This window comes from Acidaminobacter sp., from assembly GCF_030247605.1.
GTDB lineage: Bacteria > Bacillota > Clostridia > Peptostreptococcales > Acidaminobacteraceae > Acidaminobacter.
In genome coordinates this window covers 1-41,950 of sequence record NZ_JAOTSB010000023.1, presented here as the reverse complement: position 1 = coordinate 41,950, position 41,950 = coordinate 1, and the positions used below count along the sequence as shown (strand labels likewise).

The following is a 41,950-nucleotide window of genomic DNA, read 5'->3' as shown; positions in this document are numbered from 1 at the left end:
AACACTTTTCATTGTAAGTATGAAAATACTTCCAATATGAGACTGGCAAGAAGCGAGCAGTGCTAGGCGCGCGTAATCGCGAAGAGCGCAGCGTACTTGGAAAGGTACGTGAGCGATGAGCGATAAGTGCAACAAAGCAATGCGAAGCTTATGGGCAGTCGAATCCGGTGGCAATAGAGAAAGGGCCACACCTGTTCCCATCTCGAACACAGAAGTTAAGCCTTTCATCGCTGATGGTACTTGGGGGGCAGCCCCCTGGGAGAGTAAGTCGTCGCCGGGTAACTGATTGATCTGTTGAAGACGCAAGTCTTCAACAGAATTAATCAAGATTTACAGCTAGAAACGCTAAAACGTTACTTCTGGTAACTCACGTTCCAAGGTAGCTCAATGGTGGAGCAACCGGCTGTTAACCGGTAGGTTGTGGGTTCGAGCCCCACCCTTGGAGCCATCTAAATTCGGCCCCTTGGTCAAGCGGTCAAGACACCGCCCTTTCACGGCGGTAACAGGGGTTCGATTCCCCTAGGGGTCACCAAGTTAGTTTTTTAGCGAATGCGGGGCATTAACCGCTGAGCTAAAAAACGGTTTTTCTCCGAAGGAGAAAAAAACTACCTTCTCATATCATGGGAGCTTAGCTCAGCTGGTAGAGCACCTGCTTGACGTGCAGGTGGTCACAGGTTCAAGTCCTGTAGCCCCCACCACATTAGCTTTTTCATAAAATTCGCGGCACCAAGCGAATTTTTGAAAAAGCGGTCTTTTCCCGAAGGGAAAAGAAATTACCTTATTAAGTTTTAGGATATCTAGTGCTGCACATGCGGGTGTGGCGGAATTGGCAGACGCGCTAGACTTAGGATCTAGTGTCCAGTACGTGGGGGTTCAAGTCCCTCCACCCGCACCAAGTAACATCCTATGCGGAAGTGGCTCAGAGGTAGAGCATCGCCTTGCCAAGGCGAGGGTCGCGAGTTCGAATCTCGTCTTCCGCTCCATTTGCGTTCGTAGCTCAGTTGGATAGAGCAACGGCCTTCTAAGCCGTGGGTCGGGGGTTCGAATCCCTCCGGACGCACCATTTTAAATAGATGCGTTTCATTGCGAAATGCGTAGATTGTGGGCCATTAGCTCAATTGGTTAGAGCATCCGGCTCATAACCGGCAGGTCCGGGGTTCGAGTCCCTGATGGCCCACCATATGCCCAGATAGCTCAGTCGGTAGAGCAGAGGACTGAAAATCCTCGTGTCGCTGGTTCGATTCCGGCTCTGGGCACCACAATTTATTAAAACTGGGTTTAGCCCAGTTTTTTTATTTTTTTGAAAGTTGCAAAAACTATTGTATACTAGAAGTAATGTAAACACAGTGAGGTGACCCTTTATGGATTCGATCATTAATATATTCGCGAGCATGCGAATTATGGACGTTATAGATATCGCCATAGTAGCATATGTTTTTTATAAAATATTTATGCTAATAAGGGAGACTAGAGCGGAACAGTTAATTAAAGGCTTGGTAGTGCTGCTGGTCATCATGAAGTTGTCTGAATGGGCAAAATTGTATGTCGTCCATTTTATTTTAATGAATACTATGACACTGGGACTAATCGCCTTGATTATTGTTTTTCAGCCTGAGTTAAGACGTGCATTAGAATATATTGGCAGAAATAAAATATTCTTTGCTAAAATGGCTGAAGAGCAGGAGGAAGCCCTCAACCGCACTATTCATGAACTTGTAAGCGCAGTTGTAAGCCTTTCCAGAGAGCAGATAGGCGCCTTAATTGTTATGGAAAGACAAACAGGATTAAATGAGATCGCATCGACAGGTGTAAAGATTGATGCGGAAATCACAAGTGGACTTTTGATTAATATATTTATTCCAAACACACCTCTGCATGACGGCTCCGTTATTATTAGAAAGGATAGGATCCTCGCAGCGGGTTGTTTCTTGCCGCTATCGGCTAACCAAACGATCAGCAAGGAGCTTGGAACACGCCATAGAGCTGCTTTGGGCATTGCTGAACAGTCGGATGCTTTGGTGATCATTGTATCCGAAGAAACAGGTACCATTTCTGTCGCTTTGAACGGGAAATTATCTCGATACTTAGACGCCAACACTTTAACCAGTGTTATTAAGAAAGCGTATTCTGAAGAAGAACAGCCAGCTATTATGAAGCGGCGCTGGAGGTTAAATCATGAACTTATTAAAAAGAATTGATGATTGGAAACAAAGTCCAAAATATTCTAAGTTTCAGAGGAATATTGCCCCAAAGCTGCTGGCAATTCTATTTGCTGTTCTATTTTGGCTCTATGTCATGGATCAGGTAAATCCTGAAATGGTTAAGACAATTCCTGATGTTAAAGTTGAATTGTTGAATATAGAGAACGCACAGAATGAAGGCTTAGTCATGATGGGCGAGAAAGAATTCTATGTAGATGTTAAGCTTAAAGGGCGGCGCAGCGAGGTTATCAAGGTGACATCAAACGATCTTCTGGTAACCGCAGACCTTGAAGGCTTTCAAAAGGGAACGAATAATGTCATGCTGAGTTCAAAAATATTTGTTGCCAACGTCAACATTGAGAGTCTTTCAATGAATTCAATTAAAATTTCATTAGATCGAATTGTTGAAGTTGCGAAAAATGTGAAAATTGATTATGTAGGAACAATTACTGAGAATTACACAACCGGTGATTTATCCATAGCGCCTGAGGAGATCCTGGTCAAAGGACCAGAGAGCCTTGTCAATAATATCTCTTCACTCCGTGGGGAATTGGATCTTACAGAGGTTTCTGATCAATTGGTTAAAGAAATCCCGGTTACAGCAATTGATCTGGATGGAAATGCAGTGAATGGTGTTGAACTTGGCAGAAGCTACGTCACCGTTCAACTTGGTATTTTTAGACTTTCCAATATTCCGGTTGAAGTCATGCTTCGCGGAACGGTGGCAAATGGCTACAAACTCGTCAAGACAGAAGTTCTTCCAGCGCTGGTGACTGTACGTGGTGATGATGCTCTGATTTCGACTGTTGAGAAAGTTAGTACGGAAGAAATCGACATATCAGGCATGACTGAAACTTTTGAAAGAGAAGTCGCACTGAAGCTGCCGGAGGGCGTATCGGCGCCGTTTGCTGAAGAAACAATCAGCGTTAAGCTGCATATTGAACCCATGATGGTAGGGTCGTTGGAATTCAATTCAGATGAAATCGTTATTGATAATATGGATCCTGAGATGAATTATGAGGTGCTCAGCCCAGTGAGTAATGTATTTGTAGCTTATGTTCGTGACGTTGAGAGCGTTATCGAAGGGTTGAATAAAGAGAATTTTAAAATTTCTGTAGATGCGGATGGTGTGAAGGAAGGTGACCATCGGCTGGCTTTGAAATATTTTTCAGAAGGATCTCACGATTCAGTGGAACTATCGCCTGAAACGCTGTTGGTTCGAGTCACCCGGAGGTGATGAACGAAATCATGGAACGTGAAATTGAAATGATACTCGACTCCACTCACGATGCCATGATTGCGGTAGATAGAGTGGGCAGAATTACATTATTCAATAAAGCGGCCGGCTTGCTGACTCAAAAGAACCCTTTAAGTGCCATTGGAAAGCCGGTTGATGAAATTATTGAGAATACACGTTTACCCTGGATTCTCAAAACGGGGCTCAGCGAGTTGAATCAGAAGCAGCCGCTAGGCGAAATCACAATCGTTACTAATCGAATGCCGGTGATGAATGAACATGGAGAGGTCGTTGGAGCAATTGCAGTTTTCAGGGATATTACTGAAGTTCAAGAATTGGCCGAAGAGATTACGAATCTGAAAGAAATCCGAGGGATGCTTGAAGCGATCTTCAATTCAACTCAAGATGCCATTTCGGTGGTGGATCAAAATGGCATTGGCGTCATGATTAATCCGGCTTACACGCATATTACAGGTTACACGAGTAAAGATGTCATTGGAAAAATGTGCACAGTCGACTTCAGTGAGGGCGAAAGTGTGCATTTAAAAGTATTGGCAACAGGCAAAGCGGTGAAAGGCGCCCGACTGAAAGTGGGAGTCAACCGAAAAGAGGTTTTGGTTGAAGCTGCGCCAATTATGGTAGGGGACGCACTTCGCGGCAGTGTTGCAGTGATTCATGACCTGTCAGAAATAAACAAGCTTATATTAGAACTCGACCAAGCAAAGCAACTCATACGGAATCTGGAAGCTAAATACACTTTTTCTGATATTAAGGGAAAGCATAGTACGATTCTGAACGCTATAGAAAAAGCGAAGCTCGCAGCTGTTACACCTGCGACTGTTGTTCTGCGGGGTGAGAGTGGTACAGGTAAAGAATTGTTTGCCCACGCTATTCATAATGCGAGTGACCGAAGGTATTCGCAATTTGTGAGGGTGAATTGTGCTGCAATAAGTGAAACAATCTTAGAGAGCGAATTATTTGGCTATGATGAGGGCGCATTCACAGGCGCAAGCAAAGGCGGAAAGAAAGGTCTGTTTGAACGTGCACATGGTGGGACTCTATTTCTAGATGAAATAGGTGAAATAAGCCTGAACATGCAGACAAAGCTGCTGCGGGTCCTTCAGGAAAAAGAAATTGTGCGTGTTGGTGGGACTAAGGCCATTCCAATTAATGTCAGAGTTATTTCAGCAACTAACCTTGATTTGGAGAAGGCAGTGGAGCAAGGGCGATTCAGGAAAGATTTATATTACAGGATTCATGTATTTCCAATTTCAATCCCTCCTTTGAAGGATCATAAAGAAGACGTGAGAGAGCTGGCTGAATTTTTCATAGTGAAGTATAATCAGGAGTTTGGCAGAAATGTCAGTGATCTGTCTGATGAGGCCATTAAAGTGATGCTGGATTATGATTGGCCGGGGAATGTGCGTGAACTTGAGAATTTCATAGGTCGTGCATTGATTAATATGAAAATTACAGAGACTGTAATTTTGAAGCGACATTTGCCAAATCTTGAGTTTTCCGGCCCGGATGTTCATCCGGCTGCAGTGGAAGAACTTCAGGACGCGCCTGATTTTCGAGCGGTCAGATTGTCAGATGTTGTGGAAAAGGCAGAGAAGCAAGCGATCGCGGAAGCACTCGTGGCAACCGGAGGCAATCGTGAGCACACAGCCAGACTATTGGAGATATCATTAAGAACTCTTTATTACAAGATCCAAAAATATCAGCTTCAAAGCAAAGTTGCAACGCGAGCAGATTGAAGTCAGTGCAATGAATTGCACAAAAAAGCAATTAGTGCAATTTATTGCGTGCTAATTTTTGCGTGAAATTGCAAAGTGGATTTAATGAGCAGGAATGCGACTGAAAGAATGACTGAAAACCAGTGATACCAATACTTTCAAAAGTATGGTTTCTCTGGTTTTTTTAAATTTTTGGCATGGGAATTGCGTATTGTATATGTGTATGCCAAAAGGGAGGTACTGCGTTTGACAAAAGAATTCGTATTGGTAATTAATCCGGGATCTACTTCGACAAAAGTTGCCGTTTTTAGAGAGAATGATTTGATCATTCAAGAGAATTTGACTCACTCAGCTGAGGCGTTGTCAAAATACGAACATATTGCAGATCAGTTTGATTTTAGGACGGAGTTAATACTTTCCTGGTATCAGAACTCGGGTTACAGTCTGAACACCCTTAAAGCAGTCATTGGCCGCGGCGGTTTGCTTAAGCCTATGCCAAGCGGTATCTATGAAGTCACGGATGCTATGATGGAAGATCTCAAAATTGGAATTCAAGGACAGCATGCGTCGAATCTTGGAGGTCTGATTGCAGACCTGATAGCGAAGAAGGCAGGCGTTAAGGCCTATATTGCGGATCCGGTCGCTGTAGATGAATTTGATGAAGTAGCCCGTATATCAGGAATTCCTGAAATTAAACGCAAGTCGTTGGTTCATGCTTTGAATATTAAGGCTACTGCGCATCGATATGAGAAAGAGCAGGAGAAGGACCTAAAAGACATGAACTTGATTGTGGCTCACATTGGCGGTGGCATTTCAGTTGCGCCTATGATAAAGGGTAAAATTGTAGATGTTAACAATGCTAATGAAATGGGGCCTTTTTCACCCGAGAGGGCAGGCACCCTGCCGGTTGGGGATGTAGTTAAAATGTGTTTCTCAGGCGCCTATACAGAAAAGGAATTGAAAACTAAGATCAACAATAAAGGCGGACTGGTAGGTTATCTGGGTACCAATGATGCCCGCGAGGTCATGAAGCGTATTGAGGCTGGTGATCTTCAGGCGAAACTGATTTTTGATGCCATGGGATATCAAATCGCGAAAGAAATTGGCGCCATGGCCGCAGTTCTTGAAGGACGTGTGGACGCAATCCTATTAACGGGCGGTGTGGCGTATTCTAAGTACCTGACAGACTTAATCGCTTCCCACGTGGGATTTATAGCGCCTGTCGTCATCAAGCCGGGCGAGGACGAAATGACAGCCTTAAATGAAAGTGCACTCAGAGTTTTGAATGAAGTTGAGACAGCGAAAATATATGAAAACGAGGTGAACTAGGTGATTAAAAACTTTGATGAAGTTATAGAGGCTGCGAAGCTGAGAGGACCAAAAACTTTGGCAGTTGCCTGTGCTCAGGATGAGGATGTATTGCTGGCGGTAGAAAATGCCAGAAAAGCAGGAATCGCTGAGGCAATCCTCGTAGGAAACAAATCAGAAATTGAAGCCATAGCCAGCCGACAAAACATAGATTTAAAACATTATCTGATTGAAGACATTCAGGATTTGGCGGAAGCTTCTTTGAGAGCGGTAGAGCTGGTATCAAGCGGTAAGGCTCACCTTGTCATGAAGGGTCTGGTGGACACCGCCATAATATTGAAAGCCGTTTTGAACAAAGAAGTCGGTCTTAGAACCGGTAACGCTTTGAGCCATGTAGCTGTATTTGATGTTCCAAATTTCCCAAGACTTTTGTTTGTGACCGACGCCGCAATGAATATTGCGCCGGATGTTGAGACAAAGCGCATGATTATAGAAAACTCATTAGATGTTGCGAGAGCGCTGGACATCGAGCTCCCAAATGTCGGTGTGATTTGCGCCAAAGAAAAGGTCAATGACAAAATGCCTGCGACGGTAGATGCGGCTGAACTGGTCAGAATGAATCAAGAGGGCATCATTAAAGGCTGTAAAGTAGGCGGTCCGTTCGCCCTTGACAATGCGGTTTCTGAGGAAGCTGCAAGGATCAAAGGCATCAAGGATCCAATGGGTGGCAAAGTCGACATTTTGATGTGTCCGACCATTGAAGCCGGTAATGTCTTGTATAAAGCACTCACTTTCCTGGCAGGGGCAAGAAGTGCCGGTATCATTGTAGGCGCAAAAGCTCCGGTTGTATTAACTTCCCGTGCGGATGATGATGATTCGAAATTAAACTCCATCGCACTGGGTGTGTTGATGGCAGCTTTGAAATAGAGGTGATTTGATGTCAACTTATAGAGTCTTAGCAATCAATCCGGGTTCAACTTCTACAAAGATCGCCATCTTTGAAAATGAAAAGTGTTTATTTGAAACGACACTTCGACATTCCAATGAAGAAATATCAAAATATGCGCACATTTTTGACCAATATGAATTCAGAAAAAATGTCATTCTCAACGTATTAAATGAAAAGGAAATCAATTTAACGAAGCTGAGTGCAGTCGTCGGCCGCGGCGGGCTGTTGAAGCCAATTGAAGGCGGCACTTACCTCGTGTCGGACAACATGCTGCAGGATCTAAAGCAGGGCGTCCTGGGTGAGCATGCCTCAAATCTTGGCGGAGTTTTGGCATATGAAATTGCATCTAAGCTCAACATACCGTCTTTTATTGTAGATCCAGTCGTGGTAGATGAGCTTGATGAGATTGCACGAATTTCCGGCATCCCAGAAATTAAGCGGATTTCAATCTTCCATGCGCTCAATCAAAAAGCCGTTGCACGCAGGGCGGCAAAGGAAATGGGCCGTGACTACCATTCCCTCAACCTGATTGTCGCGCACCTTGGCGGAGGGATTTCGGTAGGTGCCCACAAACAGGGCCGTGTCATAGATGTGAATAATGCCTTGGATGGAGAAGGACCGTTTTCGCCTGAAAGATCCGGCAGTCTTCCGGTTGGAGACTTGATTAAGCTCTGTTTTTCAGGAAAAATGACTCAGAGTGAAATTAAGAAAAGAATCACAGGTAATGGTGGTCTGGTTGCTTACCTGGGAACCAATAATGCAAAGGAAGTCTCTGAACGCATTGACGCAGGTGATCAGGAGGCAGAACTGATTTATCAGGCTATGGCCTATCAGGTGGCCAAGGAAATTGGAAGCTGCGCAGCGGTTCTGAAGGGTGAGGTAGATGCGATTCTCATCACTGGTGGAATAGCCTATGATAAAAGGTTTGTCAATTGGATCGAAAAGAGAGTTCAATTCATAGCACCGGTCAAGAAATATCCTGGAGAAGACGAAATGACGGCCCTTGTAGAAGGCGCCCTGAGGATTCTGAATGGAGAAGAAGAGCCAAAGCAATACCTTTAACGTGAAGGATGTGACAGAATTGCAGAATGCTCTACTGGCGGATCACAGAATCCGGGTCATTATTGGCCATTATGGAAGCGGCAAAACGGAGTTCTCGGTTAATTATGCTCTGGCAATGTCCCAAGCCGGATTGAAGACATCGCTGGCAGATCTCGACATAGTCAATCCTTACTTCAGGTCCAGAGAGAAAGCAGAAATGCTGGAGAAGCATGGGATCCATGTAATAAGCAGCTCGAGGGGACACAACGCGAATATTGATATCCCAATGATTTCAGCTGAGATTTTCGCACCCCTTGAAAATTTAAGCACGCATGTGGTGCTGGATGTCGGAGGGGATGCGATTGGAGCGAGAGCGGTCGCGCAATTCAGGCATCACTTAAAACCAGGACAATACGACATGTATTGTGTTATCAATAGAAATCGCGAACAGACGAAAGATCTTCAAGGTGTCATGGACCATATTCGTGGGATTGAAGCGACCATCGGCGCAAAAGTCACCGGACTCATCAACAATACGCACATGTTGAGGGAAACGACTGTTCAGGATGTGATGTATGGTCAGGAACTGGTCATGGAGGTTTCAGCGTTTACCGGACTGCCAATTCGATACGTCAGCGCAATAGCAACAGTGGCAGAGCAGCTGCCAAAGTCTTTGGCGGGCACCATCATACCGCTTGAGTTATATATGAGAGAAGCATGGATGTAGGCCAATTATGCAGGCCAAATGGAACAGGATAACGAGGAGGAATCAGCGTGGCAAAAGCTAAAGGACACGTAGAGTTCAACGAAAATATCTGCAAAGGCTGTGGATTGTGTGTTGAAGTCTGTCCTGTCAAAATCATTGCACTTGATCGAACCAGAATCAACGTCAAGGGCTATTATCCGGCATCTGTGGCTGAAATGGATAAGTGTATAGGGTGCGCGAATTGCGCAACGATCTGTCCGGATCTGGTCATAACTGTTGAGAGGGAAATGGTCTAATCTACCAAGGAGGGATCCATCATGGCAAAAGTTTTGATGAAGGGCAACGAAGCAATCGGAGCGGCGGCTATAAATGCGGGCTGCAGATATTTCTTCGGTTATCCGATCACACCGCAGAATGAAGTGCCTGAATATATGTCCAGAGAACTGCCAAAGGTTGGCGGAGTTTTTGTTCAAGCTGAAAGTGAAGTTGCGGCTATCAATATGGTATATGGGGCTTCCGGCGCGGGCGCAAGGGTTATGACGTCATCTTCATCTCCTGGCATCGCGCTGAAGCAAGAGGGGATTACATATATCGCCGGTGCGGAGCTGCCTTGCGTCATAGTCAACATCATGCGCGGCGGTCCTGGTCTCGGCGGCATCCAGCCGGCTCAGTCGGATTACAACCAGTCGACACGCGGCGGCGGCAACGGTGATTATAAGCTGTTGGTGTACGCTCCGGCAAACCTTCAGGAAATGGTAGATATGGTTCAGGAGGCCTTCGATGCTGCGGATTACTACAGGAATCCGGTATTGGTTGTGGGCGACGGTATGATTGGTCAAATGATGGAGCCTGTCGAATTTAAACCGTATGTGTCTAAATACGAACTCGCTGAAAAAACCTGGGCGACGGACGGTACAAAAGGGAAGCGTGGACCTAATATTATCAACTCCCTGTTCCTTGACCCAGCCAAGCTCGAAGACCACAATGTGAAACTTCAGGCAAAATATAAAGCTATCAAGGAAAACGAGGCGCGTGCTGAACTGTACAACATGGACAATGCACAAGTTGTCATTGTCGCCTATGGTACAACCTCCCGCATAGCCAAGAATGCTATTGAGTCTCTTAAAAAAGAAGGGATTGAAGTAGGCCTGATCCGGCCTCAAACCCTGTGGCCGTTTCCGGATCGCGCATTTGAGACATTGCCTGAAGCCTGTAAAGGTTTGCTGGTTGTAGAAATGTCAATGGGACAGATGATTGATGACGTGAAGCTGGCAACCAGCTGCAGACTTCCGGTAGAATTCTATGGCAGATCTGGCGGTATGATTCCTGAACCGGATGCAATAGCAGACAAGATCAAGGAAATGCTTGGAGGTGTCAAGTAATGGCGGTTGTATTTCAGAAGACGCGTGGTTTAACAGACGTTCAGACTCATTACTGTCCGGGATGTACCCATGGGATAATTCACAGACTTGTCGCTGAAGCCCTTGAAGAGCTTGGCGTTCTCGATGACTCGATTGGGGTTTGCCCGGTCGGCTGTTCTGCGCTTGCCTATGATTATTTCAACTGCGATATGCACCAGGCTTCCCACGGCAGGGCGCCTGCGGTCGCGACCGGGGTAAAACGCGTTCACCCTAAAAATGTCGTATGGACTTACCAAGGGGATGGGGATTTGGCTTCCATCGGCACAGCGGAGATCATTCACGCGGCGCACCGCGGGGAAAAGATCACCACGATCTTTGTCAACAACGCTATTTATGGCATGACAGGCGGACAAATGGCACCGACAACGCTGGTCGGGCAAAAATCCACCACGTCACCTTACGGCAGAGATGCTGAAACCTGCGGATTTCCGCTCAAGGTTGCTGAAATGATGGCGACAATTCCGGGGGCTGCGTTCGTCGAGCGCGTTTCTGTGGATACGCCTGCCAATGTCAGAAAGGCTAAAAAAGCGATCCTCGAGGCCTTCAAGTGTCAAATTGAAGGTAAGGGGTTCTCGATTGTTGAGGTCCTGTCAACTTGCCCTACGAACTGGGGAATGACACCAGTGGATTCCCTTGCATGGCTCCAGGCGAACATGATTCCGTACTATCCGCTTGGCAACTTCAGAAAACCAGAGGAGGCAAAGTAGGATGATTAATGAGAAAGTAATCTGCGCAGGTTTCGGAGGACAGGGCGTCATGTCCATGGGCCAGCTTATGACTTATGCGGGCATGCTGGAAAATAAGGAGGTCTCCTGGCTTCCTTCTTACGGTCCGGAAATGCGGGGTGGAACTGCGAACTGCAATGTGATTGTTTCCGAGCAAATGATTGGTTCACCGGTTATAACCAATGACGCCACCGCCGCAATAGTCATGAATTTACCTTCCCTCGACAAATTTGAGAGCCATGTTGAAGCAGGCGGCATGATCCTGGTAAATAGTTCTCTGATCACCAAGAAAGTCAAGCGTGAAGACGTTAGCGCCTACTATATACCAGCCAACGAAATTGCCAACGAGCTGGGAAATCCTCGAATTGCCAACATGGTGATGCTGGGCGCTTATCTTGAATTGGCGAAGCCCGTTGATACAGGCAGCATTCTTGAGGCCTTTAAAAAGGTTTTCGGGGAAAGCAAAGCCCATTTGGTACCGCTCAATAAAGAGGCACTCGAGCGCGGTGCGGCATTTGTCAAGGCACTAAGAGCATAATAGTTGTGATGTGCGCAGCCCGGGGATTCCCGGGCTGTTTATATTGGAGAAGGTACTTGATATTCGATGTATGGCTGCGCCATAGGACAGAGAAAGGACACTGGGGCTCCGCCCAATGCCCCCCTTCTTCCTTACCAGTAATTGTGGTATAATCGGATTTGATGAATATGAACGTTGGGGGAATTTTTTTGTTTGCTGAGTATTTTCAGGCAGCGGCGCTGATTTTCATAGCTGAAATGGGCGACAAAACTCAGATTTTGTCCATGGCGTTTGCGACAAAGTTTAAAATTCGCCAGATCCTGATGGGGGTGGCATTAGGAGCAGCGCTGAATCATGGCCTTGCAATAGCTTTTGGCACTTTGCTCAGCCGCTATTTGCCCATGGATTGGCTGCAGCTAATTGCGGGGTTACTCTTTGTTTTTTTTGCTTTTTGGTCCCTTCAAGCGGAAGAGTCCGAGGAAGAGGAGGTCAAGGCTGCTTATGGCCCGATCTTGACAGTTTCCCTGGCGTTTTTTTTAGGTGAGCTTGGAGATAAGACGCAATTGACGGCGCTGACACTATCGGCAGGGGCTCAGTGGCCTTTGGTGATCTTGGCAGGGACCGTGACAGGCATGGTATTGACAAGTCTGATTGGGATTCTCGTCGGGATTAAACTCGGGGACAAAATCAAAGAGCTTTATCTTAAAATGGGCGCTTTTGCAGTGTTCATGTTCTTTGGCCTGCAGAAGCTCTTCGTAAGTCCGCTGACATCAACATGGACGTGGAGTTTTTGGATGCCGTTGATTCTTGGCATAGCCATTTTATCTTACTTTAGAATAACTATGTTCCAACGCAAACTCGCCACAATAGAGAAAACACAGTTTCAAAGAAGGGCTGAGGCGCTCAAAATCTTTGCCGGAACGCTCAGAAGCGAAGTCGAGCTGCTATGCAAGGGTGAAGCCGCTTGCAGTACTTGCGTAGGTGACGCGTGTCTGGTGGGCTATATGAAGATGATTCTGGAACAGGCAGAACAGCACGTTGAAATCAATAAAACGAGTCTAAGAGATATAGAAAAACTCCTGGACCGCTCCTATGACCGACAAAAAGCGCGAGGCATCCTCAATATGCTCAACCGGTTTTATGCCGATCATCCGGATGATTTTGGGAGCAGCACCAAAGACATCTTCTCCAGTGTCCGTGGAAGCCTTGAGCGAATTGTCTTTGGGGTACCGCTAGGAGAGTTTGATCAGTATCAGGATTATAAGAAGGCTATTGAAGCCAGGGACAGCAGCTTTGGACTAAAAAAAATGTAAGGAGCGTTTTATGGGAAAACTATTTGGTACAGACGGTGTTAGAGGGATCGCAAATGTGGAGTTGACCAATGAGCTTGCCTATAAGCTTGGAAGAGTTGGAGCCTATGTCCTCACAAAGCAGAATCATCATGCGAAGTCGAGACTCATCATAGGCAAAGATCCCAGAGTGTCTGGAGATATGCTTGAATCCGCTCTGATAGCGGGAATTTTATCCGCGGGTTGCGATGTCATCAAGGTAGGCGTAGTTCCAACGCCAGCGATTGCGTACCTGGTCAGACATTTGAAGCTGGATTCAGGTGTTATGATCTCCGCATCGCATAATCCGGCGGAATACAACGGCATCAAGTTTTTTAACTCGGAAGGATTCAAGCTCTCCGACGACATTGAAGAGGAAATTGAGAATTATATTCTGAACGGCAAGGATATTGAAATTGAGCCGAGTGGACTGAAAATTGGAAGAAAGACGGAAGTGTACAAGGCTAATGATCTCTATTCCGAATTCGTCGCCTCGACGATTGACACCGATCTTGAAGGTCTTCACATTGCGATTGACTGTGCCAATGGGGCTTCGTCTGAAGTTGCAGTGACGACTTTGAGGGCTTTAGGCGCGAAGGTGGATGCATTTCATCATATACCGGACGGCATCAATATCAATAAGAACTGCGGATCAACGCATACGGAGGTCATTGGTGAAATCGTCATAAACGGCGGCTATGATGCTGGCCTCTCATTTGATGGGGACGCGGACCGCTGCCTTGCTGTTGACGAAAACGGTATTTTGGTGGACGGCGACAAAATCATGGCTATATGCGCAATTGAGTTGCAAAAGGCCAATATGCTGAAAGACCAGACGGTGGTCAGTACGGTCATGAGCAACATTGGTTTTGAAGAGGCACTTGAGAAACGCGGCATGAAAGCCCTGCGCGCCAAGGTGGGAGACCGCTATGTGCTGGAAGCCATGCGGGAAAACGGATACGTGCTCGGCGGCGAGCAGTCGGGACACATCATCTTCCTGAATCATAACACGACTGGTGACGGGCTGATGACGGCTGTCAAGCTATTGGCAGCGCTCAAGAAAAGCGGACAGAAAATGTCTGAGCTGGCGGGGGTTATGCAAGTCTACCCTCAGGTGCTAAAAAACGCTAAGATCAAAAACGAGTTTAAGCATACTTACATGGAAGATGCTGTAATTGCAGCGAGAATTAAAGAGGTAGAGGCTGCGTTTCACGGTCGGGGTCGTGTGCTGATCAGGCCTTCAGGAACTGAGCCGCTGGTGCGCGTCATGATTGAGGGCGACGATCAGGCGCTGCTCGAAAAGTATGCAGCTGAGCTGGTCAGTCTTATAGAATCCAGGCTGGGGAAAGCTTAGTATTTGAATGGTATTAGGTGCTTGGCTTTAGCTGAATCGCGACCATCGGCATAAAAAAGCTCATAGAAAGCAGCGCTACAAATCTAGCGCTGCTTTTCCTTTACGTGGAATTTGGAAATAGGCGGCTAATAACTCAGGAACCACTGCGACGATTTACTTATTTCCTAATTTGTTACACATCCGCTGTAGAACAATGATATAATGTAAAAGGTTATTGACACAAAAAGAAGCGGCCAAAAGGAGGGTTGGAAAGCCGTCAATTGGATGGAACTGCGACGTAAAAGCAAAGCGCCAGAACTGCCATAGCTTATTCGACTGGCAGTTGACGAGGACGGGGTTTATCGAAATTTCGGCGGATGCCCCGCGGTCAGCCGTGACCGAAAACATTCCCAAAGCTTAGGAGTGATCCTGAGGACAAATGGAATGGGACGGTATGTAATGAAGCCTATTGGGACTCTGTCGCAGTGTCCTGTTTCTTTTTGCGCGATGCCAAAAACATAAAAAAGGAGAATGAAATTATGTGTGGGATCGTAGGTTATATTGGAAGTCAGGAGGCAGTCCCTTTTTTGCTGGACGGCCTGGAGCGACTGGAATATCGAGGTTATGACTCCGCCGGGCTGTCAGTCATTGACAGTGAGGGACTCAAAGTCAGGAAGATCAAAGGCCGCCTCGAGGGGCTGAAAAACATGATGAATGAAGATCCCATTTCAGCGCATGTGGGCATTGGCCATACCCGTTGGGCTACCCATGGGGCGCCAACAGTTCCAAACGCCCATCCGCACTTGAACCAAAGCGGAACCATTTCTGTCATTCACAATGGGATTCTTGAAAACTATATGAAGATTAAAGAATGGCTCATACAGGAAAAAGGTTATGAATTTAAGTCCGAAACGGATACAGAAGTTATAGCGCACCTGATCGATTTTTACTATGACGGAGATATTCTGAAGGCTGTCAACAATGCGGTGGAAGTTATGGAAGGCGCCTATGCACTGGGTGTCATCTGCCAGTTTGAGCCGGACAAAATTGTCGCTGTGAGAAAAGACAGCCCTTTAATAGTTGGGCTTGGAACGGATGCGAATTTCATTGCTTCGGATATTCCGGCGCTTCTGAAGTACACCCGCAACATCTACCTGATCGAGAATGGTGAGACAGTATTATTAACAAAAGACAAGGTGACTATTTGGGACGAAAAAGGCGACGAGGTTAAGCGCGACATCTATCAGGTCACCTGGGACATTGACTCTGCTGAAAAAGAAGGCTTTGAGCACTTTACGCTTAAGGAGATCTTCGAGCAGCCAAAGGCTATTCGCGACACCCTGTTTCCAAGGCTGGACAAGGAAGACGGCATCGTGCTCGACGGGATTAAGTTGTCAAAAGAGCAAATTGAAGCTTTTGACCGCGTCTATATTGTTGCGTGCGGCACCGCTTATCACGCGGGTTTGGTTGGAAGATTCGCCATTGAGCGCTTTGCGGGCATTCCGGTGAGTGTGGAAGTCGCGTCCGAATTCAGATACAGAGAGCCTTTTATTGATGATAGAACACTGTTCATTGCAGTATCACAGTCAGGGGAGACCCTGGATACGCTGGCGGCGCTCAGGGAAGCCAAGAGAAAAGGCGCCAGGATTCTGAGCATTGTCAACGTGGTGGGCAGCTCTGTGACGCGTGAGAGCCATGATGTACTGTATACCTGGGCAGGACCTGAGATTGGGGTCGCGTCAACGAAAGCGTATACGACCCAATTGATCGCGTTCTACCTGATCGCATTGTATATGGCCAGATTAACCGGGAAAATGACTGAGGAGAAATATCACGAAATTCTGGATGAGATGAAGGTCATGGACAAGAAAGTCGAAGCCGTACTTAAAAACGCCGACGTCTGCAAGGCTATGGCAGACCTCCAAAAGGACAATACTTCTGTGTTCTTCATGGGACGCGGCGTGGATGTTGAAACTTCTTTCGAAGGCTCCCTCAAATATAAGGAAATTTCTTATATCAATTCCGTCGCTATAGCAGCAGGCGAGCTGAAGCATGGCACGATCGCACTCATTGAAGAGGGGACGCTGGTTATGGCGCTTGCGACACAAGAGCGCCTCTTTGAGAAAATGTGCTCCAATATGCTCGAAGTCAAAGCCCGTGGTGCTCATGTTGTGGCGATTGCTCAGGAAGGCCGCACTGAGATTGAGAAGTACGCCAGCGAAGTGTTCTATATTCCACACACCATGGATGAGCTTGCACCGCTTTTGTCCATTATTCCGCTTCAACTTTTGGCTTATTATGTTTCAGCAGCGAGAGGCAATGATGTTGACAAGCCGCGCAATCTCGCCAAGAGCGTAACCGTTGAGTAAAGAATAATAAGGAGGCTGAACGTCAGTGATTGTGACCACGACCCCAAGTGTAGAAGGTAAGAAAATTACAGCATACAAAGGTGTTGTCTTTGGAGAGGTCATCTCCGGAGTGGACTTTATCAAGGATTTTGCAGCAGGGCTGACCAATTTCTTTGGCGGACGGTCCGGATCCTATGAAGGCGAGCTTATCGACGCGAGAAATCAGGCCATGCAGGAATTGGAACGCAGGGCCGGCGCACTTGGCGCCAACGCAATTGTTGGTGTAGACATCGATTATGAGGTACTCGGACAGGCAGGGAATATGCTTATGGTGACGGCATCCGGTACGGCGGTTGTCGTAGAGTAGCGACCCTGACTATAGGAATAAGCCTGGATAATGTTACGAAAAAAGATCCGCGGATCAAGCCATACGGCTTGGTCGGCGGATCTTCTCAGTTTTTGGGTTGTCTGTAATACTCCTGTCAGCGAATGACGACGACAGGAATTTCTGAATGGTGAACGACCTTGTTCGTAACAGAACCGATCAGGAGACGTTTGGCAGCGCCCATACCATGGGTGCACATCATAACCATGTGGAAACCCTCAGTCTCAGCTAGACGAACAATCATTTGAGCTGGATCCCCTGTGACATGCATTTTTTTGATGTTGACAATCCCAGCTTCGCGAAGTGAAGCCTCAGCCAGATTCAGCATCTCTTGTGAGGTCTCCTCAAACTTTTCGCGGTTTAAGTCATAGACACCAATCAGGTCGCCGTGAACAAGGTTTCTGTCGAGTGGAATGACATTGAGAAGTGTGACTTCATAGTCGAGACAAGTCACAAAATCTTTGAGATACTCTTTGAGTCTGTCAGGAACACTAGATGAATCAATTGGAAGAAGCAGCTTTCTCATTGTCCAGACCTCCTTGAAATGTATTATGGAGAGCCTTGGTCTGCAATCCCGGAGGACACTGCAGACTTCAGGCTCTCAATAGCGTTGTCATTGACAGGCATATAGGAACAGGTGCGTGTGACCGTCGCGCTCATACAGGTTACTGAATGACGAGTACTGGCACATAACAGTTATGAACCACTTTATTCGTCACGCTGCCAATCATCAGGCGTTTTGTTGCGTCGAAACCATGGGTGTTCATAAGAACGATACGATATTCTTCGCCTTCTGCAAGGGCCACAATCTCAGCAGCGGGGTTGCCTTTAAGGACTTTGGTCTTGACGTTTTCAACGCCGGCGGCTTTTAACTGCTGAGCAATCTTTGAAACCATTTCTTCGGCGACGTGTACAAATGTTTCGCCATGGAGTCCGAATACTGTCGCGAGATGAGGGTGGGACAGCGCCTCCTCGTAAGCTATGACGTGCAGCACGGTAACCTCATAGCCTTGAGTGGTGGAAAACTCTTTGACGTAATCAAGGGTTCGTTCGCTGAGCTTCTCGCCGTCAACTGGAAGTAACAGTTTGTTCATGGTGACACCTCCTTTGTTTCCTCCGGTTATCACATATATACCCCCATTAGCGCCAATTAAAAGCTTGAGAGCCTCAATTGTATCGATACAAGTTGGGTCTGTTGTGATCACCGGTTCATAATAAAAAACCGGTACAGAGTTCTGCCGATGGTGATGTGCAGACTTCTGTACCGGTTCATTTCAAAGGATTAAGCAGCGTTCTCTGCCTTTTGATTTATTGTAGCGGCACGCTTCTTTCTGTTTGCTGCAGTCAGAAACAGGATAAGGAAAGCGGCGGCGACAGCTATACCGGCAGGGTAGGCAAAGGAAGCCGGGAGTTTAAAGCCTTCAGGTGCGATGAGAATGTAAGTTATGGAGACGGCACTCATAAAGGTCGCAGGAATCGTAGCGATCCAGTGTACTTGGTTTTTGAGGTAAAGGTACATCGCAGCCGCCCAAAGGACGATCATAGCCAGGGTTTGGTTGGACCATGCGAAGTAACGCCATACGATATTAAAGTCGATCTTAGTCAATGCAAAGCCAATGACAAAGAGTGGAATCGAAATCAACAGACGGTTCTTGATTGGACCTTGCTTGTATTTGAGCATATCAGCAATGGTAAGTCTCGCGCTTCTGAAGGCAGTGTCGCCCGAAGTTACCGGACAAGCGACTACGCCGAGAATTGCAAGGACACCGCCGACTTTGCCAAGTAGTGTATTTGAAATCGTGTTGACGACCCAAGCCTGGCCGCCGTTTGCGCTCATTTGAGCACCGAGCTCGCCAGTGCTGCCAAAGAAGGCCATAGCTGCAGCAGCCCAGATCAAAGCGACGATGCCTTCTGCGATCATGGCGCCGTAAAAGACTTTTCGTCCCTGTCGTTCATTGGTGATGCATCTTGCCATCATAGGTGACTGAGTGGAGTGAAAGCCGCTGATTGCGCCGCAGGCAATTGTAATGAACATGAGCGGCCAGATCGGGAGGTTGCTTGGATGTAAGTTAGCCAGCTGGATTTCAGGAATTTGGTAACCACCAAACAGAATTCCGCCTGTGACGCCAACCGCCATGATCAACAACGTCGCGCCAAAGAGAGGATAAATTTTACCGATCAATTGATCGATAGGCAGCATGGTTGCAATGACATAATAGGCGAAAATGGCGTAAATCCAGAAGACCTTATCGAAGGTCGGCGGGGTGATGCCGGAAAGCAAGGCAGCAGGGCCGGTAATGAAGACGACACCTACCAGAATAAGTACAATGATTGAGAAGCCGCGCATGAAATTCTTAAGGCCAGGGCCAAGATAATGGCCGACAACTTCTGGAATACTCGCCCCGTTGTGTCGGACAGAAAGCATTCCGGAGAAATAGTCATGGACGCCGCCTGCGAAGATTGAGCCAAGCACGATCCAGAGGAAGGCGACAGGACCCCACAAGGCACCTGCTATGGCACCGAAGATCGGGCCAAGACCAGCGATGTTCAAGAATTGAATCATGAAAATTTTCCAACCTGGAAGTGGAACGTAATCAACGCCGTCGTTCATGACAATGGCTGGCGTAGTCAGTGATTCATCCGCGCCGAACTTCGACTCGACGATCTTGCCGTAAATGAAGTAGCCTGCGACCAGAGCGACAATAGACAGAAGAAATGAAATCATTTGAGTCCTCCTTTTACTATGTATGAGTTCGCGTTTGCTTGCAGGTTCAGTCTACAATAAAAAAAACGCCTGAGGCGTTTTTAGGTATGAAATGACGTGAATTCTGCATGAAGCGTCAAAATGATCCCATAATCTGTTTGAATTCCGACAGGTAATGCCGGCTGACCGGAATTGGACTTTCGATATCTTTCAGTTTCAATTGATAGGTGTGGTTGAACCAGGGGATAATTTCCTCAATCTTGTCGAGGTTAACGACGAAGGATCTGTGACATCTGAAAAATTTTTTTGGATCCAGCTTCTTTTGAAAACTGCTGATACTGGAGACGACTACAAAGGCATCTTCCTTGGTAAAAATATGAACTTCCCGCTCACGAACCTCTATATAGCACAACTCGGTGACCGGTACCACTCTCATTTTTTCTGACTTCCAAAGGGTCAGCTTCTCGGGGTATGAAATCTCAACGGGATCAAGGGCGCTCAATTTATTGAGAAGCAGTTCCAGCCTGTCTTCAGAAAAAGGTTTCAGCAGATAGTCAAACGCTTCGAGTTCAAAGGCTTCCACGGCGTACTCCCTGTGAGCCGTCACAAAAATGACGCGTGAGTCCACCCCCCATTGCCTGAGCTGCCTGGCGAAGCTCATGCCATCCAGCTGCGGCATGCTGATATCCAGAAAGACGAGGTCGGGCTTTGCCTGACGAACGTATTCCAAAGCCTCAGGCGCGTCGTCAAAATCCTTGAGTATTGTAATGTCGCTGTTTTGTTCTATCAGGTAAGAAAGTTCCTTGCGGGCTGGCATTTCGTCATCTACAATAATGCAATTCAAGCGACCACACCTTTCGTCCGGCTTGGTATTTCAAAGGATATGCGAGTGCCTTGATCCAGGTGTTCAATGACTAATTCGCTCCCGTAAATCAGACGAAGTCGATTTTGCACATTGGAAAGTCCAATGTGATGACTTGGCAGTGTTCCTTGTTCAATTTGCGAAATTAGGTCGGGATCTATCCCTTTTCCATCATCTTCCACCGTGATTTTTGCCATACCTTCTCCTGTTTTTTGAATTCGGAGTTGGATTGTGCCTCGGCCAATGCCTTCCATGATCCCGTGTTTGACAGCGTTTTCAACGAGTGGCTGGATGATGAGGGAGGGGATGGAGAGTTCGAGATCAGCATCTATGATGTATTCAACTTTAAGCTTGTCTCCAAAACGGGCACGCTCGATATCCACATAGGCTTTTACTTGTTCGATCTCACGGTTGATGCTCACCAATCGATCCGCAGATTCTAAGTTGTACCTTAAATAGGTAGAAAGATCGACGATCAGCTGTCGCGCCTTTTCAGGCTCATCTCGTGTGAAGGCGGTGATGGTGTTGAGCGCGTTGAAGAGAAAATGCGGATTAATCTGAGACTGAAGGGCCCGAATTTCAGATTGCGTCGCCAGTTCTTCTAATTTGTGGATTTTGCTGATTTCCAGCTGTGTCGATATGATCTGAGACAAACCAATGGCGAGCTGCGCTGTACTTTCCGAGATCATACCCTCTTTGCCGTAATAAATTTTGAGTGTCCCCATGACCTGTTCGCCTTCGAAGATAGGGACAATAACTGCGGACTTCAGCGGACAGTTCTCGAAATCACATTGAATATCTGTTTTCTTGTTCAAAAACAAAATATCGCCGGAATCAATAACCTTGCGTGTCGCCTCCGTTCCAATGGGGCTGCCGCTTTCGTGATGATCCGCGCCGAGGCCTACGTGGGAAAGTATTGTGTTTCGATCTGTAATTGAAACCGCATCTGCCTGTATGGAAGCCTGGATGATCTGACAGATTTTCTCAATAGATTCAGGCGTGATATCCCTGAAATACGGCAGTGTCTGATTAGCCACATCCATGGCCGTCTTAGCCTGACGTGCCGCAATATTCTCCTTCTCGTCAAAGAGGTTCTGAATAATTAAAATCAAGATGCTGATTCCAATGCCGTTGGTCATACTCATAGGCAGATAAATGCTCTTAACCACAGCCAGGGCTGCCGGAAAAGGTTTTGACATCAGAAGAATCAGCAGCATTTCGAAGGTTTCCATGACAAAGCCGCCAGCGAGTCCCAGCATCCATTTGTTTTTTCGAGTGGACTTATGATAGATAAAGGAAGCGGCAATGCCTGCGGCAATGGTCGCGATCGCACACGGGACCGCCGTCAGGGTCCCCACCGGCATAGTCAATCTATGGACCCCTGCGATGATCCCTGCAGTAATTCCAACAAAGGGGCCAGCCAAAATGCCGCCGACCATGACGCCTATTAGCCGTGTATTTGCAATGGCGCCTTGAATTTCCGTACCAATATAAGTGCCTAAAATCCCGAAAGCGCCAAAAATCAATGCCAGGATCACTTTTTCCTTAGAGGAAAACTTTTCTTTGAGCATAATTTTCTTAAAGAGTGATAATCTTGAAAGCCAAAAGGCGAGAAGGACGACATAGCCCAGGTTGTTGGTCAAATTTCGCAGAAGAATCATGCGTCAACCTCCACTTGATCAAAATTGAGATGATCTATTATACCATGTTATTTGTCCTTTTTCCTTCTTCTGAACAGTGAGAAGCTCCCAAAACCACCTATAATGGCAATATAAAAAGCGAAATCATATGCAAGCCCGGTGTTGTTGACCTCGTAAATTCTGTAGCCGCCGCGGATGAGCCCGAGGAGCATGGACAGCGGGGCGAGCCAGCCATGCCAGATCCCTGACAGGAATCCGGCCGGATTCTCCGAGGAATAGCTGCCGTCCCCTGGCAGGCAGGCGGTCAGAGTCAGCATGATCGCCAGAATCAAAAGGGTCAGTGTGATTTTTTTCATGATAAAACCTCCAATTGGGTGATCTTAAATGAAAGATTTCGGGTGAAATTAAAGCCTGTTACTATGTTTGTCTTCTTACTCATTACAGAGTGGCTTCAAACACAGAATTCTAGTTGTTTTAGAATTACAGATATTGTATGATTCTAGTGCTGTGTAAATTCTAATACTAGAACAGCAAACAATAGACAACAATGAAAGCAGGTTGGAGAATTTGAACGTTTTATCACTCGTCAAAACACCCAGAGCTAAAGCCATTTTATACCTGGTGATCGCTTCTGTGCTATGGAGCACAGGCGGTATGCTGATCAAGCTGGTCGACTGGAATCCGGTCGCAATAGCAGGTACCAGGAGCGGTATTGCGGCGCTGGTAATGCTCGCATTCGTCAGAAAACCTAAATTTTCCAAGTCCAAAACTCAAATTGCAGGCGCGGCCTTCTATATGTCAACGGTTATACTTTTCGTCACAGCCAATAAATTGACCACTGCCGCGAACGCGATCCTGCTGCAGTATACCGCCCCAATCTGGGTGGCTGTACTCGGCACTTGGGTTCTGAAAGAAAAGACACTGCGTGTCGACTGGCTCGCGATCTTCGCGGTCATGGCCGGCATGGTGCTGTTTTTTATTGGGGATCTGGGAGGCGGTGCCCTTGCAGGAAATCTGCTCTCCGTACTGTCGGGGTTGTTTCTGGCGCTGACCGTTATTTTTCTGAGGCTTCAGAAAGACGGCTCACAAATAGAAATGACGCTGTTGGGGAATATAATGACCTTTCTAGTCAGCATTCCGTTTATTTTGCAGTCTGTTCCGGATTTTAAAAGTATGGTGGGTATTCTGATTCTGGGCGTTTTTCAGTTGGGCATTTCGTATACGCTGTTTTCCCTGGCAGTACGTCATGTGACCGCGCTGGAGGCAATTTTGATCCCGGTCATAGAACCTATCCTAAATCCCATCTGGGTTTTCCTCGCGACAGGGGAGAAGCCTGGCGCGCTGGCGCTGCTGGGCGGCTTGATTGTCGTCCTGGCTGTCACGCTGCGCAGCTTCTATATCAGCAGGCTGGGGAAAGTTAAAGAGATCCTGTGACCCGGTTGTATAATGGGAAATTTAAAGAGAAGGACATTGACGCTTATGTACGGCCGGCTTTTGCCGGCGACTGCTGCGCCAATCTCCTTCTGTTTTTTTGTCTGTCTCTAATTATTTTATTGCTTACACAGCAAAAGTTTATTCGTCAATAAATATCGCGTCGATTTTCCATACCCCATCTTGCTTCAAATAGAGCACGTTTAAGGTGTTGAGGCGCTCGTTCGGCTGCGCATAGCCGGCATCAAAGATCTCATAGATCGCGTTATAAGAGGCGCCATCCTGCCAGAAGGCGCGCTGCCTTAAATTCATGGGGCGCTCGGGAATGGCAAACTCGACAGTCCCTTTGCCGTAGAGGCTGACCACATTGCCTTCTTTTACTTCAACGGTGGAGGTAAAGGATTCCAGGGCTGCGGCGTGTTCACCGCGAATCAAGGCGTTCAGCGTGCCGTAAAGATTGCTGTCCAGGGTATTGCGCAGCTCAAGCAGGCTTTCTGTGTCCGATCCCTGAAGGGAGGTCAAAGCAGCCTTTAATGTTTCGTTTTCCTCTGACAACTCAATGACTTGGGCTTTCAATGTATCGATTTCGCCCTGCAAATCAGCGGGCGCCTCTGTTTTATTACACCCGGCGGCGACGAGGATGGCTGCAATCATAACAAAGATGAGCAGACTTTTTTTCAACATTTGGCAAACCTCCTGTCTAAACTTATGTGTTCTATGTTACTATTATCTCAAATGTTTCTTATCGAAAAGTTAAGGAAGTGTGAAATTTTGAGTGTCCTTTGAGAGGTGATCTGAGGATGTTTCTCGCATGCGCAGTAGTTAAAATGGTGATTGCGGAGTCCTATAGTCTGAAGGATCGAAGACGGGTGATGCAAGGCCTGACCGCGACCATCGGCAAAGCTAATCACTTGGCAGCGGCGGATCTCAGTCCGGATGGGACTTTGAATCTCGGTATTCTGGGGTTGACTGCGGTGTCGAATACGCTCCATCACGCGACTGAGTTAAGGGAGACAGCGCTGAGAGGACTGGACAGGGATGGCCGGTTTGAAGTGATCAGCATTGTCACAGAGGAAATTAAAGTGGAATCCGGTGAACCGGGGGTGTAGACTTCTGGCGGGCATCGTATCAAGTTAGGGAGGAATGCTGCATGTTTAAGGTGGATATTATTGGGCTGGGTGCAATTGGCGCAGCTTACGGCGCGGTGGCGTCAAAGCTCGGGAATACTGAGATTCGCGTGCTGGTGGACGATTCGAGGTATGCTGTTTATAAAGATAAAATCATTGAAGTGAATGGCGAGCCCTTTCATTTCAAGGCGGCGTCGCCCTCCAACAGGGAAGGGGCCTTTGAGGGGCCGGCGGATCTGATGATCATTGCCTGCAAATATCCGGCACTTGAAGACGCACTTGAGGTCGCGCGACAGTTCGCAGGGGAAGAGACTTTGGTCATGACTGTATTAAACGGCCTTTTGAGCGAAATCTCAGCCATTGAGAAACTGGGTGAATCGCGGGTGCTTCATTCCTTCTGCATGGGGATCGACACGGTCAAGCACGGTGACAGGGTCGACTACAGAAATATTGGCAGAATTGTGTTTGGGGCTGTGCCTCAGGGACCGGAAGACCCTCGGGTGCTCAAGGCTCAAGAGATTCTTGAGGAAGCGGGCATCCCTTACGAAGTCCCGCAAGACGTCCTCGCCATGATGTGGAAGAAATTCATGATCAACGTTTCCGGGAATCAGCTTTCGGCGGTTCTGGAACTCAATTACGGTTATTTTCAGGAGGATGAGGATCTGAAGGCGCTGCTTCGTGCGGTCATGGAAGAGGTCGTCGGCCTGGCGAGGCTCAAGGGGATCAATCTGTCTGAAAGTGCCATTGAGGAATACCTGAGCAGCGTCAAAAAACATGATCCAAAAGGCAAGACCTCCATGCATCAGGATATCGAGGCCGGCCGCCCGACTGAGGTTGAGCTGTTTGCCGGACACATGCTGAAAATGGGGGAAGAGCTGGGTATTGACCTGCCCTATAACCGCATGCTCTACCATTTGATTCGCATCAAGGAGCGCCAGGCAGGCGCAAGGCAGTAAATAAATCAGAAAATAAAAGAGGATATTGGGGTCATTCGCAAGCCGGGAAACCGACTTTTGAATCCCTGGTATTCTCTTTTTTTTCGCACGTAACGTGGGTTACTGATTTAAGTACTTTAGTGTGTTAGGATGTTCTTAGCAAATACGAGTAAAACAGTAGGATATAAATTGGAGGATGACTTAAATGAGTTTATTTTTAGGAAAAGTTCACTTTTGGCTCTACAATAAAATTCTTTGGTTCGAACATCTTGAGGACGCTATTGCTGCTTATGCCGATGGTCGCGGGCTTCCAGCCCAGGACTGGAAGCGGGAATTCGAAGCCCGGTACGGCGCGTCAACCGGCGGCCGACCTCTGGAAGAGATCATCGATCAAAGCAATATCCACGGATGGCTTCAGGAGCGGATTACCCGTGCGGAATCAAGGCAGGCAGCCTTTCTGACTCGCCTGACAGCAGAGTCGCCTGAAGTGACGGAGGATCTTAAAGCGCTGTTCCATGAGCACGGTTTGACAGCGGGACGCAGCTATGAAGGCAATACGTCCAGTCCTGAAAGCCTGTTCAACGGTCTTAACGATTATATTCTCGACGGTATGCCGTGCGACCGCGTGAATCAGATCGTTTCCAGCGAGCCGGACAAGTTTGTCTGGAAAATGATGCAATGCGTTCACAAACCGGTTTGGGATGCTGTTGGCGGCGATGTAGAGCTTTTTTATACGCTCCGTCACGCGTGGATCAAGGGCTTTGTCTCCGGTGCCTCGGATCAATATGAATTTGGTGCAAGTGCAGATCAATTGAGATGGATTGAAAGGAAGAGTGCCTAATATGATGCCTTCTGTACTGCTGATGAATGAAGAACACCGCTATATTAAAAGAATGCTGGGCGTCATGCGGGGTTACTGTCAGAAAGTTCTCCGAGGCGAAGAGGTGGCGCTTGAAGATTTTCACAGCATGATTGACTTCGTTCGCAATTACGCAGACAAGCACCACCATGGCAAAGAAGAGGACATCTTCTTTGGCTATATGATGGGTGAGCTTGGCCTGCTTGCTGAGAAACTTGTCAAGATGGGCATGCTGGTTGAGCATGACCTCGGGAGACTTCTGCTTGCGGACATGGAGGCGGCGCTGAAAAAAGTGGAGGCCGGGGACGAGGATGCCAAGCTGGATCTGATTTCCAACGCTATGGGCTACACTTACTTGCTGCATCGCCACATCGACAAAGAAGATGGCGTGGTGTTCACCTTTGCTGACCGCGAGCTGTCTTCTGAAGCGAAAGAAGCTATTGAGGCGCGGTATAACGCCTTTGAAGCGACTGAAGAGGCGGCTGCATCACGTGAAAAATACGTGCTGCTTCTGGAAACGTTGGAAGCAAAGCTCTAAGAAGTGTACTGCACAATTCTGATTTATAAAAAGCCTGCTCTCCCTTCTGAATGTTTCAGAAGGGGGAACAGGCTTTTTGAGTTCCGGCAGCGGTGACGCGAACCACGGATTAAGGCTTTAAAAGGGTGATGCTCGACCGGTCGTAGTCGATCAGGCCGTCGCTTTTCATTTGTCTCAGAGCTCTGGAGAGTGAGGTTCTGGATATATCCAAATATTCAGCAAGGGCCTTCTTGGAGAGCGCCGGTTGAAGGCGTATCTGACCGTGCTGAAGGTTCTGTCTGAGATAGATTAACACCTTGTCTTCGATGCTTCTGCCGGTTAAATAGTCTATGCCTTGCGATAGTGCGAAAGATTTGATGGAGATAGCCATCAGGAGTGACAGCAATACTTCGCGGTTTGCCATAGCTAACCGGATCAGGGCTTCAGGGTCTATGCGAAGCAGCTTTGAAGGTTTTAGCGCAGACACGCCAAAGGGGAAAACTTTCAAGCCTGAAAAAATCAGATTTGCACCAAAAACATCACCCGCTCCAAATTGACTGATTCTAGTCAAACGGCCTTCTTCGTCCATCTTTTCAACCGCAATCTGACCCTCTGCAACCACGTCGACAGCAGTGCAGGGATCGCCTGCGAGATAAATCAGCGCGCTTTCATCAAATTTTACATAACGGGCAGTGCCGGTGTTGATCCACTCGGATAAAACTGCTTCCGGCAGGACTTGGAGTAAGGTTGGTGGCGTATTTGGCATGGCGGATTTTGTCTTTGGCATAGGATAGGCACCTCGCAGAAATAAATAGTTCACACTGCTATTGTATTAATAAATTATATCACAATTAGAGATGAGTCACTTGTTTATCCCCTGCCCCTCCCGGGGGAATTATTTTCTTGTTTTCCTAAAATGATCTGTTCTTTTAAGACGAAATAGGGCATAATTAAATGAGAATACATCTCAAAAGAAATCGCTGAAATAGATCTGCTATCAGGAGGAACTGCTATGGGAAGGTTATTCAAACCCTTTGAACTTAAATCCTTACAGTTGAAAAACAGAATCGTCATGCCGCCTATGTGCATGTACAGTGCGCAAAATGGCATTGCAAACGCATTTCATGAAACACATTACACCACCAGAGCTATGGGCGGTGCAGGTTTGATTATTGTCGAGGCTACCGGTGTCCTTCCTCAAGGAAGAATATCGGATCACTGCCTGGGACTGTGGCATGATGAACAAGGCGATGCGCTGGCAAGAGTGGTGGAACGCGTTCATGCTGCCGGTGCAAAAATTGGTGTTCAGTTGATTCACGCCGGACGCAAGTCGACTGTGACAGGCGGCCCGCTTCACGCGCCGTCACCGGTGCGTTTCAGTGAGGAATTTCCTGTGCCGGAGGCCATGACTCAGGGAGAGATCGACGAGGTCGTCGAAGCTTACAGGCAGGCCGCTTTGCGTGCTCTTAAGGCAGGTTTTGACCTTGTTGAGATCCATGGGGCTCATGGTTACTTGATCAATCAATTCCTCTCGCCGCTGACAAACTTCAGGTTGGATCACTATGGTGGAAGCGAAGAGAATCGGTTCAGACTTTTGACTGAAGTGGTCAGGTCGGTGCGAAGTGTTTGGCCGGAGGCGCTGCCTTTAAGTGTCCGGATCTCCGCTGAAGAATATTCAGAGGGCGGTTTACACGCGGAGGATCTTGCTCGGGGGATCCTGGGTGCCAATCTAAAAGGTTTGGGCGTGGATCTGCTGCATGTCAGTTCCGGTGGTGTCGTCTCCGCAACCGTACGGGATTTTCCGGGTTACCAGCTTGAATTTGCCCGGATTATTGGTACCGTGACGGGACTTCCTGTCATCACTGGCGGACGCATGACGGAACCGATCCATGCGGAGGATGTCCTGGCTTTGCCGGGCATCGAGCTTGTCTTTTTGGGCAGAGAGCTGCTGAGGAACCCATATTGGCCGTTGGCGGCTGCTCGAAGTCTTAGCGAAGAGGTCGTCTGGCCAAAGCAGTATGAACGCGCGAAATATCGATAGGAGGTGCGGGCGTGATTAATCTGGCTCAGGATGTGTCCTATGGTGTGGCGTTTATAGCGGGTCTTCTTTCCTTCTTTTCACCGTGTATCATTCCAATGATTCCGGCTTATCTGATGTATATAACCGGCAGCCAGCTCGACGGCGGAAATCAGGTGACACGCCGTCACGCTTTTCTAAAAACACTGGTTTTCGTGGCGGGATTTACAGTGATTTTTTTGATCATGGGTACCGGTGCCAGCTTTCTGGGAACCTTTTTTGCCAGAAACCGCGTGTGGATTCAGAGAATCAGCGGTATGATCATTATACTTTTTGGACTGAATCTCGTTGGAATCCTAAAATTCTCCGGACTGGCCAAAGTCAGCAGGTTCAGGACGCGTGCAAAGGAGAATTCCTACTCGGGGGCATTCGTTCTTGGGTTGGCCTTTGCAGCCGGTTGGACGCCCTGCTTTGGGCCTGTCCTGGCTTCAATATTACTGTACGCCGGCGCAAGCGGTACGGTTGCGAAGGGATTTATGCTTCTCCTGGTTTATTCCCTTGGCATGGCGATTCCGTTTCTGGTTTCTGCCATATTTCTTACTGAAATCAGTGCATGGATATCGAAGTTTGAAAGAGGTGCTGAAAGAATTACGAAGATCGCGGGTTTCATATTAATACTCTTTGGAATTTTGGTCGCGACGGGCTACATTGTCAAAATTGGCGGCCTGTTGGTTTAGTCAAATAGAATTAAACGGCATGTAAACGAGGAGGAAGTATTGTGACTATTAAATTGAAAAATTTGAGGCGGCCGGGCTTACTAGTGGTTCTGAGCATGATATTAGTTCTGGTTCTCGCATTTGCCGGCTGTGCACCTCAGGAAGCACCGGCAGAGACTCCGGAGTCACTTCAAGGTGATGGTCAGGCAGGGCCGGCTGAACCTTCAGAATCGGCTGAAGTTCCGTATAATAAAGTGATCCCGTTCGAGCTTCCCGATTTGGATGGGAACATGGTGTCTATAGCCGACTTTGAAGGAAAATTTATTTTGATAAATTTCTGGGCGACCTGGTGTACTTATTGCGATCAGGAGATGCCTGACCTTCAGGCACTGCAGGACAAGTATGGTGACGATCTCGTTGTCTTGCTTGTAAATGTGCAGGAGAATGAAAAAGAAATAAAAGCATATCTGGACAAGAAGAATCTTTCTATGCTGACGGTACTGGACAAAAAAGGTGAAGTAGCAGGAATGTACAATGTGACGGGCATGCCGTCCTCTTACTTTGTGACGCCTGACCAGAGGGTTATTGGCTATGTAGCCGGCATGATGACCTATGACACCATGGAGCAATCCCTTAATTATGTCAAAGAGCAATATGAGGCTATAAAATAGGGTGTAAATCAAAAACGAAAGTGCAAGGTCGCATAAAAATGCAACTTTGCACTTTTTGTTTTTCATTTTGAGTGTCTAAAAAAAGCAAAAATGCAAGATGTTATTCACTTTGGTTCAAACGCTATAAGTTACAAAATGATTTCGAGTATTGTTAAAACTTATGGTGTGTCCAATAATCACTTAAGGAAAATTTAATATTTGGCCAAAATAAAGGTGTTTAAGACTCGTTTCAATGTGGGTATAAGAAATTCAAATGCAGTAGCCTTGGGGAATGCAGCGGTTTTTAGGAGTAAATAGAAACAAAGAAATTACAAACATGAATCAAAAAATGCGAATGACTGAATATTGACAACAGAAATGAATCCGTGATAAGATCCAGTTAACCTAACTCCGGCCCTAATGCGGCTCTCGCTAACTCTCGCTGACGACGCATCCTATGGCTGTTTTTTTCATCTTAGGGGTAATTAACACTAAAACTTAAATTTGATTTTCAAACCAATAAAGGATGGTGACAATCGTGAAGTTGATCGATTTCGGAAAGCTCGTTTCAAGAGCAGAGGGACAGAAAAAGGAAAAGGAATATCAAATACTGATGCTGGATGACTCGAAACTGGACGACGTCATGAAGCTTCAGGATCTAATCTACTCGAATCTTCGTGATAAGGACATTTTCGCTACAGATACCAAAGAAGACTACCTCAAGGATATGAAGCAAGGCGGATTCGTTCTCGGTGTCTACGTCGACAATGAATTGATCTCCTATCGGTATGTCAGCTTCCCGGGATTAACTGAGAAGAATCTTGGGCTTGATCTCGGGATGCCGCCTGAAGTGTTGCTGCATTCTGCCAATTTGGAAACCACTGTCGTTCATCCGGACTTCAGAGGTAATAAGCTTCAAAAAATGACACTTGATTTTGCGGTTGATCTCATAAAAGAAAAGGGCTACTATCACGTGTTTTCAACGGTTTCTCCAAAAAATGTTTTCAGCCTTGCCAACGTTATGTCGGCAGAGCTGAAAGTCAAAGGTTTAAAGAAGAAGTACGGCCAAATGCCTGATAACAGTGATGGCAAATGGAGATTCATACTTCACAGGGACCTGCAGGAAGAAGTATGTGCTGAATACAGCAAGCTTATCACCTTAAGTCTGACGGATTTCCATTCACAGGTAAAAGCTCTTAATGGCGGTTATATTGGTCATGAGGTGGATAAAACAGATCAAAAAATTGTCTATGCGGAAAACAACAGCTGCAGTTTAATTCTGCCTAACGAAGGCTTTTCATTAACTTAGTGACTGTCTTTGCTGAATATGAATAGGAAGCTGGCGCGCCGGAAGTCGGATTCAGACTTGCCGGGTGCCGGCTTTCTTTTTTCTAAACTGCGTCTCAAGGCCCGGATCATAGGATTGATCAGCGCTCCGATACCGGCTGTTAAAGTATAAAGAAATCCGGTTAGTTCTTCCTTTCTGAGAAGTGGTCGGAAGGATGGGTCAAAACCGCTTGGGAGCGTGGATTGAATGTATTTTTTTTATGATTTTTTTGTGAAATCCATTGGAAATTTCTTGCCCTGCAGAAGGCTTAAAAAGTCATTCGTCGCATCAAACGCTGTAATTGGTGTAAAAAAATGGGTATTTCATTTCTAAAAAGCCGTTGACATACGGTGCACGTTGTGTATATTTAGTATTAGTAAACTATAAGGTTAATAGTTCTAATCAAAACGAATTGACCTAGTAAACGTTGCTTTGAAGTTTACTCATACTAAACAAATCGATAAGAACTTCGCGTTCTAAAGGGCTTGGCAATTTTGAGGAAATCTCAAAATGCTTGAAAAAGCTCATTTTTTATGCCGTTATTTCTAGAAATATTTTTAAAAACACTCTTTTTTCAATAAATCACCTCCGTCGGCCGACAGTCCTTTTAAAACGTCAGGCTGTGGGTAATTACTTATAGAAGAAAAAATCAGGCAACATTCAACCAAATGGCATCCCACAAGGAGGTTCTCCATGGAACTTTGGTTTACTGAGGAACATACGCCTAACGTCAGGTTCAGCCTTAAAGTCCAGGCACATTTATTTTCAGGAGAGAGTGAACATCAGAAAGTGGATGTCATCGACACTGTCGAATTTGGAAAGACGCTGCTGCTGGACGGTTTGATCATGTGCAGCGAAAAAGAGGAGCATACTTACCATGAAATGATGGTTCATGTGCCTATGACTGTATTTCCGGACGCAAAACGGGTTTTGGTCATAGGCGGCGGTGACGGCGGTACCGTACGGGAGCTTACCCGCTATAAAACTATCGAAAAAATAGATATGGTTGAAATTGACCAGCTTGTCGTTGAGGTTTCAAGAAAGTATTTGCCGACCATGTCCTGCGCGCTGGACGACCCTCGCGTCACTTTATACTTTAGAGATGGCATTGAATTCGTGAAGGAAAAGGAAGCGGCCTATGACCTTATATTGGTCGACTCCACAGATCCCATTGGTCCGGGAGAGGGTCTTTTTACAAAGGCTTTTTATGCCGATTGTTATAAAGCGCTCACAGAGCACGGCATCCTGATCAATCAAAACGAAAGTCCTTTTTATGAAATCTACCGGCAAAACATGATGAAAGCTGCAGAAAAGACCCGGGAAATTTTTGAACTTTCCAGAGTCTATACGTTTTACATCGGCATCTATCCTTCGTCGCTCTGGTCTTTCGGATTTTCTTCAAAAGGTCTGGATCCGGTGCTGGATATGAAGCCGGACAGATTTGAAGCGCTAAATCTGGACATGCATTACTACAATACAGAACTGCATGCAGGCGCGTTTATGCTGCCGACTTACGTTAAAAAACTTTTAGAGGAGTAAGAGATGGATAAGTTTATTGCATTCGAATCAGCTTTTGAAGAAGCCGAGTTGGTATTGTTCGGAATACCCTATGACGGCACGACCTCTTTTCGTCCCGGAACGCGGTTTGGTCCGCCGGCGGTTCGTCAGGATTCCTTTGGCATAGAAACCTACAGTCCTTATTTTGATCAGGATCTTGAAGATTACAAGCTGTGCGATCTGGGTGATATTGAGCTGCCCTTCGGCAACGCCGCCCGTGTGATGGAGACCATTGAAAGTTTTGTGCGGCCAATCGCGCAGGAAGGGAAAAAGATCTTTTCCATCGGCGGAGAGCACTTGGTCACTTATCCTGTTTTTAAAGCCGTTTATGAGAAATATCCCGACCTGGCGATCATCCATTTGGATGCCCATACGGATTTAAGGGAAGACTACATGGGCGAGAAGCTGTCTCACGCTTCGGTTATCAAGCGGATCTGGGATCACGTGGGGGATAATTCGATCTATCAGTTCGGCATTCGTTCGGGATTGAAAGCGGAATTTGAATGGGCGAAATCCCATACTTATCTTGAAAAATTTACAGCGGACACACTTCCGGAGATGGTGAAGCGCATTGGCCGGCGTCCGGTTTATTTAACCATTGATTTAGACGTTTTGGATCCTTCGATATTTTCCGGTACAGGCACACCTGAGCCGGGCGGCCTGTCGTTCAACGCGCTGATCGAGGCGCTGAAGGCCATGAAGGGATTGAATATTGTCGCGGCTGACGCGGTTGAGCTGGCGCCTCACTATGATCACAGTGGTGTATCCACAGCTGTGGCGTGCAAGCTGGTCCGCGAAATGGCGCTATTAATGTTGTAAAGGAGTGGAGCAGATGAACCATCATGCAGTGCCGCTGTTTGAGGCTCTGAAAGATTATCATGAAAGGCAGGTCATTCCGTTTGACGTGCCGGGACACAAACACGGTCGCGGGCTCCAGGCGTTTGGTGAGTATTTTGGGGAAAAAGTCCTTCAGCTCGACGTCAATTCCATGAAGTGCCTCGACAACCTATCCCATCCTTCCGGGGTGATCCGGGATGCTGAAGAGCTTCTCGCGGACGCCTACGGCGTCGACTATGGTTTTTTTATGGTAAATGGCACCAGTTCCGCGGTTCAGGCTATGGTCATGAGCATGTGCAAGCCCGGGGAGAAGTTCCTGCTTCCGCGAAACGCGCATAAGTCTGCGATCAATGCGATCATACTGACTGGGGCTGTCCCAGCCTTCATACAGCCGGAGATCAACGTCGAGCTGGGGATTGCCATGGGTGTTACCCTGAAAGCGGTTCAGGAGGGCTTTGAACGCCATCCTGATGCCAAAGGCGTCTTCGTCATCAATCCCACTTACTTTGGAGCTGCCTCTGAGCTGAAAGCCATCATTGAATATGCCCACGGACTTGGCAAAATGGTAGTGGTGGACGAAGCCCACGGTGCGCATTTTCACTTCCATCAGGATTTGCCGGCGTCTGCGGCGAGTTTGGGCGCGGACCTTGCGGCTATCAGCGTTCACAAAACGGGCGGATCATTGACTCAGAGCTCTGCGCTGCTGATTAACGAAGGCCGGATCGATCGCCAAACGGTCCGCACCATGATCAACCTGACACAGACCACCAGCGCGTCCTATCTGCTGATGACAAGCCTGGACATGGCCCGCCGCAACCTGGTGCTGAATGGTCCGACTATTCTTGGCAGCGTGCTCGACATGGCGAAGGATGCCAAGCGCCGCATCAATGAGATCAATGGCTGCTATGCTTTTGGTTCAGAGCTGATTGGGACGCCGGGCGTGTTTAATTTTGACGATACTAAGCTCACGGTCAAGGTGACCGGGCTCGGCCTGACAGGCTTCGAAGTCTACGATCTCTTGAGAGATGAGTACAATATCCAGATGGAGCTCGGGGATGCCAATAATATTCTTGGCATAATGAGCCTTGGCGACACACAGGACCACGTCGATGCCGTCGTGGATGCCCTCAGGGATCTGAGCAGCCGTTTTTACACCGGCAATCCTCTCAGCTTTGTCAACATCCCCATGACGGTGCCGCAGACAGTACTGACGCCTCGCGACGCTTTCTACAGCCAGAAAGTTTCTGTCAAACTGCGCGACGCGGTTGGCAAAATCAGCGGGGAGTCTCTGATGGCTTACCCTCCGGGCATACCTATAGTGACGCCGGGAGAGCTGATTACCTCGGAAATGATCGATTACATTGAATTTTTAAAAGGTCAGAACACGTTGCTGACCGACCTTGCGGACGATACGATTGAACATATCCGCGTGATTTTGTAGCAAAACAGGAGACTAGGGGAAAACGCGCGGAACGGGAGCGAGGTATTGATGCCCGAACGGCACTGTCTTCCTCTTTTTTCTTTAATGAAAATTTAAGGATTTTTAAACAAAACCTTAACAGTGAATGGGTATCATGGAAGTGTCAAATGAATCCCCCTTTACTTGACAATCTTCACTCCCAACCCTTTTGGCCCGCAGCGAATTTTTTTGCGGGCCGTATGTTTTTTTTGACAGCGATTAAGCTGAGGTTTTGGTATATGAACCTTCGGGTGTTCAAGCTGCTTTACGAGAAATTTCGGCCAAATTGAATGACTGCTTTATTCGGTTGACGCAGGGGACAACCGGGTATTAGAATGACAGAGAATGGGGGGATGTCCGGTGAATAGAGATGAACAACAGTCGCGGGAGGATGATCCCAAGCGGATAGAAAATGAAGGTCAGGCTTTGAAAGGCGCAGAAGCAGGTTCAGACTCAGCTGCAGGCTCAGCTGCAGAAGTTGACCTTAGCGCCCTGGAAAACGGGGAATGTGGGGAAGAGTTGGCAGGGTTGGATGACGCCCAGGACCTGGAAGAACTTAAAATTAGGCGGGCCAAGCGTTTGAAACGCGTCGCCTGGATCCTGGTCCTCGCTGTGACGGCGGGGGCTTTGTTCGGTATTTTGTCCGGTGGTGCTTTTAGCCGATGGTTTCATGCCAAAACCCAGCCCGGCGCGGCATTTGTCGCGGAAGGCACTGAGCCCGCATGGGACTTATCCCCCGTTTACAGCGGACTGGAAGAGGCTGAAGAGGTGCTGTCATCACTTCAAGGCGAGGTCAGCCTGATCCTAAGCAGAGAAACTGCCGCGGATGAGGCGTCTCTGGACCGGATCATGAGGACGGCTGAGCGTCTTCAAGTTTACGCCACCCTGATGCGCGACGCGGATATGGGCAATGCGGAAGCAAAGGCGTTTCAAACTTCGGTGGACACTCTGGTCAATAAAGTGACGCGGCTCAGTCAAGGTGCGTCGGTCAGCGAGAGCGGGCCGTCCATTTATGAACTTTCCGGTGCTTACGAACGCATTTATCAGAGCTTTAGCCATAGTTACGGCGTTGAATTTGGTGAAGATCCTGACTTGTTCAGCGACAATGCGGACCGCCGCTACAAGGCGTTTCGGAGGTGGGTGGCGTTGCAGGAACCATCGGCAGAAGTCTTTGCAGATATTTATGAGGGCAAGGTCGGGTTTAATAACTATTTGGCGCTCACTTACGGGGAAACCCAGGCTTCGGAGGCGTATCTGGCCATGGATGAGTTTACGCCTGAAGCTTTTGAGCAGCTTATGTCCATAACGGAGCAGCATCTGGCATTGAATCACCGCTGGATCGCCCTCAGGGCGGCGTTGTCAGGGCTTAACGGGCCTATGCGTTTTTCGGATTTGTTTATGGACTTGCCCCAGGGGGCGGATGAGGCCGAGGCCGAGATCGGCGTCGATCAGGCAAGCCGGTACATGCAGCAAGTTTTATCTGCGCTGCCGGACGCCGGGCAAACCATCGTAAAACGGGCATTTGATGAGGCGTGGATCGATTTTTATCCCAGGGCGGATAAATACGAGGGGGCTTATACCTATGGGGCTTACGAGTCTCATCCTTACCTGCTCCTGAATTTTACAGGGAACTCGGACAGTCTGGAAGAATTGGCCCACGAACTTGGTCATGCGGTGCACATGACCCTCAGCGCCCAGAGCCAGCCTTTTGACACTTATTATGCGGATGTTGCCGCCTCTGAATGGGCAGCCTCAGTGACGGAAATACTCTATCATGAGGACCGAGTTAATCGCGCTGAGACAAGGGAAGATAAAATTGCGGCACTGGCGAATTACTTGGACTTCCTGTCGTCGACCTATTTTGATCAGATGCTTGCGACGGAATTCGAAATTGAGTCGCACCGGATGGCGCAGGACGGCGAGGATTTAAGCGGTGAATCCCTCAAGGACCTGTGGCGAAGCCTGACGGCGAAGTATATGGGGCCGGCTTATGAAATCACTGAGCTTGACGGCTATGACTGGGTGTCCTATCCCCATCTTTACTGGGACTTCTATATGTACAAGTATGCAACGGGAATCGTAGCGGGGGCGCCTTTGGCCCGCGGCCTCTTAAGCGGTCAGCCTGGAGCCGCTGACAGCTGGATGCGTCTGATGACGGCCGGCGGCTCTGAAAGCGGAGCGGCGCTTATGGCAGAAGCCGGCTTTGACTTCGAATCAGAAGAGATCTACAAAAGTTTTTTCTTTCACTGGTCTGAACTGATGGACGAATTGGAGTTATTAATGAATGCATCTTGAAGTGGAATGTGCTAAACTGTGAAAAACACTTAGGAGGCGGCTTATGATTCTTTACTCTGCGTATTTTAAAACGGTGAATAAAGCACTGGATGAAGAAATTCGCCAGGCACATCTCGACTACATTTACAAATTGATGGATGATGGCGTCATTGTCGCGAAAGGACCATTCACGGATCACAGCGGTGGCTTGATTATTTACAAAGCCTCTGATTTCGAGGAGGCTTCGGGCTATGTTATGCAGGATCCGGTCTGCCTTCACGGATCAAGAACGGTTGAAATCAAGGAATGGAAGTCGTCGCTGGAAGTTTAAACGCGAGATAGTGTATTTTGTGTATTTGCAGCCGAAAAAGAGGTGTGAAAATGGGGCTGACCCACTTTCACACCTCTTTTTGGCTCATATGCAGAAGACGGCGTCAGACACCTCTTTCCGTGGAAATTGGCATCTGACACCGTCTTTGATTTTTCAGCTATGATTACAAATCAAAAGCCGACGCGATCATCTGAACGGCTTTATCGCGGTCATAGGCGTTTAAGGTATAGGAAATGCTGATTTCTGAAGTCGTAACCTGATAGAAGTCAATGTCGTTCTCTGCAAATAGGCTGAAGAGTGCGGAGGCGACACCGGCCTGGCTGACCATGCCTATGCCGACGACTGAGAGTTTGATCACGGAATCGTCAATGACATAGTCAATCGTTGGGAATTCGAGTTTCAGTTTTTCCAAAATCCCTTTAATTTGGAACCGCTCTTGAATCTTCGATGTAAAAGTCAAATTGACAAAGCTGTTGTAAGGTGCAGTCTGGCTGATCATGTCGACCATAATGTTCTCACCGGAGATTGCGGCAAAGATTTTGGCGATATTTTTAGACTCGAAAGGGACTGTATTGACAGTGACCATGAGGCAGTCCTCATCCACTGAGATTCCCGTTACCACGCGTTTTTCCATGGATTCATCCAACTCCTTTATCAGTGTGCCGGGATAGTCGCCGGTGCTTAGGCCGACAATGACAGGCACTTTGTATTTGTGGGCGAATTCAACAGCGCGGGTTTCTATGACTTTCGCGCCGCGGCTGGCCATTTCCAGCATTTCCTCATAAGAAATGCTTTGAAGTTTTCTGGCTGCCGGCAAAATTCGCGGGTCAACGGTATAAATGCCGTCGACGTCAGTAAAGAGCTCACAAGTACAGCCCAGGGCCGCAGCAAGTGACACCGCGCTTGTATCCGAGCCTCCGCGTCCAAGGGTAGTGATGTCGCCATTCTCGCTCACACCCTGGAAGCCGGCAACGACGACGATCTCGCCTGATTCAAGGTGCTGGCGGATCCGGTCGGTTTCTATGCGGGAAATGCGGGCTTTGGTATGGACGTCATCTGTGAAAATACCTGCCTGACGGCCGGTGAGGCCAACAGAGCTGACACCCAGCGATTTAAGGGCAATACTGAGGAGGGCGACCGAAACCTGTTCGCCGGTGGCGAGGAGCAGATCTACTTCTCTCTTGTCAGGAGTTTCGCTGATGGATGAAGCCATTTCCAAGAGCTGATCTGTGGTTTGTCCCATGGCCGACAAGACGACAACGAGATCCTGTCCCATTTTTTTTCTTTCAGCAAGACGCTTGGCGACTGCCTTGATCTGGTCGATTGTTTCGACGGAGGTACCGCCATATTTCAAAACATAAGGATTCATTTGGTCGACGCTCCTTATCATAGGTCATTTCTTAGGATGTCCTCGTAGGTTTCGCGCTTGACGACAACCTTGGACTTTCCATTTTCGACGAAGACGACTGCCGGCTTTCTGATCCGGTTATAATTGCTGGCCATGCTGTAATTATAGGCGCCTGTTGAGGCAACCGCAAGGATGTCGTTCTGTTTAGGATAAGGCAGCTGGATGGATTTGATCAAAATGTCGCCGGATTCGCAGCATTTGCCTCCAATCGTAAAGGTCGTGTCCGGCTCGTCTTTCATACGGTTGGCCAGGGCTGCCTCATAGATCGCGTCGTACAGAGCGGTTCGTGGGTTGTCGGTCATGCCGCCGTCGACAAAGACAAATTTTCTGCCGCCATAGGTTTCCTTGGTAGCGGTGACTTTATAAAGCGTTGTTCCGGCGTTCGCGACAATGCTGCGACCGGGCTCGATCAGCAGTTTAGGAATAGGGAAGCGCCTTGATTTACACTCGGTCTCAACAGCTTCAACCATGGAGGTCAGTGTTTGCTGAAGATCAAGATCGTTATCGTGCTCTGAGTAGTAGACGCCAAAGCCGCCGCCCATATTGAGCTCTTTGGTTTCGTAGCCGCTGTCTGTGCGGACCTTGTCGATAAATCCGACCATGGACTCAATAGCTTTTACAAAACTTGTATGATCCAGGATTTGTGAGCCAATATGGTAGTGGAAGCCGCGAAGATCGAGATAGTAGCTTTCGTGGATGGCTCGGATGAGGTCATAGATGTTATCGGAAAATATGGAAATGCCAAATTTGGAGTCGTTATTAGCCGTTTGGATATAGGCATGAGTATGTGCCTCAATCCCGGGATTGACTCTGAGGAGGACCTTGACGCGCTTGTCCAGCTCTGCGCAGAGGTACTGAAGCATTTCAATCTCAAATTCATTGTCGACGACGATGGTTCCCACGTTGTATTGAAGTGCTGTAATCAATTCTTCGACAGTTTTGCCATTGCCGTGAAAGTAGAGTCTTTCCGGCGGGAATTCAGCTTTCATGGCAGTGAAGAGCTCGCCGCCTGACACGACATCCAGGGACAGACCCGCTTCCTTGATCAGACGACACATGGCCAGCGTCAGAAATGCCTTGGAGGCGTAAATAACCTCAGTTTCGGTCTTTGTGGATTTAAAAGTTTTCAGATAGGTTTCGCAGTTATTGCGAATCAATGCGGTATCAAACACGTAGAGTGGCGTACCGTACTTCTTGGCTAGAATGACGGCATCACAGCCGCCAATTTCCAAATTGTCCATGTCGTTGACGCGCATGGTCCCCAGTAGTCTCATGATGGTCCTCCTCATATAGGGTTCAGGGTACAAAAAAACAGCCAGAGTAAAAGACTCGGCTGCGGATTATGCGCATGACGATACTTTTACCCCGCGCGTGTCAGCTCGCCTGTCGGAAGCCGGGTTGCTTCCGACAGACAGTGCCATGCTTGTTCAGCATGACCCCAGCAAGGACGCTTCGGCAGTGTTCCCTTTCCGGAGCCGCTTTTAATGACGTCTTCCGTACTCTTGTTCACCGCGGCCTCTGGCACGCACTATCTGTTTAATCGATTCAAATTTTCATAATTATACAATGTTATTTTATAGGTTGTAAAGATAGTTGCAGAATAAATTGCAAATTTTAGCGATGATTTTCACAATCTTTAGTTTAACTTAGCAAATTGCGTTCACAATTACTAAAAAAATGGATATAATAAAAAACAATACATCAATTAAGAGGAGTGGAAAAATTGGTTAATTCAATCAAAATAAATCTTGAGATGATAGAAAGCATGATTTATTATTGGAAAGCAACAAGTGAAAAACAAAAAGTTGGCGAGCCCTTCATTATTGCCACGGTTTCAAGCCCGCTGATGAAACCGCTTTATGGCAGTGATTTTACCGAAGAAAGCGCAAGAAAGGTACTCAGCGCTATTTCCAACCGCGAGATCTTCAAACCGGAGACAAAAGCTGAAGGCCGTTTCTGGAACAACCAAATGTGGATGATGGAAGATCTTGGCGTTATGGAGGCTATGGCAGCTTCTGTGAAAACGCTTAATCTGGATTATTTGGTTCCAGCTCTGGAAACTGC

General features: G+C 47.5%; 39 protein-coding genes, 8 tRNA genes, 1 rRNA gene, 1 pseudogene and 1 riboswitch. Of the genes and pseudogenes, 39 read left to right on the top strand and 10 right to left on the bottom strand.

What is annotated here, in order from left to right:
* Window positions 1-163: 163 nt before the first annotated feature.
* From rrf to OEL90_RS10945, 24 genes are all read left to right on the top strand, one after another.
* Window positions 164-280: ribosomal RNA gene (gene rrf, locus OEL90_RS11060) — 5S ribosomal RNA — on the top strand.
* Between the two features lie 93 nt (window positions 281-373).
* Window positions 374-448: transfer RNA gene (locus OEL90_RS11055), tRNA-Asn, on the top strand.
* A gap of 9 nt (window positions 449-457) precedes the next feature.
* Window positions 458-532, top strand: a tRNA-Glu gene (locus OEL90_RS11050).
* Between the two features lie 90 nt (window positions 533-622).
* Window positions 623-698 (top strand) — tRNA-Val (locus OEL90_RS11045).
* A 113-nt stretch (window positions 699-811) separates the two neighbouring features.
* Window positions 812-895 (top strand) — tRNA-Leu (locus OEL90_RS11040).
* 13 nt (window positions 896-908) lie between these two features.
* Window positions 909-983, top strand: a tRNA-Gly gene (locus tag OEL90_RS11035).
* Window positions 984-986: 3 nt separating this feature from the next.
* Window positions 987-1,063 (top strand) — tRNA-Arg (locus OEL90_RS11030).
* Window positions 1,064-1,103: 40 nt separating this feature from the next.
* Window positions 1,104-1,180 (top strand) — tRNA-Ile (locus OEL90_RS11025).
* Window positions 1,181-1,183: 3 nt separating this feature from the next.
* Window positions 1,184-1,259 (top strand) — tRNA-Phe (locus tag OEL90_RS11020).
* Between the two features lie 102 nt (window positions 1,260-1,361).
* Window positions 1,362-2,198, top strand: a complete 837-nt coding sequence (gene cdaA / locus OEL90_RS11015) for a diadenylate cyclase CdaA (protein WP_291404481.1) — start codon at window positions 1,362-1,364, stop codon at window positions 2,196-2,198.
* The gene (locus OEL90_RS11010) at window positions 2,176-3,438 is read left to right on the top strand and encodes a CdaR family protein (RefSeq protein ID WP_291404480.1); all 1,263 of its coding nucleotides are present in this window, start codon (window positions 2,176-2,178) and stop codon (window positions 3,436-3,438) included. The genes cdaA and OEL90_RS11010 overlap by 23 nt, the downstream gene beginning before the upstream one ends.
* Window positions 3,438-5,195: a sigma-54 interaction domain-containing protein gene (locus OEL90_RS11005; protein ID WP_291404479.1), complete on the top strand. Its 1,758-nt coding sequence runs from the start codon at window positions 3,438-3,440 to the stop codon at window positions 5,193-5,195. Before OEL90_RS11010 ends, OEL90_RS11005 begins: the two co-directional genes overlap by 1 nt.
* Before the next feature lie 225 nt (window positions 5,196-5,420).
* Window positions 5,421-6,503, top strand: coding sequence for a butyrate kinase (gene buk, locus OEL90_RS11000; RefSeq protein WP_291404478.1), 1,083 nt, complete (start codon window positions 5,421-5,423; stop codon window positions 6,501-6,503).
* A gap of 3 nt (window positions 6,504-6,506) precedes the next feature.
* Window positions 6,507-7,409, top strand: coding sequence for a phosphate butyryltransferase (locus OEL90_RS10995; protein WP_334305967.1), 903 nt, complete (start codon window positions 6,507-6,509; stop codon window positions 7,407-7,409).
* 10 nt (window positions 7,410-7,419) lie between these two features.
* The gene (gene buk, locus OEL90_RS10990) at window positions 7,420-8,493 is read left to right on the top strand and encodes a butyrate kinase (RefSeq protein ID WP_291404476.1); all 1,074 of its coding nucleotides are present in this window, start codon (window positions 7,420-7,422) and stop codon (window positions 8,491-8,493) included.
* Window positions 8,462-9,199: an ATP-binding protein gene (locus OEL90_RS10985; protein WP_291404475.1), complete on the top strand. Its 738-nt coding sequence runs from the start codon at window positions 8,462-8,464 to the stop codon at window positions 9,197-9,199. The genes buk (OEL90_RS10990) and OEL90_RS10985 overlap by 32 nt, the downstream gene beginning before the upstream one ends.
* 47 nt (window positions 9,200-9,246) lie before the next feature.
* Complete coding sequence (locus tag OEL90_RS10980; RefSeq protein WP_291404474.1) at window positions 9,247-9,474, top strand: 4Fe-4S dicluster domain-containing protein; 228 nt, start codon at window positions 9,247-9,249, stop codon at window positions 9,472-9,474.
* Window positions 9,475-9,495: 21 nt separating this feature from the next.
* On the top strand, window positions 9,496-10,560 hold the full coding sequence (locus tag OEL90_RS10975) for a 3-methyl-2-oxobutanoate dehydrogenase subunit VorB (RefSeq protein WP_291404473.1): 1,065 nt from the start codon (window positions 9,496-9,498) through the stop codon (window positions 10,558-10,560).
* A complete protein-coding gene (locus OEL90_RS10970; RefSeq protein ID WP_291404472.1) occupies window positions 10,560-11,306 on the top strand; it encodes a thiamine pyrophosphate-dependent enzyme in 747 nt (248 codons plus the stop codon). Before OEL90_RS10975 ends, OEL90_RS10970 begins: the two co-directional genes overlap by 1 nt.
* Window position 11,307: 1 nt before the next feature.
* Window positions 11,308-11,862 (top strand): 2-oxoacid:acceptor oxidoreductase family protein, encoded by a 555-nt coding sequence (locus tag OEL90_RS10965; RefSeq protein ID WP_291404470.1) that lies wholly within the window; start codon window positions 11,308-11,310, stop codon window positions 11,860-11,862.
* Window positions 11,863-12,050: 188 nt separating this feature from the next.
* Window positions 12,051-13,154 carry a TMEM165/GDT1 family protein gene (locus OEL90_RS10960; protein ID WP_291404468.1) on the top strand — a complete coding sequence of 368 codons (1,104 nt, stop codon included), beginning with the start codon at window positions 12,051-12,053 and terminating at the stop codon, window positions 13,152-13,154.
* A gap of 10 nt (window positions 13,155-13,164) precedes the next feature.
* On the top strand, window positions 13,165-14,523 hold the full coding sequence (gene glmM, locus OEL90_RS10955) for a phosphoglucosamine mutase (protein WP_291404466.1): 1,359 nt from the start codon (window positions 13,165-13,167) through the stop codon (window positions 14,521-14,523).
* Window positions 14,524-15,041: 518 nt separating this feature from the next.
* The gene (glmS, locus tag OEL90_RS10950) at window positions 15,042-16,871 is read left to right on the top strand and encodes a glutamine--fructose-6-phosphate transaminase (isomerizing) (protein WP_300688534.1); all 1,830 of its coding nucleotides are present in this window, start codon (window positions 15,042-15,044) and stop codon (window positions 16,869-16,871) included.
* A gap of 25 nt (window positions 16,872-16,896) precedes the next feature.
* Window positions 16,897-17,217 carry a putative heavy metal-binding protein gene (locus OEL90_RS10945; protein ID WP_291404463.1) on the top strand — a complete coding sequence of 107 codons (321 nt, stop codon included), beginning with the start codon at window positions 16,897-16,899 and terminating at the stop codon, window positions 17,215-17,217.
* Window positions 17,218-17,332: 115 nt separating this feature from the next.
* Here OEL90_RS10945 and OEL90_RS10940 read toward each other — a convergent pair whose 3' ends face one another.
* From OEL90_RS10940 to OEL90_RS10915, 6 genes are all read right to left on the bottom strand, one after another.
* Window positions 17,333-17,761, bottom strand: a complete 429-nt coding sequence (locus tag OEL90_RS10940; protein ID WP_291404460.1) for a universal stress protein — start codon at window positions 17,759-17,761, stop codon at window positions 17,333-17,335.
* A gap of 139 nt (window positions 17,762-17,900) precedes the next feature.
* Window positions 17,901-18,329, bottom strand: coding sequence for a universal stress protein (locus OEL90_RS10935; RefSeq protein WP_291404458.1), 429 nt, complete (start codon window positions 18,327-18,329; stop codon window positions 17,901-17,903).
* A 188-nt stretch (window positions 18,330-18,517) separates the two neighbouring features.
* Window positions 18,518-19,960 carry a carbon starvation CstA family protein gene (locus tag OEL90_RS10930; protein WP_300688530.1) on the bottom strand — a complete coding sequence of 481 codons (1,443 nt, stop codon included), beginning with the start codon at window positions 19,958-19,960 and terminating at the stop codon, window positions 18,518-18,520.
* Between the two features lie 115 nt (window positions 19,961-20,075).
* Window positions 20,076-20,783, bottom strand: a complete 708-nt coding sequence (locus OEL90_RS10925) for a LytR/AlgR family response regulator transcription factor (RefSeq protein WP_291404030.1) — start codon at window positions 20,781-20,783, stop codon at window positions 20,076-20,078.
* Window positions 20,780-22,462 (bottom strand): sensor histidine kinase, encoded by a 1,683-nt coding sequence (locus OEL90_RS10920; protein ID WP_300688528.1) that lies wholly within the window; start codon window positions 22,460-22,462, stop codon window positions 20,780-20,782. The genes OEL90_RS10925 and OEL90_RS10920 overlap by 4 nt, the downstream gene beginning before the upstream one ends.
* A gap of 47 nt (window positions 22,463-22,509) precedes the next feature.
* Complete coding sequence (locus OEL90_RS10915; protein WP_291404026.1) at window positions 22,510-22,797, bottom strand: hypothetical protein; 288 nt, start codon at window positions 22,795-22,797, stop codon at window positions 22,510-22,512.
* Between the two features lie 211 nt (window positions 22,798-23,008).
* Here OEL90_RS10915 and OEL90_RS10910 point away from each other — a divergent pair, with 211 nt between their 5' ends.
* The gene (locus OEL90_RS10910) at window positions 23,009-23,875 is read left to right on the top strand and encodes a DMT family transporter (RefSeq protein WP_291404024.1); all 867 of its coding nucleotides are present in this window, start codon (window positions 23,009-23,011) and stop codon (window positions 23,873-23,875) included.
* 138 nt (window positions 23,876-24,013) lie between these two features.
* On the opposite strand, the gene OEL90_RS10905 is transcribed toward OEL90_RS10910, so the two are convergent.
* On the bottom strand, window positions 24,014-24,556 hold the full coding sequence (locus OEL90_RS10905) for a hypothetical protein (protein ID WP_291404023.1): 543 nt from the start codon (window positions 24,554-24,556) through the stop codon (window positions 24,014-24,016).
* A 116-nt stretch (window positions 24,557-24,672) separates the two neighbouring features.
* Here OEL90_RS10905 and OEL90_RS10900 point away from each other — a divergent pair, with 116 nt between their 5' ends.
* The 4 genes from OEL90_RS10900 to OEL90_RS10885 all read left to right on the top strand — a co-directional run bounded on the left by OEL90_RS10900 (window position 24,673) and on the right by OEL90_RS10885 (window position 27,331).
* Complete coding sequence (locus OEL90_RS10900; RefSeq protein WP_291404021.1) at window positions 24,673-24,981, top strand: DUF503 family protein; 309 nt, start codon at window positions 24,673-24,675, stop codon at window positions 24,979-24,981.
* Window positions 24,982-25,022: 41 nt separating this feature from the next.
* Window positions 25,023-25,955 carry a ketopantoate reductase family protein gene (locus tag OEL90_RS10895; RefSeq protein WP_291404019.1) on the top strand — a complete coding sequence of 311 codons (933 nt, stop codon included), beginning with the start codon at window positions 25,023-25,025 and terminating at the stop codon, window positions 25,953-25,955.
* Window positions 25,956-26,139: 184 nt separating this feature from the next.
* Window positions 26,140-26,775, top strand: a complete 636-nt coding sequence (locus OEL90_RS10890; RefSeq protein ID WP_291404017.1) for a hypothetical protein — start codon at window positions 26,140-26,142, stop codon at window positions 26,773-26,775.
* 1 nt (window position 26,776) lies between these two features.
* The gene (locus OEL90_RS10885) at window positions 26,777-27,331 is read left to right on the top strand and encodes a hemerythrin domain-containing protein (protein WP_307730978.1); all 555 of its coding nucleotides are present in this window, start codon (window positions 26,777-26,779) and stop codon (window positions 27,329-27,331) included.
* A gap of 109 nt (window positions 27,332-27,440) precedes the next feature.
* Here OEL90_RS10885 and OEL90_RS10880 read toward each other — a convergent pair whose 3' ends face one another.
* Window positions 27,441-28,097 carry a Crp/Fnr family transcriptional regulator gene (locus OEL90_RS10880; RefSeq protein WP_291404016.1) on the bottom strand — a complete coding sequence of 219 codons (657 nt, stop codon included), beginning with the start codon at window positions 28,095-28,097 and terminating at the stop codon, window positions 27,441-27,443.
* A gap of 225 nt (window positions 28,098-28,322) precedes the next feature.
* On the opposite strand from OEL90_RS10880, the gene OEL90_RS10875 reads away from it, so the two are divergent.
* The 9 genes from OEL90_RS10875 (at window position 28,323) to OEL90_RS10835 (ending at window position 38,478) form a co-directional block, all read left to right on the top strand.
* Window positions 28,323-29,351, top strand: a complete 1,029-nt coding sequence (locus tag OEL90_RS10875; protein WP_291404014.1) for an NADH:flavin oxidoreductase/NADH oxidase — start codon at window positions 28,323-28,325, stop codon at window positions 29,349-29,351.
* Window positions 29,352-29,362: 11 nt separating this feature from the next.
* Window positions 29,363-30,064 carry a cytochrome c biogenesis CcdA family protein gene (locus OEL90_RS10870; protein WP_300688521.1) on the top strand — a complete coding sequence of 234 codons (702 nt, stop codon included), beginning with the start codon at window positions 29,363-29,365 and terminating at the stop codon, window positions 30,062-30,064.
* 41 nt (window positions 30,065-30,105) lie between these two features.
* Complete coding sequence (locus OEL90_RS10865; protein ID WP_300688518.1) at window positions 30,106-30,714, top strand: TlpA family protein disulfide reductase; 609 nt, start codon at window positions 30,106-30,108, stop codon at window positions 30,712-30,714.
* Window positions 30,715-31,231: 517 nt separating this feature from the next.
* Entirely contained in the window at window positions 31,232-32,002 is a 771-nt protein-coding gene (locus tag OEL90_RS10860) for a hypothetical protein (RefSeq protein WP_291404008.1), read from the top strand.
* Window positions 32,003-32,713: 711 nt separating this feature from the next.
* Entirely contained in the window at window positions 32,714-33,559 is an 846-nt protein-coding gene (gene speE, locus OEL90_RS10855) for a polyamine aminopropyltransferase (RefSeq protein WP_291404006.1), read from the top strand.
* Window positions 33,560-33,562: 3 nt separating this feature from the next.
* Window positions 33,563-34,396, top strand: a complete 834-nt coding sequence (speB, locus tag OEL90_RS10850) for an agmatinase (protein ID WP_300688515.1) — start codon at window positions 33,563-33,565, stop codon at window positions 34,394-34,396.
* 13 nt (window positions 34,397-34,409) lie between these two features.
* Window positions 34,410-35,855, top strand: a complete 1,446-nt coding sequence (locus OEL90_RS10845) for an aminotransferase class I/II-fold pyridoxal phosphate-dependent enzyme (protein WP_300688513.1) — start codon at window positions 34,410-34,412, stop codon at window positions 35,853-35,855.
* 378 nt (window positions 35,856-36,233) lie between these two features.
* Entirely contained in the window at window positions 36,234-38,168 is a 1,935-nt protein-coding gene (locus OEL90_RS10840) for a M3 family oligoendopeptidase (RefSeq protein WP_300688511.1), read from the top strand.
* A gap of 43 nt (window positions 38,169-38,211) precedes the next feature.
* A complete protein-coding gene (locus OEL90_RS10835) occupies window positions 38,212-38,478 on the top strand; it encodes a YciI family protein (RefSeq protein ID WP_291403998.1) in 267 nt (88 codons plus the stop codon).
* A gap of 163 nt (window positions 38,479-38,641) precedes the next feature.
* On the opposite strand, the gene OEL90_RS10830 is transcribed toward OEL90_RS10835, so the two are convergent.
* Both OEL90_RS10830 and lysA read right to left on the bottom strand, forming a co-directional pair.
* Window positions 38,642-39,847 carry an aspartate kinase gene (locus OEL90_RS10830; RefSeq protein WP_291403996.1) on the bottom strand — a complete coding sequence of 402 codons (1,206 nt, stop codon included), beginning with the start codon at window positions 39,845-39,847 and terminating at the stop codon, window positions 38,642-38,644.
* 17 nt (window positions 39,848-39,864) lie between these two features.
* On the bottom strand, window positions 39,865-41,160 hold the full coding sequence (gene lysA, locus OEL90_RS10825; RefSeq protein ID WP_291403993.1) for a diaminopimelate decarboxylase: 1,296 nt from the start codon (window positions 41,158-41,160) through the stop codon (window positions 39,865-39,867).
* A 93-nt stretch (window positions 41,161-41,253) separates the two neighbouring features.
* Window positions 41,254-41,415, bottom strand: a riboswitch (Lysine riboswitch).
* Between the two features lie 194 nt (window positions 41,416-41,609).
* Here lysA and OEL90_RS10820 point away from each other — a divergent pair.
* Window positions 41,610-41,950: pseudogene (locus tag OEL90_RS10820) on the top strand (hypothetical protein); the annotation flags it as partial.

Bases quoted from the DNA above. Each gene is read 5' to 3' on its own strand.
- cdaA (WP_291404481.1), top strand. From the start codon at position 1,362: ATGGATTCGATCATTAATATATTCGCGAGCATGCGAATTATGGACGTT.
- OEL90_RS11010 (WP_291404480.1), top strand. From the start codon at position 2,176: ATGAACTTATTAAAAAGAATTGATGATTGGAAACAAAGTCCAAAATAT.
- OEL90_RS11005 (WP_291404479.1), top strand. From the start codon at position 3,438: ATGAACGAAATCATGGAACGTGAAATTGAAATGATACTCGACTCCACT.
- buk (WP_291404476.1), top strand. From the start codon at position 7,420: ATGTCAACTTATAGAGTCTTAGCAATCAATCCGGGTTCAACTTCTACA.
- OEL90_RS10985 (WP_291404475.1), top strand. From the start codon at position 8,462: ATGGAGAAGAAGAGCCAAAGCAATACCTTTAACGTGAAGGATGTGACA.
- OEL90_RS10975 (WP_291404473.1), top strand. From the start codon at position 9,496: ATGGCAAAAGTTTTGATGAAGGGCAACGAAGCAATCGGAGCGGCGGCT.
- OEL90_RS10970 (WP_291404472.1), top strand. From the start codon at position 10,560: ATGGCGGTTGTATTTCAGAAGACGCGTGGTTTAACAGACGTTCAGACT.
- OEL90_RS10965 (WP_291404470.1), top strand. From the start codon at position 11,308: ATGATTAATGAGAAAGTAATCTGCGCAGGTTTCGGAGGACAGGGCGTC.
- glmM (WP_291404466.1), top strand. From the start codon at position 13,165: ATGGGAAAACTATTTGGTACAGACGGTGTTAGAGGGATCGCAAATGTG.
- glmS (WP_300688534.1), top strand. From the start codon at position 15,042: ATGTGTGGGATCGTAGGTTATATTGGAAGTCAGGAGGCAGTCCCTTTT.
- OEL90_RS10940 (WP_291404460.1), bottom strand. From the start codon at position 17,761: ATGAGAAAGCTGCTTCTTCCAATTGATTCATCTAGTGTTCCTGACAGA.
- OEL90_RS10935 (WP_291404458.1), bottom strand. From the start codon at position 18,329: ATGAACAAACTGTTACTTCCAGTTGACGGCGAGAAGCTCAGCGAACGA.
- OEL90_RS10930 (WP_300688530.1), bottom strand. From the start codon at position 19,960: ATGATTTCATTTCTTCTGTCTATTGTCGCTCTGGTCGCAGGCTACTTC.
- OEL90_RS10920 (WP_300688528.1), bottom strand. From the start codon at position 22,462: ATGATTCTTCTGCGAAATTTGACCAACAACCTGGGCTATGTCGTCCTT.
- OEL90_RS10915 (WP_291404026.1), bottom strand. From the start codon at position 22,797: ATGAAAAAAATCACACTGACCCTTTTGATTCTGGCGATCATGCTGACT.
- OEL90_RS10905 (WP_291404023.1), bottom strand. From the start codon at position 24,556: ATGTTGAAAAAAAGTCTGCTCATCTTTGTTATGATTGCAGCCATCCTC.
- OEL90_RS10900 (WP_291404021.1), top strand. From the start codon at position 24,673: ATGTTTCTCGCATGCGCAGTAGTTAAAATGGTGATTGCGGAGTCCTAT.
- OEL90_RS10895 (WP_291404019.1), top strand. From the start codon at position 25,023: ATGTTTAAGGTGGATATTATTGGGCTGGGTGCAATTGGCGCAGCTTAC.
- OEL90_RS10890 (WP_291404017.1), top strand. From the start codon at position 26,140: ATGAGTTTATTTTTAGGAAAAGTTCACTTTTGGCTCTACAATAAAATT.
- OEL90_RS10885 (WP_307730978.1), top strand. From the start codon at position 26,777: ATGATGCCTTCTGTACTGCTGATGAATGAAGAACACCGCTATATTAAA.
- OEL90_RS10880 (WP_291404016.1), bottom strand. From the start codon at position 28,097: ATGCCAAAGACAAAATCCGCCATGCCAAATACGCCACCAACCTTACTC.
- OEL90_RS10875 (WP_291404014.1), top strand. From the start codon at position 28,323: ATGGGAAGGTTATTCAAACCCTTTGAACTTAAATCCTTACAGTTGAAA.
- speE (WP_291404006.1), top strand. From the start codon at position 32,714: ATGGAACTTTGGTTTACTGAGGAACATACGCCTAACGTCAGGTTCAGC.
- speB (WP_300688515.1), top strand. From the start codon at position 33,563: ATGGATAAGTTTATTGCATTCGAATCAGCTTTTGAAGAAGCCGAGTTG.
- OEL90_RS10845 (WP_300688513.1), top strand. From the start codon at position 34,410: ATGAACCATCATGCAGTGCCGCTGTTTGAGGCTCTGAAAGATTATCAT.
- OEL90_RS10835 (WP_291403998.1), top strand. From the start codon at position 38,212: ATGATTCTTTACTCTGCGTATTTTAAAACGGTGAATAAAGCACTGGAT.
- OEL90_RS10830 (WP_291403996.1), bottom strand. From the start codon at position 39,847: ATGAATCCTTATGTTTTGAAATATGGCGGTACCTCCGTCGAAACAATC.
- lysA (WP_291403993.1), bottom strand. From the start codon at position 41,160: ATGAGACTACTGGGGACCATGCGCGTCAACGACATGGACAATTTGGAA.